This is a genomic window from Methylobacterium sp. Leaf112, from assembly GCF_001423295.1.
Lineage (GTDB): Bacteria > Pseudomonadota > Alphaproteobacteria > Rhizobiales > Beijerinckiaceae > Methylobacterium.
In genome coordinates this window covers 1-54,433 of the sequence record NZ_LMNG01000029.1, presented here as the reverse complement: position 1 = coordinate 54,433, position 54,433 = coordinate 1, and the positions used below count along the sequence as shown (strand labels likewise).

The 54,433-nt window shown below is 69.6% G+C and carries 57 protein-coding genes (1 of these 57 cut by a window edge); 28 read left to right on the top strand and 29 right to left on the bottom strand.

Going from position 1 to position 54,433, the window contains the following annotated elements; genetic code table 11:
- The 4 genes from lptC to rpoN all read left to right on the top strand — a co-directional run.
- Positions 1-256: the end of an LPS export ABC transporter periplasmic protein LptC gene (lptC, locus tag ASF52_RS12690; RefSeq protein WP_056172411.1), read on the top strand. 485 nt of this gene lie to the left of the window's left edge; the window shows 256 of its 741 coding nt (coding positions 486-741); its start codon lies off the left edge, out of view; its stop codon occupies positions 254-256.
- Positions 256-990 carry an LptA/OstA family protein gene (locus ASF52_RS12685; RefSeq protein WP_443136682.1) on the top strand — a complete coding sequence of 245 codons (735 nt, stop codon included), beginning with the start codon at positions 256-258 and terminating at the stop codon, positions 988-990. The genes lptC and ASF52_RS12685 overlap by 1 nt, the downstream gene beginning before the upstream one ends.
- 53 nt (positions 991-1,043) lie before the next feature.
- Positions 1,044-1,835, top strand: a complete 792-nt coding sequence (gene lptB / locus ASF52_RS12680) for an LPS export ABC transporter ATP-binding protein (RefSeq protein WP_244473814.1) — start codon at positions 1,044-1,046, stop codon at positions 1,833-1,835.
- Positions 1,836-2,150: 315 nt separating this feature from the next.
- Complete coding sequence (gene rpoN / locus ASF52_RS12675; RefSeq protein WP_082515316.1) at positions 2,151-3,722, top strand: RNA polymerase factor sigma-54; 1,572 nt, start codon at positions 2,151-2,153, stop codon at positions 3,720-3,722.
- An 11-nt stretch (positions 3,723-3,733) separates the two neighbouring features.
- On the opposite strand, the gene ggt is transcribed toward rpoN, so the two are convergent.
- The 3 genes from ggt to rlmN all read right to left on the bottom strand — a co-directional run bounded on the left by ggt (position 3,734) and on the right by rlmN (position 7,325).
- Positions 3,734-5,464 carry a gamma-glutamyltransferase gene (ggt, locus tag ASF52_RS12670; protein ID WP_056172403.1) on the bottom strand — a complete coding sequence of 577 codons (1,731 nt, stop codon included), beginning with the start codon at positions 5,462-5,464 and terminating at the stop codon, positions 3,734-3,736.
- Positions 5,465-5,953 (bottom strand): hypothetical protein, encoded by a 489-nt coding sequence (locus ASF52_RS12665; RefSeq protein WP_056172400.1) that lies wholly within the window; start codon positions 5,951-5,953, stop codon positions 5,465-5,467.
- 70 nt (positions 5,954-6,023) lie between these two features.
- On the bottom strand, positions 6,024-7,325 hold the full coding sequence (gene rlmN, locus ASF52_RS12660) for a 23S rRNA (adenine(2503)-C(2))-methyltransferase RlmN (protein ID WP_056172397.1): 1,302 nt from the start codon (positions 7,323-7,325) through the stop codon (positions 6,024-6,026).
- Between the two features lie 156 nt (positions 7,326-7,481).
- Here rlmN and ASF52_RS12655 point away from each other — a divergent pair, with 156 nt between their 5' ends.
- Positions 7,482-8,165, top strand: coding sequence for a spermidine synthase (locus tag ASF52_RS12655; RefSeq protein WP_056172394.1), 684 nt, complete (start codon positions 7,482-7,484; stop codon positions 8,163-8,165).
- A gap of 1 nt (position 8,166) precedes the next feature.
- Here ASF52_RS12655 and ASF52_RS12650 read toward each other — a convergent pair whose 3' ends face one another.
- The 3 genes from ASF52_RS12650 to ASF52_RS12640 form a co-directional block, all read right to left on the bottom strand.
- Positions 8,167-8,367, bottom strand: coding sequence for a hypothetical protein (locus tag ASF52_RS12650; RefSeq protein WP_056172392.1), 201 nt, complete (start codon positions 8,365-8,367; stop codon positions 8,167-8,169).
- A gap of 115 nt (positions 8,368-8,482) precedes the next feature.
- On the bottom strand, positions 8,483-8,782 hold the full coding sequence (locus ASF52_RS12645) for a hypothetical protein (protein ID WP_056172389.1): 300 nt from the start codon (positions 8,780-8,782) through the stop codon (positions 8,483-8,485).
- 40 nt (positions 8,783-8,822) lie between these two features.
- The gene (locus tag ASF52_RS12640; RefSeq protein ID WP_244473086.1) at positions 8,823-9,431 is read right to left on the bottom strand and encodes a GNAT family N-acetyltransferase; all 609 of its coding nucleotides are present in this window, start codon (positions 9,429-9,431) and stop codon (positions 8,823-8,825) included.
- Positions 9,432-9,668: 237 nt separating this feature from the next.
- Between ASF52_RS12640 and zapE the strand changes: the two genes are divergently transcribed.
- From zapE to ASF52_RS12620, 4 genes are all read left to right on the top strand, one after another.
- Entirely contained in the window at positions 9,669-10,898 is a 1,230-nt protein-coding gene (zapE, locus tag ASF52_RS12635) for a cell division protein ZapE (RefSeq protein ID WP_244473805.1), read from the top strand.
- 390 nt (positions 10,899-11,288) lie between these two features.
- Positions 11,289-11,768 carry a (2Fe-2S)-binding protein gene (locus ASF52_RS12630; protein ID WP_056172381.1) on the top strand — a complete coding sequence of 160 codons (480 nt, stop codon included), beginning with the start codon at positions 11,289-11,291 and terminating at the stop codon, positions 11,766-11,768.
- Positions 11,765-14,104, top strand: coding sequence for a xanthine dehydrogenase family protein molybdopterin-binding subunit (locus ASF52_RS12625; RefSeq protein ID WP_056172378.1), 2,340 nt, complete (start codon positions 11,765-11,767; stop codon positions 14,102-14,104). The genes ASF52_RS12630 and ASF52_RS12625 overlap by 4 nt, the downstream gene beginning before the upstream one ends.
- A 248-nt stretch (positions 14,105-14,352) precedes the next feature.
- The gene (locus ASF52_RS12620; protein ID WP_056172374.1) at positions 14,353-14,754 is read left to right on the top strand and encodes a hypothetical protein; all 402 of its coding nucleotides are present in this window, start codon (positions 14,353-14,355) and stop codon (positions 14,752-14,754) included.
- Positions 14,755-14,841: 87 nt separating this feature from the next.
- On the opposite strand, the gene ASF52_RS12615 is transcribed toward ASF52_RS12620, so the two are convergent.
- Positions 14,842-15,048: a hypothetical protein gene (locus tag ASF52_RS12615; protein ID WP_443136677.1), complete on the bottom strand. Its 207-nt coding sequence runs from the start codon at positions 15,046-15,048 to the stop codon at positions 14,842-14,844.
- 431 nt (positions 15,049-15,479) lie between these two features.
- On the opposite strand from ASF52_RS12615, the gene ASF52_RS22975 reads away from it, so the two are divergent.
- The 3 genes from ASF52_RS22975 (at position 15,480) to ASF52_RS12600 (ending at position 17,256) form a co-directional block, all read left to right on the top strand.
- Positions 15,480-15,620, top strand: coding sequence for a hypothetical protein (locus ASF52_RS22975; protein WP_200937402.1), 141 nt, complete (start codon positions 15,480-15,482; stop codon positions 15,618-15,620).
- Positions 15,621-16,033: 413 nt separating this feature from the next.
- Positions 16,034-16,441, top strand: a complete 408-nt coding sequence (locus ASF52_RS12605; protein ID WP_056172979.1) for a DoxX family protein — start codon at positions 16,034-16,036, stop codon at positions 16,439-16,441.
- A 128-nt stretch (positions 16,442-16,569) separates the two neighbouring features.
- Entirely contained in the window at positions 16,570-17,256 is a 687-nt protein-coding gene (locus ASF52_RS12600) for a hypothetical protein (RefSeq protein WP_056172364.1), read from the top strand.
- Here the strand turns inward: ASF52_RS12600 and ASF52_RS12595 are convergent.
- A complete protein-coding gene (locus ASF52_RS12595) occupies positions 17,246-17,905 on the bottom strand; it encodes a class I SAM-dependent methyltransferase (RefSeq protein WP_056172361.1) in 660 nt (219 codons plus the stop codon). The genes ASF52_RS12600 and ASF52_RS12595 overlap by 11 nt on opposite strands.
- Positions 17,902-19,053, bottom strand: coding sequence for a glycosyltransferase (locus tag ASF52_RS12590; RefSeq protein ID WP_056172359.1), 1,152 nt, complete (start codon positions 19,051-19,053; stop codon positions 17,902-17,904). Before ASF52_RS12590 ends, ASF52_RS12595 begins: the two co-directional genes overlap by 4 nt.
- Before the next feature lie 91 nt (positions 19,054-19,144).
- On the opposite strand from ASF52_RS12590, the gene ASF52_RS12585 reads away from it, so the two are divergent.
- The 4 genes from ASF52_RS12585 to ASF52_RS12570 all read left to right on the top strand — a co-directional run bounded on the left by ASF52_RS12585 (position 19,145) and on the right by ASF52_RS12570 (position 23,597).
- Positions 19,145-19,567, top strand: coding sequence for a GNAT family acetyltransferase (locus ASF52_RS12585; protein WP_056172356.1), 423 nt, complete (start codon positions 19,145-19,147; stop codon positions 19,565-19,567).
- Between the two features lie 76 nt (positions 19,568-19,643).
- A complete protein-coding gene (locus ASF52_RS12580) occupies positions 19,644-20,912 on the top strand; it encodes a DNA topoisomerase IB (protein WP_056172354.1) in 1,269 nt (422 codons plus the stop codon).
- A gap of 133 nt (positions 20,913-21,045) precedes the next feature.
- Positions 21,046-22,056, top strand: a complete 1,011-nt coding sequence (locus tag ASF52_RS12575) for an SDR family oxidoreductase (RefSeq protein ID WP_056172349.1) — start codon at positions 21,046-21,048, stop codon at positions 22,054-22,056.
- Positions 22,057-22,190: 134 nt separating this feature from the next.
- The gene (locus tag ASF52_RS12570) at positions 22,191-23,597 is read left to right on the top strand and encodes a cytochrome ubiquinol oxidase subunit I (RefSeq protein WP_056172346.1); all 1,407 of its coding nucleotides are present in this window, start codon (positions 22,191-22,193) and stop codon (positions 23,595-23,597) included.
- 2 nt (positions 23,598-23,599) lie between these two features.
- Here the strand turns inward: ASF52_RS12570 and ASF52_RS12565 are convergent, their stop codons facing one another.
- The 10 genes from ASF52_RS12565 to ASF52_RS12530 all read right to left on the bottom strand — a co-directional run bounded on the left by ASF52_RS12565 (position 23,600) and on the right by ASF52_RS12530 (position 30,071).
- Complete coding sequence (locus ASF52_RS12565) at positions 23,600-24,271, bottom strand: response regulator transcription factor (RefSeq protein WP_056172343.1); 672 nt, start codon at positions 24,269-24,271, stop codon at positions 23,600-23,602.
- A gap of 213 nt (positions 24,272-24,484) precedes the next feature.
- On the bottom strand, positions 24,485-25,381 hold the full coding sequence (locus ASF52_RS12560; protein ID WP_056172341.1) for a GGDEF domain-containing response regulator: 897 nt from the start codon (positions 25,379-25,381) through the stop codon (positions 24,485-24,487).
- Between the two features lie 86 nt (positions 25,382-25,467).
- Complete coding sequence (locus ASF52_RS12555) at positions 25,468-25,923, bottom strand: hypothetical protein (protein WP_056172339.1); 456 nt, start codon at positions 25,921-25,923, stop codon at positions 25,468-25,470.
- 197 nt (positions 25,924-26,120) lie between these two features.
- Positions 26,121-26,381 (bottom strand): hypothetical protein, encoded by a 261-nt coding sequence (locus tag ASF52_RS12550; protein ID WP_082479073.1) that lies wholly within the window; start codon positions 26,379-26,381, stop codon positions 26,121-26,123.
- Positions 26,382-26,552: 171 nt separating this feature from the next.
- Positions 26,553-26,711, bottom strand: a complete 159-nt coding sequence (locus ASF52_RS22970; RefSeq protein ID WP_200918827.1) for a hypothetical protein — start codon at positions 26,709-26,711, stop codon at positions 26,553-26,555.
- A gap of 146 nt (positions 26,712-26,857) precedes the next feature.
- A complete protein-coding gene (locus tag ASF52_RS12545) occupies positions 26,858-27,193 on the bottom strand; it encodes a hypothetical protein (RefSeq protein ID WP_056172336.1) in 336 nt (111 codons plus the stop codon).
- Positions 27,190-27,354 (bottom strand): hypothetical protein, encoded by a 165-nt coding sequence (locus ASF52_RS22665; protein ID WP_156369063.1) that lies wholly within the window; start codon positions 27,352-27,354, stop codon positions 27,190-27,192. Before ASF52_RS22665 ends, ASF52_RS12545 begins: the two co-directional genes overlap by 4 nt.
- A gap of 262 nt (positions 27,355-27,616) precedes the next feature.
- Positions 27,617-27,985, bottom strand: a complete 369-nt coding sequence (gene crcB, locus ASF52_RS12540; RefSeq protein WP_082515323.1) for a fluoride efflux transporter CrcB — start codon at positions 27,983-27,985, stop codon at positions 27,617-27,619.
- A 25-nt stretch (positions 27,986-28,010) separates the two neighbouring features.
- Positions 28,011-29,153, bottom strand: coding sequence for a complex I NDUFA9 subunit family protein (locus tag ASF52_RS12535; RefSeq protein ID WP_056172333.1), 1,143 nt, complete (start codon positions 29,151-29,153; stop codon positions 28,011-28,013).
- Between the two features lie 201 nt (positions 29,154-29,354).
- Positions 29,355-30,071 (bottom strand): sulfate transporter family protein, encoded by a 717-nt coding sequence (locus ASF52_RS12530; protein ID WP_056172332.1) that lies wholly within the window; start codon positions 30,069-30,071, stop codon positions 29,355-29,357.
- Between the two features lie 199 nt (positions 30,072-30,270).
- Here ASF52_RS12530 and ASF52_RS12525 point away from each other — a divergent pair, with 199 nt between their 5' ends.
- Both ASF52_RS12525 and ASF52_RS12520 read left to right on the top strand, forming a co-directional pair.
- On the top strand, positions 30,271-31,287 hold the full coding sequence (locus ASF52_RS12525) for a Kelch repeat-containing protein (protein ID WP_056172329.1): 1,017 nt from the start codon (positions 30,271-30,273) through the stop codon (positions 31,285-31,287).
- A 67-nt stretch (positions 31,288-31,354) separates the two neighbouring features.
- Complete coding sequence (locus ASF52_RS12520) at positions 31,355-32,689, top strand: flavin monoamine oxidase family protein (protein ID WP_056172327.1); 1,335 nt, start codon at positions 31,355-31,357, stop codon at positions 32,687-32,689.
- A 59-nt stretch (positions 32,690-32,748) separates the two neighbouring features.
- Here the strand turns inward: ASF52_RS12520 and ASF52_RS12515 are convergent, their stop codons facing one another.
- The 3 genes from ASF52_RS12515 to ASF52_RS12505 form a co-directional block, all read right to left on the bottom strand.
- Complete coding sequence (locus ASF52_RS12515) at positions 32,749-32,964, bottom strand: hypothetical protein (protein WP_056172325.1); 216 nt, start codon at positions 32,962-32,964, stop codon at positions 32,749-32,751.
- A 34-nt stretch (positions 32,965-32,998) separates the two neighbouring features.
- A complete protein-coding gene (locus ASF52_RS12510; RefSeq protein ID WP_056172321.1) occupies positions 32,999-33,235 on the bottom strand; it encodes a DUF6894 family protein in 237 nt (78 codons plus the stop codon).
- Positions 33,236-33,352: 117 nt separating this feature from the next.
- A complete protein-coding gene (locus ASF52_RS12505) occupies positions 33,353-35,797 on the bottom strand; it encodes a putative bifunctional diguanylate cyclase/phosphodiesterase (protein WP_056172319.1) in 2,445 nt (814 codons plus the stop codon).
- A 622-nt stretch (positions 35,798-36,419) separates the two neighbouring features.
- Here ASF52_RS12505 and ASF52_RS12500 point away from each other — a divergent pair.
- The 4 genes from ASF52_RS12500 (at position 36,420) to ASF52_RS12485 (ending at position 40,381) form a co-directional block, all read left to right on the top strand.
- The gene (locus ASF52_RS12500; protein ID WP_056172316.1) at positions 36,420-37,493 is read left to right on the top strand and encodes a sulfate ABC transporter substrate-binding protein; all 1,074 of its coding nucleotides are present in this window, start codon (positions 36,420-36,422) and stop codon (positions 37,491-37,493) included.
- Positions 37,494-37,601: 108 nt separating this feature from the next.
- A complete protein-coding gene (gene cysT / locus ASF52_RS12495; protein WP_056172313.1) occupies positions 37,602-38,459 on the top strand; it encodes a sulfate ABC transporter permease subunit CysT in 858 nt (285 codons plus the stop codon).
- Positions 38,452-39,330 (top strand): sulfate ABC transporter permease subunit CysW, encoded by an 879-nt coding sequence (cysW, locus tag ASF52_RS12490; protein ID WP_056172310.1) that lies wholly within the window; start codon positions 38,452-38,454, stop codon positions 39,328-39,330. Before cysT ends, cysW begins: the two co-directional genes overlap by 8 nt.
- A gap of 4 nt (positions 39,331-39,334) precedes the next feature.
- Complete coding sequence (locus tag ASF52_RS12485; protein WP_056172309.1) at positions 39,335-40,381, top strand: sulfate/molybdate ABC transporter ATP-binding protein; 1,047 nt, start codon at positions 39,335-39,337, stop codon at positions 40,379-40,381.
- A gap of 84 nt (positions 40,382-40,465) precedes the next feature.
- On the opposite strand, the gene ASF52_RS12480 is transcribed toward ASF52_RS12485, so the two are convergent.
- Positions 40,466-40,888, bottom strand: a complete 423-nt coding sequence (locus tag ASF52_RS12480) for an organic hydroperoxide resistance protein (protein WP_056172306.1) — start codon at positions 40,886-40,888, stop codon at positions 40,466-40,468.
- Between the two features lie 249 nt (positions 40,889-41,137).
- On the opposite strand from ASF52_RS12480, the gene ASF52_RS23500 reads away from it, so the two are divergent.
- Positions 41,138-41,719 (top strand): MarR family winged helix-turn-helix transcriptional regulator, encoded by a 582-nt coding sequence (locus ASF52_RS23500; protein WP_082479069.1) that lies wholly within the window; start codon positions 41,138-41,140, stop codon positions 41,717-41,719.
- Positions 41,720-41,821: 102 nt separating this feature from the next.
- On the opposite strand, the gene ASF52_RS12470 is transcribed toward ASF52_RS23500, so the two are convergent.
- Positions 41,822-42,184 carry a c-type cytochrome gene (locus tag ASF52_RS12470; RefSeq protein ID WP_056089739.1) on the bottom strand — a complete coding sequence of 121 codons (363 nt, stop codon included), beginning with the start codon at positions 42,182-42,184 and terminating at the stop codon, positions 41,822-41,824.
- Positions 42,185-42,495: 311 nt separating this feature from the next.
- On the opposite strand from ASF52_RS12470, the gene ASF52_RS12465 reads away from it, so the two are divergent.
- Positions 42,496-43,929, top strand: a complete 1,434-nt coding sequence (locus tag ASF52_RS12465) for an FAD-linked oxidase C-terminal domain-containing protein (RefSeq protein ID WP_056172303.1) — start codon at positions 42,496-42,498, stop codon at positions 43,927-43,929.
- A gap of 151 nt (positions 43,930-44,080) precedes the next feature.
- A complete protein-coding gene (locus ASF52_RS12460) occupies positions 44,081-44,350 on the top strand; it encodes a hypothetical protein (RefSeq protein WP_056172301.1) in 270 nt (89 codons plus the stop codon).
- A gap of 796 nt (positions 44,351-45,146) precedes the next feature.
- On the opposite strand, the gene ASF52_RS12455 is transcribed toward ASF52_RS12460, so the two are convergent.
- Entirely contained in the window at positions 45,147-45,380 is a 234-nt protein-coding gene (locus tag ASF52_RS12455) for a hypothetical protein (RefSeq protein ID WP_056172298.1), read from the bottom strand.
- Between the two features lie 1,427 nt (positions 45,381-46,807).
- On the opposite strand from ASF52_RS12455, the gene ASF52_RS12450 reads away from it, so the two are divergent.
- Both ASF52_RS12450 and ASF52_RS12445 read left to right on the top strand, forming a co-directional pair.
- Positions 46,808-47,596 carry a Hint domain-containing protein gene (locus ASF52_RS12450; RefSeq protein WP_244473804.1) on the top strand — a complete coding sequence of 263 codons (789 nt, stop codon included), beginning with the start codon at positions 46,808-46,810 and terminating at the stop codon, positions 47,594-47,596.
- Positions 47,597-47,637: 41 nt separating this feature from the next.
- The gene (locus tag ASF52_RS12445) at positions 47,638-48,534 is read left to right on the top strand and encodes a methyltransferase domain-containing protein (RefSeq protein WP_056172294.1); all 897 of its coding nucleotides are present in this window, start codon (positions 47,638-47,640) and stop codon (positions 48,532-48,534) included.
- A gap of 391 nt (positions 48,535-48,925) precedes the next feature.
- On the opposite strand, the gene katG is transcribed toward ASF52_RS12445, so the two are convergent.
- Complete coding sequence (katG, locus tag ASF52_RS12440) at positions 48,926-51,247, bottom strand: catalase/peroxidase HPI (protein WP_056172292.1); 2,322 nt, start codon at positions 51,245-51,247, stop codon at positions 48,926-48,928.
- Between the two features lie 209 nt (positions 51,248-51,456).
- On the opposite strand from katG, the gene ASF52_RS23495 reads away from it, so the two are divergent.
- Entirely contained in the window at positions 51,457-51,579 is a 123-nt protein-coding gene (locus tag ASF52_RS23495; RefSeq protein WP_274533794.1) for a hypothetical protein, read from the top strand.
- Between the two features lie 56 nt (positions 51,580-51,635).
- On the opposite strand, the gene ASF52_RS12435 is transcribed toward ASF52_RS23495, so the two are convergent.
- The 3 genes from ASF52_RS12435 to ASF52_RS12425 form a co-directional block, all read right to left on the bottom strand.
- Entirely contained in the window at positions 51,636-52,331 is a 696-nt protein-coding gene (locus ASF52_RS12435; protein WP_056172290.1) for a spermidine synthase, read from the bottom strand.
- A 304-nt stretch (positions 52,332-52,635) separates the two neighbouring features.
- Entirely contained in the window at positions 52,636-53,328 is a 693-nt protein-coding gene (locus ASF52_RS12430; RefSeq protein WP_056172288.1) for a DsbA family protein, read from the bottom strand.
- A gap of 89 nt (positions 53,329-53,417) precedes the next feature.
- A complete protein-coding gene (locus ASF52_RS12425; RefSeq protein ID WP_056172285.1) occupies positions 53,418-54,299 on the bottom strand; it encodes an NAD(P)H-binding protein in 882 nt (293 codons plus the stop codon).
- Between the last annotated feature and the right edge of the window lie 134 nt (positions 54,300-54,433).

The window sequence follows — 54,433 nt, the reverse complement described above, 5'->3', positions numbered from 1 at the left end:
GGAGATCCGCCTGAAGTCGGCCGCCGTCGATTTCAAGGCCGGCACGGTCAAGTCGAACGAGACCGTCACGGTGACGATCCCGAGCGGCACCGTGGTGGCCGATACCCTCGACGTCACCGACAGCGGCCACGTCATCTCCTTCGTGGGCAACGTCCACACGGTGCTGCACGAACTCGACAGGCCGGACAAACCCGCCAAGCCCCCCCGCGTCCTCACCTCCGCGGCCGAGCCGACGGATGGGGAGTCCCGCCCGTGATCGCCCTGCGGTCCGTCGGCTGGGCGGCCCTCGCCGCCGGTCTCGCCCTCGCGGTGTCGGCCGGTGCGCAGACGGCCGCCCCCGCTCCGAAGAAGGAGAAGCCCGCCGGCGGCCTCGGCAATCTCGGCGGCGGCGGCAAGGAGCCGATCAAGATCGACGCCGACCGCCTCGACGTGTTCGACCGCGAGAACAAGGCCGTCTTCGCCGGCAACGTGGTGGCCGTGCAGGGCGACAGCACCATCCGCTGTTCCAGCATGACCGTGCGGTACAAGCGGGGCAAGAAAGACGACAAGAAGGGGGACGCGGCCCGGGAGCCGGCCGCCGACACGGCCGAGGCCTCGGAAAAACCCGCCGGCGGGATGGGCGAGAACGGCATCCAGCGCGTCGAGTGCGCCGGCCCCATCACCGTGGTGCAGAAGGACCAGGTCGCGACGGGCGACAACGCCGTGTTCGACCAGGAGGCCAAGCGCATCGTGGTCACCGGCAACGTCGTGCTCAGCCAGTGCCAGAATGTGACCCGCGGCTCGCGCCTCGTCTACGACATGAACACCGGCCGGGCGAACATGGACCCCGTGGCCGGCGGCCGGGTCTCGGCCCTGTTCGTGCCGCAGAAGGAGGACGGCCCGAAGACCGGCAAGGGCTGCGCGACGCCCCCCGCCGCGGCCAAGGCTGTCCAGAAACCGGCGGACGGCAAGCCCGCCGAGGCGGCCAGGCCCCGGGCGCAGGCGAATTGAGCGCCGCGTCGCCGGTGTCCGCCGCCCCGGTCCAGCCGTCCCTATTCAGCCGGATGTTCGGTCGGGGCCGCCGCGACGCGGCCGCCGCGCGCGAGGCCGCGATCCTCGCCGAGGGCGGCGGGCCGGGCATCCTGCACGTGCGCGGCCTGCGCAAGAGCTACGGCGCCCGCACCGTGGTGCACGAGGCCGGCCTCACCGTGCGCAACGGCGAGGCGGTGGGTCTGCTCGGCCCCAACGGCGCCGGCAAGACCACGATCTTCTACATGATCACCGGCCTCGTCTCGGCCGATCGCGGATCGATCAGCCTCGACGGCCTGCCGATCACTCACCTGCCGATGTACCAGCGCGCGCGCCTCGGCATCGGCTACCTGCCGCAGGAAGCCTCGATCTTCCGGGGCCTCACGGTGGAGGACAACATCCGGGCCGTGCTCGAAGTGGCCGAGCCCGACCGCAAGGAGCGGGCGAAGAAGCTCGACTCCCTGCTGGAGGAGTTCGACATCGCGCGCCTGCGCAAGTCCCCCTCCATCGCCCTGTCGGGCGGCGAGCGCCGGCGCTGCGAGATCGCCCGGGCGCTGGCCTCGTCCCCGAGCTTCATGTTGCTCGACGAGCCCTTCGCGGGCATCGACCCCATCGCGGTGGGGGACATCCAGGATCTGGTGAAGCACCTGAAGCAGCGCGGCATCGGCGTGCTCATCACCGACCACAACGTGCGCGAGACCCTGGGGCTCATCGACCGGGCCTACATCGCCCATTCGGGCCGGATCCTCACGGAGGGCACGCCCGAGGAGATCGTCGCCAACCCCGACGCGCGGCGGCTCTATCTCGGCGAGGATTTCCGCCTCTAAGCCGGGTTCGCTGAAACGGCCCCCGAACCGAGTGCGGCCCCGCGACGGCCCATTTCGCCCCATCCGAGACGCGTCGTCCGCCGCGTCCGGGAAGGCTTTCGTTACCGCCCCGATGTGATGCTGACACCACGCCGCGACGGCGCGTGCGGGCGGCTGGGCAATTTTTAGGCACCGAGCACCCAACACACTTTGACGTGGGCGCAGGTTGGGGCTAAACCTCGAAACGGTAAAAAGAAGCAAGATTGATGCCGAAGTTCGGCCCGCGCTGCCGCGCGCCGCCGAGCGGAGGTGCGACTCGGGGATCGGGACCTTACCATGAGTCTGGTGCAACGGCTGGAAATGCGCCAGGGCCAAGCCCTGGTGATGACGCCTCAGCTCCTGCAGGCGATCAAGCTCCTTCAACTCTCCCATCTCGACCTCACCGCCTATGTGGACGCGGAACTCGAGCGCAATCCGCTCCTCGAACGCGCCGAGGGCGAGACCGGGGACGAGCGTACCCCCGGCGAGACCCCGTCCGAATCCTCCGTCGACCGCCAGGGCGAGGAGGGGGGCGATTTCGACGGCGGCGATTTCGAGGGTGGCGAAGAGCCCTGGATCGCCACCACCCTGACGGCGAGCGGCGCCGACATGGAGGGCGCCCTCGACACCCGCCTCGACAACGTGTTCGCGGACGAGAACCCCACCCATGCCCGCGAGGCCGCGTCGGGCGACATGCTGTCCCTGACACCGGCACCCTACGGCAACACCGGAGGCTCCTTCGACGGCGAGGCCCCGGATTTCGAAGCGACCCTCACCTCCGAGACGTCCCTGCGCGAGCATCTGGTCGCCCAGCTCGACCTCGCCACCCGCGATCCGGCCGACCGTCTCATCGCCGGCTTCCTCATCGATGCCGTGGACGACGCCGGCTACTGCCGCGAATCCATCGACGACCTCGCCGAGCGGCTCGGCACGTCCCTCGACACCGTCGCGCGCGTGCTGAAACTGGTGCAGAGCTTCGAGCCGGCCGGCATCGCCGCCCGCGACCTCGCCGAATGCCTCGCCCTGCAGCTGCGCGACCGCGACCGGTTCGATCCGGCGATGCAGGCCCTGGTCTCGCGCCTCGACCTCGTGGCCAAGCGCGATTTCGCCTCGCTCCGGCGCCTCTGCGGCGTCGACGACGAGGACCTCGTCGACATGCTGGCCGAGCTGCGCCGCCTCGACCCGAAGCCCGGCCGCGCCTTCGGGGCCCGGGCCGTCGAGGTGCTGATCCCCGACGTGTTCGTGCGCGCCGCCCCCGACGGGTCATGGCTGGTGGAATTGAACGCCGAGGCCCTGCCGCGCGTTCTGGTGAACCAGAGCTACTACGCCCGCGTCTCGCGCGGGGCGCAGGCCGAGGGCGACAAGGCGTTCCTGTCTGAATGCCTGCAGACGGCGAACTGGCTCACCCGCAGCCTAGAGCAGCGCGCCCGCACCATCCTCAAGGTCGCCTCCGAAATCGTGCGCCAGCAGGACGCGTTCTTCCTGCACGGGGTCGCGCACCTGCGCCCCCTCAACCTCAAGACCGTCGCCGAGGCCATCGGCATGCACGAATCCACCGTCTCGCGGGTGACCTCGAACAAGTCCATCGGCACGAGCCGGGGCACCCTGGAGATGAAGTACTTCTTCACGGCCGCCATTCCGGGCGCCGCCGGCACCGCCGCGCATTCCTCGGAGGCCGTGCGCCACCGGATCAAGCAGCTCGTCGACGGCGAGGCCCGCAGCGACGTGCTCTCCGACGACGCCCTGGTGCAGAAACTGCGCGACGAGGGCATCGACATCGCCCGCCGCACGGTGGCGAAGTACCGGGAATCCCTACGGATTCCCTCCTCCATCGAGCGCAGGCGTGAGCATTTCGCCTACGCGCGGTAGGGGAGTCCCCCTCAGTACCCCTCCGCCAGGGTGCCGCGCTGGCGGGGGTCGGCCGCTCCGGCCACGAGCCCGTCCGCGGTCATCACCGAATTGGCCGAGCCCGAGGCCGGCGCCACCACCACCCGGTGGCCGCGCGCCCGCAGGATCGCGAGGGTGTCGGGCGAGACGCCTTCCTCCACCGTGAGCACGTCCGGGCGCCACTGGTGGTGGATGCGCGGAGCCGCCACCGCCTGCAGCAGGTTCATGCGGAAATCGACCACGTTGACGATGGTCTGCAGTACCGTCGAGATGATGCGGCTGCCGCCCGGACTCCCCGTCACGAGGAGCAGCTTGCCGTCCCGGAACACGAAGGCCGGCGTCATGGAGGACAGGGGCCGGGCGCCCGGCGCCACGGCGTTGGCCTTGCCGCCGACGAGGCCATAGGCGTTGAGCGCCCCGGTCTTGGCGGAAAAGTCGTCCATCTCGTTGTTGAGCAGCACCCCGGTGCCGGGGGCGACGAGGCCCATCCCGTAGGAAAAGTTCAGGGTGGTGGTGTTCGAGACCGCGTTGCCCTCGGCATCCATCACCGAGAAATGCGTGGTCTGGTCGGACTCGTGGGGGAGGGGATCGCCGGCCTTTACCTCCGCCGCCGGACGGGCGCGGGCCGGGTCGATGGCCGCGCGCAACCCCTCGGCGTAGGATTTGGCCGTCAGCCCCTCGACGGGGATCTGCGACCGCGCCGGGTCGCCGAGCCAGGTGGCCCGGTCGGCATAGGCCGGCTTCATCGACTCGGCGAGGGTGTGGATCGCGTCGGCGCTGCCCGCCCCCATCCGGGCGAGATCGAAGCCCTCAAGCATGTTGAGGATCTCGATGAGGTGGATCCCCCCCGAACTCGGGGGCGGCATCGATGCGATGGACAGGCCCCGATAGGTGCCGCGCACGGGTTGGCGGATCACCGGTCGGTAGGCGGCTAAGTCCTCCGCCGTCACGACGCCGCCGGCCTCCTGAACGGCCCGCGCGATGGCCACCGCGATGGGGCCGGTGTGGAACGCGTCGGGGCCGTCCTTGGCGATGGCCCGCAGCGTTGCGGCGAGGTCGGTCTGCACCAGCCGCTCGCCGCAACGGAGTGGTCTGTCGCCGGCAAAGAAGATCGCTCGGCTCGACGGCCAGCGCCCGAGCAGGTCGACGGCGCGGGGCAGGGAATCGGCGAGGCCGGCCTCGACGTCGATGCCCTCGCGGGCCAGCCGCTCGGCCGGGGCGACGAGGTCGGCGAGGGTGAAGCGGCCCGACCCGTAGAGCCGGTGCGCCTCGGCCAAGCCCCGCACGGTGCCGGGCACGCCGACCGCCTTGCCCGTGCGGGTGGAGGCGGCGTGGTCGGGCTCGCCCCGCGCGTCGAGGAACATGTCGGCGCGGGCCGCCGCCGGGGCGGTCTCGCGGTAGTCGATGGCCACGGTCTCGGCGGGGCTCGCCCGATGCACCATCATGAAGCCGCCGCCGCCGAGGTTGCCCGCGCGCGGCAGGGTGACGGCCAGCGCGAAGCCCACGGCCACGGCGGCGTCGACGGCGTTGCCGCCGGCCTTGAGGATCGCGACGCCGACCCGCGTCGCCCGCGCCTCCTGCGAGGAGACCATGCCGTGCGCGGCCAGTACCGGCAGCATCCGGGCGGTGTCCGACTGGATCGGCGAGGAATCCGCCTGAGCCCACGCCGCGTGGGGGAGGCCGAGCAGGATGCAGAGGGCGAGGACTGGGGTCTGGCGGCGCATTCACACGGCTCCGTCGCGCGGGCCGAAGCGGCCCGCCACCAGCCAATAGACGAGGCCCGAGGCCGCGCCCGTGAGAAACAGGATGGCGGTGATGCGACCCTCCTGGGCGAAGGCCTGCGTGTCGCCGGCGCGGGCCGCGGACCGGGCGAGCCACGGCACGAGCGCCGTGAGGAGGCCCGTGCCGGCGCCGTACCAGGCGGCGGACCGCCAGTTCAGGGTCTCGCCGATCACCGCCAGGGCGACGGGCGGCAGCACGAGGAGGAGGAACAGGGCGCGGGCGAAGGCGGCGAGGGCGAACAGAATCGTCTCGGGGCCGATTCCGGAGGCGAGGTCGTTCAGCCCCTCGAACAGGCCGGCGAGCCCGAGGCTCCCGAGCACGTCGCGTGAGACCGGATCGAGCATGGCTCCCAGCCCGAGGACGAACGCGCCGCACGGGATCGCCAGGAGCAGGGCGAGGCATCCGACGAAGACGCGGCCGAGGAACCGCATGGTGACGCCCTCTTGGATGTGTTGGAAACGCGGCCCTCCTCCCCACAAGGGGGAGGGGGGTGTCAGGCCATCAATCGTCGTCGCCGTCGTCGGCGCCCGCGTAGACGCCCTCGGCGCCGATCCCGTCCTCCAGCATCATCCGGGCGCGGGCGCGCAGCTTCTCGGTCTCGCTCTTGAGCTGACCGCAGGCGGCGAGGATGTCGCGGCCGCGCGGGGTGCGCACGGGGGACGCGTAGCCGGCGTCGTAGACGATCTCGGAGAAGCGCTCGATGCGCTCCCAGTCGGAGCATTCGTAGACGCTGCCGGGCCAGGGGTTGAACGGGATGAGGTTGATCTTGGCCGGAATGCCCTGGAGCAGACGCACCAGCTCGCGGGCATCGGCGTCGGTGTCGTTGATGCCTTTCAGCATCACGTACTCGAAGGTGATGCGCCGGGCGTTGTTGAGGCCCGGATAGTTGCGGCAGGCGGCGATGAGTTCGGCCAGCGGATACTTGCGGTTGAGCGGCACCAGGGTATCGCGAAGATCGTCGCGCACGGCGTGAAGCGAGATGGCCAGCATGGCGTGGGCGTCGGTGCCGAGGCGCTGCATCTGCGGCACCACGCCGGAGGTCGAGACGGTGATGCGCCGGCGCGACAGGCCCAGGCCCTCCTGGTCGGCCATGACGCCGACGGAATCGATGACGTTGTCGATGTTGTAGAGGGGCTCGCCCATGCCCATGAACACGATGTTGGTCACCGCGCGGCGGACCTCGTCGGCCCCGGCCGGCGTCGGGTTCTGCCCGGCCCAGTCGTTGAGGTGGTCGCGCGCCACCACCACCTGCGCGACGATCTCGGCCGCCGTCAGGTTGCGCACGAGGCGCTGGGTGCCCGTGTGGCAGAACGAGCAGGTGAGGGTGCAGCCGACCTGGCTCGAGACACAGAGGGTGCCCCGGCCCCGGCCGGGAATGTAGACGCACTCGATCTCGGCGCCGCGATTGTGGTCGTGCTTGCCCGTCGGCGCCATGCGCATGAGCCACTTGCGGGTGCCGTCCCGCGAGACCTGCTCGGTGATCACCTCCGGCCGGTCGAGGGTGTAGGCGCGCGCCAGATCCGCCTTCAGGCCCTTACCGACATTGGTCATGTCGTCGAAGTGCTTGGCGCCGCGCACGTTGACCCAGTGCCAGATCTGGCCCGACCGCATGCGCTGCTCGCGCTCGGACACGCCGATGGCGCCAAGCCGCGCCTTGAGGTCGTCCCGGGTCAGGCCGACGAGGGAGGACCGCCCGAGGGGGCCGCCGAGGGGCGTCGTCTCCGGCGCGAACTCGGGCAGCTTCTCGATTGCGGGGGCGGCGCTCGCGTCGCCCCGGGCGGTGTCGAACGACGCCGTCGCCATGGTCTTGGAACCTTCGATCTGGAATCGGTCCGATATAGGCGATCGGCGCGGCGAAGGCGAATACGGGTGCGGCATGGCCGGCGTGCACCGGGTTGGGCGGGGTGCGCCGGGTGTGGTACCGGGCGCAACGCCTGTTCGATGCCTGCGAGGTTCGCCGTGATTCCCTGGGTCGCCCTCGACACCGCCCCGATCCCGGGCACCACCGACGAGCTGCGTCTGCTCCAGCGCGGCCATGAATTCCTCATCCGGATCGGCCGCAACGACCTGATGAACAGCCGCCTCAGCGGCTCGGAGGAGGCGCTGGCGACCTTGACGGCGGCGCGGATCGGCGGACGGGCCGGGGCGAAGGTCCTCATCGGCGGCTTCGGCATGGGCTTCACCCTGCGGGCGGCCCTGGACGCCCTGGGGCCGGATGCGCGGCTGGTGGTGGCCGAACTGGTGCCGGCGGTGCTCGCCTGGGGGCGCGGCCCCCTGGCCCACATCTCCGCCGATGCCCTGTCCGATCCCCGGGTCGAGGCGCGGGAGGCCGATGTCGCCGCCCTGATCCGGTCCTCTGCGCTGGCCTTCGACGCGATCCTTCTCGATGTCGACAACGGCCCCGAGGGGCTGACCCGGGCGGAGAACGACCGGCTCTACGACGTGGGCGGGCTGGCTGCGGCGCGCAACGCCCTGCGCCCCGGCGGCGTGCTCGCCGTGTGGTCGGCCCATCCCGATCCGGCCTTCACCCAGCGCCTCGTCCGCGCCGGGTTCACCGTGGAAGCGGTGTCCGTGCGGGCTGGGCGGGGGCGGGGCGCCCGCCACACGATCTGGCTCGCCGTGCGGCCGGAGCGGGCGAAATAGATCAGCCCGTGGCGCGCAGGCCGTCGCGGCGGCGGCTCAGGCGCGTGGCGCCGTAGATTGCGGCGAGCTCGCGCCGGGCCGCCTTGACCGGAGGGGCGTCGCGCTCGGCGCAGGCCGCCGCGATGGTCCGCAGGGTGTCGGCGACGGAGCGCTGCAGGCGCAGGTCGCCGGGCTGGCGCGCGACGTGATCGCTGGTGCTCATGCGTGTGGCCCCTCGGTGCCGGCCCCCCCCGCGGGGCGTCGCCGCCAGCATCGGCACGGGGCTTGGCCGCAACATGGCAGCTTGGCCGTGACGCGTCCTGTCGGGACTGCGATGCCTATTCGCGGCCGCCGCCCTCGGTGAAGCGGTCGTGGCAGGTGTAGCCGACGAAGCAGCGCGGCGTGTCGCGCGTCAGCTCGAAGGCCGGCCGCGTCGTTTCCGGCAGGGGGCAGAAGCCGCCGTCGCGCACGAACCGGGCGTAGGTGAACGGCCCCGTCGTGAGCACGATGGCGCCCGTGCGGGCGACGAGGCCGGCCGCCTCGGCACAGATCATCTCCGGCATGGCCGGCCGCGGCTGGCCGAACCCTTGGCCGGAGGAAACGAGCAGGACGGCGGTGGCGAACAGGGTGGGGCGCATGGCGGGAGCCACTCTCGAAAGCGTGATCACCAGTGTGGCCTCACGCGGCGGCGAGCGCCAGGGTGAAGTCGAACGCCTCGGTGACGCTCTCCTGCCACAGGGAGACGGGCGTCGGCCGGGCGAGGTGAAGCGCCCCCTCGGCCTCCCCGTCCGCCATCCGTAGGTCGGCGCCGACCCGGAGGGCGAGGTTCTGCATCGGCCGGTTCCGGCTGAGGCAGCGCACCCGCAGGTCGCGTACGCCGCGATTGCGCGCCGCCCCGGCGATTCGGCGAAACAGGGCGTGTCCGAGGCCGTTGCGCCGGTAGCCGCGCTCCACCGCGAAGGCGGCCTCCGCCTCGGCGCCGAGCCGGTAGCGCGACGGCGGCGCCCGGGTCGGTCGCAGCTCACCGAGGGCCCGCAGGGTGCCGTCGACGAACCCGCCGAACACCACGCCGTCGATCCTCAGGGCCCGGCGCGCATAGGCCAGGGCGGCCGCGTCGCTCAAGGTGCCCATGAAGCGGTTGGCGCGGGTCTCCGGATCGAGGCGCAGGAAGTAGGCCTCCACCGCCGCGGCATCGCTCGGCCACAGGCGGCGGATGACGGGGTGCAGGGCGCGCGGTTCCGATCGGGGTTCGCGTGTTCGGGATTCGGGCATTCGGGGCTCGGGCATGGTGATGCCTCTCCGGCGTGAGGGCGCGCCGCGGCGCGCCGGAATCCGGGCGTTGCCTCCCTCAAGGCCGGGCAGATGTGGCATCGCCACCCGATTTGTGCAATGCAGCAAAACGTCATGCCGGCCCTGTCGCTGGCATACCAATCACCCTGCTTGATCCGGCCCCGAACGCGCGGCAGACCCGGATCGTGCGGGCCGCCCGTCCCGGTCCCGGCCCCTGCGTCGAGGCTTACCGTCGTGAGTTCATCAGCCCCCGTGGCGCCGTCCGATCACGCCCGTTCGGGCGCGGTCTCCCCCGGTCCGGTCTTCGAGCGCTACGAGGCCCTGGTGGCGTCGGGCGCCATCGAGCGCGACCCGGCGCAGGTCCACCTCGTGCGGGCGCTGGACGGTCTGGCGCAGGAACTCGGCCGGCGCCGGCGCGCCCGCAAGGGCAGCGCGCTGGGCTGGCTGTTCGGGCGCAAGGCGGATCCGGCCGCCGTGCCGAAGGGCCTCTACATCTGGGGCTCCGTCGGCCGGGGCAAGACCATGCTGATGGACCTGTTCCACGAGGCGGCACCCGGCCCGAAGCGCCGGGTGCACTTCCACGGCTTCCTCGCCGACGCGCACGAGCGCATCCACGCCCACCGCCAAGCCCTCAAGGCCGGCACGGCGAAGGGCGACGATCCGATCCCCGTGGTGGCCGACGCGCTGGCCGACGAGGCGACCCTGCTGTGCTTCGACGAGTTCACCGTCACCGACATCGCCGACGCGATGATCCTGGGGCGCCTGTTCGACGCCCTGTTCAAGCGGGGTGTCACCGTGGTGGCGACCTCCAACGTCGAGCCCGACCGGCTCTACGAGGGCGGCCTCAACCGGGCCCTGTTCCTGCCCTTCGTCGCCGAGCTGAAGAACCGCGTCGACGTCCTGCGCCTCGATTCGCGCACGGATTTCCGGCTGGAGAAGCTCGGGGGCGCCTCGGTCTATCACGTGCCCGCGGACGCGGAGGCCGAGGCGGCCCTCGCTCGCGCCTTCAAGGGTCTCACGGGCAAGGCCCGGGGCAGGCCCGCCACCGTGCGGGTGAAGGGGCGGGACGTGCCGGTGCCGGAAGAGGCGGCGGGCGTGGCGCGCTTCACCTTCGCGGATCTCTGCGCGCAGCCGCTCGGGGCCTCCGACTACATGGCCGTGGCACGGGCCTTCCACACGGTGATCCTCGCCGACATCCCGGTGATGAGCGCGGAGACCCGCAACGAGGCCAAGCGCTTCATCACCCTGGTCGACACCCTCTACGATGCCCACGTGAAGCTCGTCGCCTCGGCGGCGGCCGAGCCGCCGGGACTCTACACGGCCACCGACGGCCGCGAGGCCTTCGAGTTCGACCGCACGGTGTCGCGCCTCATCGAGATGCGTTCTTCGGAGTATCTCGCCCTGCCGCACGGGGCTGGGGATTCGGAGGCGTCGGGATCGAGCGCGGGTCTGGTCGAGACCTGAGACCGCGATCGCCGCCCCACGCACCGCCCCTCACGTGCGATCGCGGCCCGCGGTCGCAGCGGCGCGGGTGCAGTTTGTGCGCCAACGCACATCCATAGTGCCGGATCGTCCCGGTCAGGGAGCCGGATCGGACCTCCGGCGTTGCACTGCAGCACGCGCTGCATTTAATTGGTCTCATTCCGAAGAACGACGTCGCGCCCGCCGCGCCGCCCATGCCGCTGCCGTCCGGTGGCGGTTGCCGTTCCTGCAGGAAGCCGGGGCTCTCCGCGCGAGCGATCGATGCGGGACCGCGACACGGATCGCGTGCCCGGACGCCGACCACGCGACCCAGACGGGCGGCCCGACGGTCCACGACCGCCGGAATCGCCCGATTCAGGATAGGACAGACCAATGATCAAACTCACCGTGAACGGGGCTGAACGCAGCTTCGACGGCGATCCCGACATGCCGCTGCTGTGGTACCTGCGCGACGAGGTCGGTCTCACCGGCACCAAGTTCGGCTGCGGCCAGGCGCTGTGCGGCGCCTGTACCATCCATGTCGGCGGCACCGCCGTGCGCGGCTGCGTCACGCCGGTCTCGGCCGCCGAGGGTCAGGCCGTCGTCACCATCGAGGGCCTGTCCCCCGACGGCAACCACCCGGTCCAGACGGCCTGGCGCGACCTCAACGTCGCCCAGTGCGGCTATTGCCAGTGCGGGCAGATGATGCAGGCCGCCTCGCTCCTCACCGATACCCCGAAGCCCACGGACGCACAGATCGACGAGGCCATGAGCGGCAACCTGTGCCGCTGCGGCACCTACCCGCGCATCCGCGCCGCCATCCATCAGGCCGCCGGCCAGGCTGCCCCCGCCGCCAAGGGAGAGCGCCTGTGATCCACGATTCGAAGATGATGGCGGAAGCCACCGCGACCCAAGACACCGCCCCGACGGCCCTCGCCAATGTCAGCCGCCGCGCCATGCTGGGCGGCATGGGTGCCCTGGTGCTCGCCCTGTCGTGGCGTGATTCGGCGAAAGCCGAGGACAAGGCGAACGAGCCGAAAAAATTCGGCGCCGATGCCATGCCGCACGGGTGGCAGGACGACCCCAAGGTGTTCGTCGCCATCGCCCCCGACGGCACCGTGACGGTGACCTGCCACCGCGCCGAGATGGGCCAGGGGGTTCGCACCTCCATCGCCTTCGTGGTCGCCGACGAACTCGAAGCCACCTGGGACAAGGTGAAGGTCGCCCAGGCCTGGGGCGACGAGACCCGCTTCGGCAACCAGGACACGGACGGGTCGCGCTCGCTCCGCCACTTCTTCCAGCACCTGCGCCACGCCGGGGCCGCCGCCCGCCTGATGCTGGTCCAGGCCGCCGCCAAGCAATGGAACGTGCCGGTCTCGGAAGTGAAGGCCGAGAACCACGTCGTCACCCACGCCAAATCCAAGCGCAGCCTCGGCTACGGCGAGATCGCGGCGGCAGCGGCCGAACTGCCGGTGCCGGCCCGCGAATCCGTGACGCTCAAGGATTCGAAGGACTTCAAGTACATCGGCAAGGGCAAGATCGGCCTCGTCGACAACCGCGACATCACCACGGGCAAGGCCGTCTACGGCCTCGACACCAAGATCGACGGGATGCTCTACGCCCTCGTCGCCCGCCCGCCGGTCTTCGGCGGCAAGGTGGTGAGCTACGACGACACCGAGGCCAAGAAAGTCCCGGGCGTCGTCAAGATCTTCAAGATCGACGCCCCGGAGGCACCGGTCGAGTTCCAGCCGCTTGGCGGCGTCGCGGTCATCGCGAAAAACACCTGGGCGGCCATGAAGGCCCGCGAGGCCCTCAAAGTGACCTGGGACGACGGCCCCAATGCCTCCTACGACTCCGTCGCCTTCCGGGGCGAGCTGGAGAAGGCGGTGCGTGCCCCCGGCAAGGTCGTGCGCAACCAGGGCGACGTCGACGGCGCGATGGCGAAGGCCAAGAAGCGGGTCGAGGCCGAATACTTCGTGCCCCACCTCGTCCAGGCCCCGATGGAGCCGCCGGCCGCCGTGGTGCGGATCAAGGACGGTTTCTGCGAGGCCTGGGCCTGCACCCAGGCGCCGCAGGCGACCCACGACCGGCTGGCGAAGAAGTTGAATCTCGCGGCCGACAAGGTGCGGGTCAACCAGACCCTGCTCGGCGGCGGTTTCGGCCGCAAGTCGAAGCCGGATTACGTGCTCGAAGCGGCCCTGTGCTCCCAGGCCGTGGACGGCGCCCCGGTGAAGCTGACCTGGACCCGTGAGGACGACCTGCACCACGGCTACTACCACACCATCTCGGTGGAGCGCCTGGAAGCCGGCCTCGACGACAAGGGCATGCCGGTGGCTTGGCTCCACCGTTCGGCGGCCCCCACCATCGGGTCGATCTTCGCGGCGGGCGCCAAGAACGAACTCCCGTTCGAGCTCGGCATGGGCCTCACCAACACGCCGTTCGCCGTACCCAACATCCGTCTCGAGAACCCGGCGGCCGACGCGCACGTGCGCATCGGCTGGTTCCGCTCGGTCTCGAACATCCCGCACGCCTTCGCGATCCAGTCGTTCGTGAACGAGTTGGCGCATGCGGCGGGGCGTGACCCGAAGGAGTACCTGCTCGCCCTCATCGGCCCCGATCGCAAGATCGATCCGACGACGCTCGGCGATGTCTGGAACTACGGCGAGGACCCGGCCCGCTACCCCATCGACACGGCACGCCTGCGCGGGGTCATCGAGGCGGCGGCCAAGGGCATCGGCTGGGGCCGCAAGATGGCGAAGAACACCGGGCTCGGCATCGCCGGTCACTACAGCTTCGTCACCCACACGGCGGTCGCCGCCGAGGTGGAGGTCGGGGCCAAGGGCGAGGTCGTGGTCAAGCGCGTCGACATCGCCGTCGATTGCGGACCGCAGGTGAACCCGGAGCGCATCCGGTCGCAGATGGAAGGCGCCGTGGTCATGGGGATGGGCCTCGCGCTCTCGGCCGAGATCACGTTCAAGGACGGCCGCGCCCAGCAGAACAACTTCGACGGCTACGAGATCACCCGCATCGACGCCGCCCCGAAGGAGATCCACGTCCACCTGCTGCCGAACCCGAACTTCTCGGGGCCGCTGGGCGGCGTCGGCGAGCCGGGCGTGCCGCCGGTCGCCCCCGCCATCGCCAACGCGATCTTCGCGGCCACGGGCCGTCGCATCCGACAACTGCCGATCCGCGACCAGCTCAGCGCCTGAGCGGACGCCCCTCGGGGCGCCGCGACGAACCCGGCCCTGGGCCGGTGCCTCTCCGGGGGCTTCACGACGATGGACAGCACGAGAAACGGGGGTGTCGCATCGCGCGGCACCCCTTTTTCATGGTCGGGCGCGACGAAAAACGGTGGTTCCGCCATCCGGGCCGGAGCCGTCCCGCCTCCCGGCGGGTTGACCCGGGGAAGAGGCCGCCGCTTCGGCGCCTCCCTGCTGTATCGGGATTCGATTCGACGATGCCATCGAACACGACACGACCCGCCTGGCTCGCCGCCGGCCTCCTCGCCGCGACCCTCGCGGGTGCGGTGAGCCAAGCCCACGCCTCGCCCTGCGCGGACGAAATCGCGGCCCTCGAGGGCAAGGTGAAGAATCAGGCCAAGGAGTCGATCTCGGCCTCCACGAGCGGCCAGGCCGATGCCGGCGCGCGCGGCGGCGAGGGAGGGGCGTCCGGCGGCAATCCGAGCACGCACCCCACGACGCCGCCGGAGAAGTCGGCCGAGGCCGGCAAGGGCGGCGACAAGGCGATGCAGGCCAAGGTCGCCCTCGACGAGGCCCGCACCGCCGATGGCAAGGGCGACGCCAAGGGTTGCAGGGAGGCCCTCGGGCGCGCCAGGCAGCAGCTCGACGCGGCCCCTTGAGCGGGCGGCGGAGCGGCCCGGACGGGCGGGCTCCGCACGCGAGGCCCGGCGTCTCGTCCGACGAGACGCCGGGCCGGGCGGCACCCCTCAGGCGGCTGCGCTGAGGGCGTGCTTGTTGCCGTTGAGGCCGGCACAGAGGTCGTCGATGGCGGCCAAGTCCAGGGCCTCGCCGGAATGCCCGGCGATGGCGTCGATCAAATGATCCTGCTGCGGATTAAATGGATTTCCCTGCAAACGATAGAATTGATAATACCGCAGCGCAGCGATCACTGTATCCCGCTCGCGTTCGGTCATTGCAATACTTTGCATGCCACTCAATTTGACCTCATCCAGACTGCGAGGTGGCTGAGCGTAGGGAGTGCTCATGCCTGAGTAAAAGATGTAAACCAGCCGCGATGCCGACGTCTACCACTTGACAGCGGCGCGAAAACGGGCGGCGGGCCGCGTCGGAATGGGGGGGCGGACGCAAGTCTCTGGCACCGCGCCATTTCTCTTCGATCCAACGGTCACGCTTTTATTTCGCGCCTGTCGCCCGAGTCGCGGCGGACCGGTGGCCGATCGCCGGAAACGCATCCTTAACCCTGCTGTGCGATCTTCGCCGGGTCCGACCACGCCGATCCGGTGCCGTCGTGACGACGCGGCGAGAGGGGGCTTTTCGAATGCCCGAGACGCACGGCGAACGATCTCATGGCTCCCATGCCGCGGCTGCGACGGAGGCGGGTTCGGTGCGCCGTCCGCCAGCCCTGGCACCGCACGTCCGGCGCCACCTCGGCCACACCCTGCGGGCCTTCTATCCGGCGGATCCGGCCGAACCCGTGGGCGAGCGGATCGAAGCGTTGCTGATTCGGCTCGGCAAGATCGGTTAGCATCGCTCGCCCCGACGGTGTCCCCGGGACACGGCGCTGGAGCAGGCACAGGAGCAATTGATTCACGCCGTTCCGCATTGCCGGGTCGGCCGGGCCGTGGCGTTCATGAACCGGCCAGAAGCGTGGCCGTAAGGCTGGCGTCCCGGTCCTCGAAGCCTAAGATTCCATCGCCATGCTCGTCCTCGCTCTCGTCGTCGCCGGCAATGTCCTGTTGGCGGCCCTGTTCTCCCTCGTCGCCGTCGCGGCCGACTGAACCGGCGCCCCCGCGCGCCCTCTTCCGTGCCGCCCGGCACGGTCCGGTTCGCGGACGCCCGCCGGTGCCGCCGGGGTGGATCGACGCACCGTACGATTCGTGCTCGATGCGGGGCTCCCTCGCCTCGGGTCCCGAGGCGTTCCTCGGAGCACGTCACCGCATGAACACCAACGCCCTCTCGGTCACCTGGGCCCCGCGCCTGCTCAGCGTCCTGCGCATCATGGCGGGGCTGCTGTTCCTCGCCCACGGGACGCAGAAGCTCCTCGGCTTTCCCGCACGCATGGGTGGCGGCGGCGCGCCGGAACTGGTCTCCCTGATCGGGATGGCGGGCCTGCTCGAACTCGTCGGCGGCGCGCTGATCGTGCTCGGCCTGTTCACCCGGCCGGTGGCGTTCGTCCTGTCGGGCCAGATGGCGGTGGCCTACTTCATGGCCCATGCGCCGAAGAGCCCGTTTCCCGCCCTCAACGGCGGCGACGCGGCGATCCTGTTCTGCTTCGTGTTCCTCTACCTCGCCGCCGCCGGCGCCGGCCCGTGGAGCCTCGACGCCCAGCGCCGCGGCCGGTTCTAACAAGCGCCGCGGCTGGTTCTGATCGCGCCCTTCCCAACGTAAGCTGTGCCGTTCGTCACCGCCCCGGCGGCGCCGGCACGGCATCGTCCTGACACCGGGCCGATCGGGGCCGGACGGACCTTCAGACCATGAGCGCTTCCCTCTCGCCGGCCCCCTGGGACAGTGCGCTGGCGTCCTCCGAAGGGGCACGCCAGCGCCTGCCGATGGCCCTCAAGCTCGCCTACACGGCTTTCATGGCCGTGCTGGTGCCGACCTACGGGTGGTATTACGGGCCGACGAACTTCCTCTACTTCTGCGACATCGCCCTGATCCTGACCCTCTGGGGGATCTGGACCGAGCGCGCGCTGCCCATCTCCATGGGCGCCGTCGGCATCCTGGCGCCGCAGGTGATCTGGGTGGCGGATTTCACCGCCGGCCTGTTCGGCCTGCCGATCACCGGCATGACCGACTACATGTTCAAGTCCGAGAATTCGCTCTTCCTGCGCGGCCTGTCGCTGTTCCACGGCTGGCTGCCGTTCCTGCTGATCTATCTCGTCTGCCGCCTCGGCTACGACCGCCGCGCCTGGGCGGCGTGGTCGGGCCTCGCCGTGGTGGTGCTGGCGGTCTGCTTCTTCGCCATGCCAGCGCCGCGCCCCGATCCCGGCCTCACCCCTGTCAACATCAACTACGTCTGGGGCATGAGCGACACCGCCGCACAGACCTGGATGTCGCCTTACGCCTGGTTCGGCCTCCTCGTCGTCGGCATTCCGCTCGCCCTGTGCGGGCCGACGCACCTGGCCTTGCGCGCCGTGATGCCGAAGGCCGTCAGGCGATGAAGCGCCAGACGCTGCTCTGCTTGATCTCGGCATCCTCCAGGGACCGGCTCACCGGCACCGCGTAGGTGGCGAGCCGTTCGAGCCGGTCGCGCGGCAGGTAGGACCGACCGGGATCGCCCACCAGCACGGTGGCGCCGCGCGCATGCAGCCCGGCCAGCCACGCGGTGACGCGCCCAGCGAGGTCGCATTCGTAGAAGATGTCGGCGGCGAGCACGACGGCGCTGCCGGGATCGGAGCCGATGAGGTCGTCCCGCACCGCCTCGATCCGGTCGGCGACGCCGTTGGCCGCCGCGTTGAGCCCGATGGCGGGGATCGCGAACCCGTCGAGGTCGCTCGCCGTCACGTGGATCGCCCCGGCTTTCGCCGCCGCGATGGCGACGAGTCCGGAGCCCGAGGCGAAATCGAGGACGCGGCGCCCGGAGACGAGCTCGGGGTTGTCGAGGATGTAGCGGGCGAGCGCCTGGCCGCCCGCCCAGGCGAAGGCCCAGAACGGCGGCGGCAGGCCGATGGCCTCGAGCTCGTCCTCGGTCTTCTGCCACAGGGCGGTGGCCTCGTCGGCGACATGCAGCACGATCTCGGGCGCGTGGGGCACCGGCAGCAGCCGGGTGTTTTCACGGATGAAGGCGAGGGGATCGGGCGAGGCGATCATGCCGAGAGCTCCGCGTAGATCGCACAGACGGCGCCGGCCACGGCCGCTTCCGTGAAGTCCCCCGCCCGGATGCGGTCGCGTGCCGCTTCGCCCATCCGCACCACGAGTCCCGGATCGGCGGCGAGGCGCGCGAGGGCGGCGGCCAGCGCCGCGGAATCGTCGGGCGGGACGACGAAACCTTCGAGTCCGTCGCCCACCAGGGAGCGGCAGCCCGGCACGTCGGTGGTGAGGAGCGCGCGCCCGCAGGCGGCCGCCTCCAGCAGGGTGCGGGGCAGGCCCTCGCCGCCCCGCGAGGGCAGGCAGGCGGCGTGGTGGGCGGCGTAGGCCCCGGCGACGTCGGCGGTGGGCCCGTGCCACGCGATCCCGTCGCGCGACCAGTCCCGGAGCGTCGCCTCGGGGATCGCCCGGCGGTTCGAGGGGTCTGGCGCGCCGTAGAGGGAGAGCTCCACCGCCACCCCGTCGGCGCGGGCGCGGCGCACAGCCTCCACGGCCGTATCGACGCCCTTCGACCACAGCATCCGGGCCACCAGGGCGACCCGCAGGGGCGGGGTCGGCGGCAGGGGTCGGGGCGTGAAGGCCTCGGGATCGACGCCGGCCCCGCCGACGAGGGTGACGGCGGTGTCGGCCGGGTCGAGGCCGAGCGCCCGGGCGTCGTCGGGATTCTCGAACAGGAACCGGGTTCGCTTCGAGGCGAGCGGTCCCCGGATGAGGCCGCGCAGCGCCAGGCGCGACAGCCGGCCGGTGGCATCGGCGCGGGCGCCGAGGAGCCCGAGGCCGGTCACCGCGTAGACCCGGGCGGGGATGCCCGCCATGGCGGCCGCGGTGCCGCCGACCAGGATGGCGCGGAGCGCGATGCAGTGGACGATGTCGGCCCGCAACGCCTTGAGGATACCGGCGAGCTGGCCCGCCGCGTACCCCGCCGCCATGGGGTTGAGGCTTGAGCGCTCGGCCTCCAGGTGGACCACCCGCGCACCCGTGGCCTCGATGGGCGCGCGGTGATCGCGCACCCGCGTCACCACCGCCACGGTGAGACCCATGGCGACGGCCGCCCGCGCCAGGGGCAGGAAGTGCGAGGCGAAGAACCAGTCCTCGGTGACCACGAAGACCAGGGTTTTTCGCGCGTGGGGCAGGTGGGGCGGCGTATCCATTCCTCAGCCTGTAGCATGCCTCACCGCGCAGAAAGGCAAGACCGCACTAGGACAAGACCGCACTAGGACAAGACCGCACGAGGACAAGACCATGGACACGACCGAGAGCCTGACGATCCGGCCGTTCCGGGCCGACGACCACGCGGCGGTGATCGCCCTGTGGCGCGCCTGCGGCCTCGTGGTGCCGCACAACGATCCGGACGCGGATCTCGACCGCGCCGCCGGGCGTCCGAACTCCGACGTCCTCGTCGGCGTCACGCCGGACGGGCGCGTCGCCGCGAGCGTGATGGTCGGCCACGACGGCCATCGCGGCTGGCTCTACTACGTCGCGGCCGAGGCGCGGGGCCGGGGCCACGGCCGGGCCATGGTGGCGGCCGGGGAAGAGTGGCTGCGGGTGCGGAAGATTCCCAAGGCACAGCTCATGATCCGCGAGACCAACACGCCCGTGCGCGACTTCTACGCCGGCCTCGGCTGGAACGCGGTCCCGCGCATCGTCATGGAGCGCTGGCTGTAGCGCGATGTCGCGCCCGGAACGGAGCGGCCCGGCCACCGGTTGTCGCCTCACGAAATCATCCGGGGGAGCGTTGCGCATGACGTCGGATCGGGACGAGGACGGCACCGTCGCCGATCCGCGCGACGCGGCCGAGGAGGCGGGCCTCGCCTATGTCGACGAGTCCACGCCGGGGCTGACCCGCCGCCGGAGCGGCACGGGCTTCGCCTACCGCGACCCCAAGGGCGCCCCGGTGCGCGACGCGAAGACCCTGGCCCGCATCCGGGCGCTCGCCATCCCGCCCGCCTACACCGACGTGTGGATCTGCGCGCGCGCCAACGGCCACATCCAGGCGACGGGGCGCGACGCCAAGGGGCGCAAGCAGTACCGCTACCACGCCGACTTCCGCGCCGCCCGGGACCAGACCAAGTTCGAGCACATCATGACCTTCGCCGACGTGCTGCCGGGCCTGCGCGCCCGCGTCGACGCCGACATGGGCAAGGCCGGCCTGCCCCGCGAAAAGGTGCTGGCGACGGTGGTGCATCTTCTGGAGACCACGCTCATTCGGGTGGGCAACGACGATTACGCCCGCACCAACAAGAGCTTCGGTCTCACCACCCTGCGCGACCGGCACGCCACGATCGCCGGCGCCAAGCTCACCTTCCGGTTCAAGGGCAAGAGCGGCAAGACCTGGGACCTCGGCGTGAAGGACCGGCGCGTGGCCCGGATCGTCAAGGCCTGCCAGGATCTGCCCGGCCAGGAGCTGTTCCAGTACCGCGACGCGGACGGCGCCATCCGCGACGTGACCTCGGCCGACGTGAACGCGTACCTGCGCGAGATCACCGGCCAGCCGGTCACCGCCAAGGATTTCCGCACCTGGGCCGGCACGGTGCTGGCCGCCCTGGCGCTGCAGGAATTCGAGGCGTTCGACAGCCAGGCCGCCGCCAAGAAGAACCTTCGGACGGCCATCGAGAGCGTGGCGAGCCGGCTCGGCAACACGCCGACCATCTGCCGCAAGTGCTACATCCACCCCCAGGTGCTCGACGGCTACCTCGAGGGCGACCTGCTGCTGCAGGTGAAGCACGCCGTCGCGGACGAGCTGCGCGACGACCTTACGCGCCTGAAGCCCGAGGAGGCGGCCGTGCTGGGGCTGCTCCAGGCCCGGCTCGCCAGGGTGAGCAAGGCAACGCCGGTCAGGACGGCCACGCGTAAGACCAAGGCCAGCTCCCAGGCCAAATCTAAGGCCGCGACCAAGTCCGTCGGCAGGGCGAAATCGAACGGACGGGACACGGCGTCCGGCTCCGAAAGGCGCACGAAATCCCGGTCGAAGGCCCCCGATGCCGGGACGGCCGACCGGCCCACCGCCTGAGACCCATCCCGACCGCTGCCGCGAAGACGTGTCGTTTGGGCACGGACCTCCCTCCGCAACCGGATTCGAACACGTCCGTTGCCGAGGACGCGTCCCGGCAGGCTCGCCGGACGGATCTGGATTTTTGGATAGCATGGCACGCATCGCGGTCGTCACGGGCGGGACCGCCGGCATCGGGCTGGCGACGGCGGAGCTGTTCGCCAAGCGCGGCTGGGCGGTGGCCGTCATCGCCCGCGATCCGGATCGCCTGTCGGAAACGGAGGCCCTTCTCAAGGCCCATGGCCGGCCGGTGCTCGCCATCGCGGCCGATGTCGCGGATGCCGAGGCCGTCGCGGGGGCGGCCGAGCGGGTGGAGCGCGAACTCGGCCCCATCGACGCCTGGGTCAACAACGCCATGGCGACCATCGTGAATCCGGCCGACCGGATCACCCCCGCGGAGTACCGGCGCGTCACCGAGGTGACTTATCTCAGCCAGGTCTACGGGACGCTCGCGGCCCTGCGGTTCATGAAGCCGCGCAACCGCGGCGCCATCCTTCAGGTGTCCTCGGGCCTCGCCATCCGGGCCGCACCGCTCCAGGCTCCGTACTGCGCCGCGAAGTTCGCCGTCACCGGCTTCACCGATGCCCTGCGGTGCGAGCTCATCCACGACCGGGTCGCGGTCTCCCTGAGCATCGTCTACCTGCCGGCGGTCAACACGCCGCAATTCAACTGGGCCCGCAACCGCACGGGCCATGGCCAATACGCCCCCGACCCGGTCTACGACCCGCGCCTGTGCGCCGAGGCCATCGTGTCCACGGCGGCGAAGCCGCAACGGGACGTCTGGGTCGGTCGCAGCGTGCTGATGATGCATGCCGCGCAGGTGATCGCGCCCGGCTTCGCCGATTCCAAGGCCGCCAGCATGTGGGACGCCCAACTCACGGACGCACCGGCTGCGGACAAACCCGGCAATCTGTTCGAGCCCGTTCCGGGACCGGCCCGCATCGACGGGCGCTTCGGCGACCGTACGGAAACCACGCGCAGCGAGTATTGGACCAGCCGCGAGCGCGACTGGATGCTGGCCGGCCTCGGCGGTCTCGCCGCCGTGGGTCTCGTCGGTGCGCTCGCCCTGGCGCGCGGTCCGCGCCGTCGGCTCCCGCGCGCCTGAAGCCGAGGGCTGCGACCAAGCCGCGCCGCGCGCGCGAATTTACAGTAGAGTAGACCGATTCGAGCAAGTTCTCCCGGGCCTGTCCTTCCGGACAAGTCCCGCCGGGGGACGCGGGCCGGACGGGAGGATGATCCATGGATGTCGATGCGCTTCTGCTTTCGCGGATTCAGTTCGGCTTCACCATGGCCTTCCACATCATCTTTCCGGCCTTCACCATCGGGCTGGCGAGTTTCCTCGCCCGCCTCGAAGGCCAGTGGTTGTGGACCGGCAACCCCCTGTACCGGAACCTCTACCGCTTCTGGGTGAAGGTCTTCGCGGTGTCGTTCGGCCTCGGCGTCGTGTCCGGCATCGTCATGAGCTACCAGCTCGGCACCAACTGGTCGCGCTACGCCGACTTCACCGGCAACGTGCTCGGGCCGCTGATCCAGTACGAGGTGATTACCGCGTTCTTCCTCGAGGCGGGCTTCCTCGGAATCATGCTGTTCGGCTGGGAGCGGGTGGGGGACCGCCTGCACTTCGTCTCCACCTGCATGGTCGCCATCGGCACCCTGATCTCGGCCTTCTGGATCCTGTCGGCCAATTCCTGGATGCAGACGCCTGCCGGCTTCATCGTCGAGAACGGCCGGGCGGTGGCCACCGACTGGTGGCAGGTGATCTTCAACCCGTCCTTCCCGATCCGCTACGCCCACATGGTGATGGGCTGCTTCCTCACCACGGCCTTCGCGGTGGCGGGCATGTCGGCCTGGATGATTCTTCGCGGGCGGAAGGAGCCGCCGGCCAAGGTAGCCGGGGCGCGTGTCTCCCTGTCCATGGCCCTGTGGTTCGCGGTGATCTGCACGCCGCTGCAGATCATGATCGGTGACTCACACGGGCTCGCCGTGCTCAAGCACCAGCCGACGAAGCTCGCGGCCATCGAGGCGAACTGGGACCGGCAGGCCAACATGCCGCTGCTGCTGTTCGCGATCCCGAACATGAAGGAGGAGCGCAACGATTTCGAGATCGGTATCCCGAAGCTCGGCTCCTTCATCCTCACCCACGACTTCTCCGGCGTGGTGCCGGGCCTGAAGGACGTGCCGCCCGATCAGCGGCCGCCGGTCTGGCCGGTGTTCTACTCGTTCCGCATCATGGTCGCCATCGGGCTGGCGATGCTCGGCCTGAGCCTCTGGAGCCTGTACCTTCGCTGGCGCGGCACCCTCTACACCAACCGCTGGTTCCTGAATGCCGCGATGCTGATGACGCCGTCCGGATTCGGCGCCGTGCTGTTCGGCTGGTTCACCGCCGAGATCGGGCGCCAGCCCTACATCGTCTACGGGCAGATGCGCACGGCGGACGCGCACTCGCCGCTCACGGTCAACGCGGTCACCACCTCCCTCGTCGCATTCCTCGTCGCCTACGCGATCATCTTCGGGTTCGGCTCGTACTACCTCGCCAAGCTCCTGCGCAAAGGCCCGGAGCCCCTGGAGGAGGCGGTCCGCGGCGAGGATGTCGCGCGGAAACCCAAGCGGCCACTCTCGGCGCTCGACGAAACGGTTCGGGCGTAGCGTCAGAAGCCGGCCGGGAGGGCGAACTGGCCCGTGGACGGGCCGGCCGTGCGGCGCACGGGGGTGGATCCCTCGGTGTCCGTAACGGGGGCGAGACCGAGCTGGCGGGCCAGGGCGACGAGGTCCTTGAGGCGACCGGTCTGGGTCTTGCGGCGCAGGTTGAGCCGGTGGGTCTCCACGGTGCGGACGCTGAGGCCGAGGCGGCGGGCCACTTCCTTGTTGCTGAACCCGGCACTGAGGAACCGCAGGATCTCCGCCTCGCGCGGGGTCAGGCCGTCGGTGGGGGCCATACCCTGCGCCGGCGCGTCCAGGCCGGCCAGGGCCAGGATGGCGGCGCAGACGACCCGGGCGGAGGCGGTGCGGGCGACGAACATGTCGGTGCCGGCCGCGACCAGCCGCGCCATCGCGGCGGCGTCCAGGGTCTCGAAGGCGGCGACGATCTTGAGGCCGGGACACCGGGCCCGCAGACCGCCGATCCGCGCCACCCCGCCTTCGGGATCCCCGTCGCCGACGACCACGAGGGCGACATTGGCCCCCGGCACGTCCGATCCGCCGCGGGACAGGTCCGCTTCGCTCACCGTGTGCAGGGTCGGTTCGTGCTCGAGGGCCGCCCGAAAGCTCGGCTGCAGCCCGTGCGGCTCATCGACGATCAATACTCCAACGGCCTGATGCATGCCGCAATCCCCCTCATGTGCCACCACGAGACACCGCGGCAGTACTGCGAAGGTTCACTTCAAGATCTGTTCCAGGCTTCTGTTTACCATGTCTTGTGTGATTTCAAGATCAGCGCGGAGGGGCCGGGCGATGCCGGTGACGATGACTCCGCAGGATGCCGTACGCCGCTGTCTCGCGGCGGTACAGGCCGGAGTCCCGATGGGAGAGGAGGATCAGCCGGCGCGGGCGAGGATCAGGTCGGAGGTCGCGGTGACCACGCGGTTGCGGCCCGTGGACTTGGCTTCGTAGAGTGCGATGTCGGCGCGCTTGACCAGGCCCTCCACCGTGTCGGCCTCGATCCAGTCGCTGACGCCGAAGCTGCAGGTGAGCCGGATCGGTGCGCGCGCCCCGCGGATGCGCAGGGCCTCGATTCCCCGGCGCAGGCGCCCGGCGAGGGGCTCCGCTTCCGCCGCCGGACGATGCGGCAGGACGATGCCGAACTCCTCCCCGCCGAGGCGCCCGACGATGCCCTCGGTGCCGATCTCGCGGGCGACGGCCTGGATCGCCGCATCGCCGACATCGTGGCCGTACTCGTCGTTGATGCGCTTGAAGTGATCGATGTCGAGGAGGATCGCCGACATCTTGCCGTGGTTGCCGGCCCGGTCGGCCGCCTCGCGGGCGCGCTGGTAGAAGGCGCGGCGGTTGAGCAGGCCGGTGAGCGAATCCGTCTGGGCCAGGCGGATCAGCTCGCTCTGCATGGTGGTGAGCCGGTCGGCGGCGCGGAGCCGGGCGTGGAGCTCCTCGGGGCCGGGCGGCTTCTCGATGAAGTCGTCGGCGCCGCTGTCGAGGGCTTCGGCAAGGTTTCGGGCGTTGCGCGCCGAGGACATGGTGATCACGTACAGAGGCCGATTGGCCTCCGCCAGCAGACGGGCGGACCAACACAGTTCGAGGCCGCTGAGGGGCCTGACTTCGAGGCTGGTGATCAGGACGCGTACGGATTGTGTGGTCTCGACGAAATCCAGGGCCTCGCTGGAGTTCGTGAAGGCCGTGACCGTATGCCCGTTGGGCTCGAGCAGGGCGGCGATCATCTTGAGAACGACGCGGCTGGTGTCGACGAGAACAATATGCATGGCGTGCCCCTCACGTTTTCGGAAGGTATCGCCGAGAGATTAAATTGTTGCCAAGTTTTCTCGCCGCCCGCGATGCTTCGCCAAGCTCAGCGCAACGTTGCCTGCCGGGCCGGTACGCTCACGGGCACGACGCGTGCGCCCCCGGCCGACGCGTATGGCGTGGCGGACGGCGCCGGGGCGAACCGGCTCGCGCGGTCGCGTGCGAGCACCCGTGGTCCTGCCGTCGTACGCGCTTTTGCGGTCGCGCGGGCGGTGGGTGCAGGCGATTCGATCACGTAGACGGTGGGCGTTCCGACGGGCGCAGGGTGGATGCCCGAGACGGTGGGGACGCCGTAGGTGCCGTAGCCCCAGGCGCTCGGGACGATCTGGTCGGGCCGCGGAAACCGGGTGAGGGGTGCGCCGACATAGTCGCCCCGGATCGCGGAGCCGGCGTAGCCGTAGCCCGGCCCGACGTCGCCGTAGATCGCCTGTGCCTGCGCGCCGGCGAAGGTCGCGCACGAGAGGGCGGCTCCCAGCAGGGTCGCCTTGAGACGCGTGATCATCGGTGGCGCACTCCGCAACGGGGCCTCGTTCCTGGCCGGCATCATGAGGCACAAACCGCCGGACCGCCCCGGCGTTCCGGCGGGTGGGGGAGGGGAAGAGTGCGTAGGCCTCGGCCCGACGAGGAAACCCGCCTCGCGGCGGGTCCGATCCACGGGGGATCGCGTCGTCCTCCGGTCCGCGACCCTCGCGGGGTCGCTCAGCGGCAGGTGGTGACCCGCCGGACGATCCAGCCCTCGCCATCGACCCAGAGGCGGCGGCGCGAACGGCTGCAATTCGTCAGGTCGTCGTCCCCCTCGGTCATGGCCGCGACGGCCGTGATCGGACGGTTGGGAAGAGCAGACGCCTCGGACGAACCCTGGTTCGCGGCGGGCGCCGCCTGGGCGCCGGAAAGGCCGACGCACGTGACGAACAGGGCGCCCGCGGCCATGGCGGACAGCCGTGTGTGAAAGACCGACATATCTGAATCCTGACCGCGCACCGCTCGGTACCCTCGACCACCGTTCGGAACGGCCGCGAAGGCCGCTCTCGCTACGACAGATCAAGTCGCGGCGGGCCGGAAGGGTTGCAGGAATTCAGGCGCCCCGGTGGCAGAAAAGTGTCGTTCGCCCCAAGACCAGGCTTCGCCGGCTCAGGGATTCGCCGTCACGGTGATCATCGGAAGGGTGACGGCGACCTGTGCGTCGCCCGGCAGGCCACCGGGCGAGGACGGAAGCAGGATGGCGCCGAGCCCGAGAAGTAGGCTGAACCCGAGCAGGGATACCTCGATGCCGCGATAGAATCCGTCCATGCCGCGCCCCTTCCCAGTGCCTGCGGCCATGATCCGCCACGGTGTGTGAGGAAAGGGTAACCTTGAGTGAGGAAGGGACCTTGGGTGTGGAAGCGGTACCCGCGCGCAGTTCGGATCCGCGGGCGGCCCGCCCCGCCCGCGTCGCGTCAGGCGGATCCGGCGGCCGGCATGCGCAGGAGATCCGGCTGCGGCGGATGAAGCAGGGCGGCGGCGAGGTTGGCCTCGAGGACGATGAGGTCGCAATCGGGGTCGGGCTCCCAGCCGCACCCGCATCCGCCGGGCTGCTCGTGGGCCCGGGCCACCTGCCGGTAGAGGGCGCCGAGGGTCCGGGCCGCCGTTTCGAGGGCCTGCATGGCCGGCAGCGGCGCCCGGTTGAGGCTCTGCCAGAACGCCCGGCGCAGGGACTCGTCCAGGGTGTCCTCGGCCGAAGCCGCCTCGGCGCAGGCGTGAGGGGCGGGGTCGGCGTTGAGGCGGGGGTTCACGCAGGCGTCCTCCGGCGGATGTGGGCCGCGACCGGATCCGGGGCGGTGGCGACGAAATCGATGAAGTCGGTCAGGCGGTGCAGGCGCAGGTCGATGCAGGAGCCGTCCCACCAGGCGAGCTGCGCATAGCCCCGGACCCAATCCAGTGCCCGTTCCATCATCGTCGCCTCCCTGCCCGTTGCCGAATCGACGATGACAGCAATGCAGTGCAACAAGATGGATTTCAATCGTATTGGGAAACATTGGAATGCGTATAAATCGATGCTTCGAGCCTAAAAGACCCAGCTTCGATTTGGATCAATTCCAGGTCTTCGGTAAAATCCGAGCGCGGGCATGGGTTTGCTGCGTCGGCCCGCGAAGGGACGGCGGACGGGAGACGACAAACGGGGACGACGAAAAAAGATCGAGCGCGGTGACCGCCCGCTACAGCAGCGTTCGCATGGCCAGGAGTCCCAGCAGGAGGCCGCCGAGGCCGATCCCGACGGAGCCGAAGATGTAGGCGAGGGCGGCGGCATTCTCCCCGCGCTGCAGGAGGAAGACCCCGTCGAGGGCGAAGGTCGAAAAGGTGGTGAAGCCGCCGAGCACCCCGGTGGCGAGGAACAGCCGCAGGGGCTGGCTGCCGCCGCGCAGGGCGTACCAGCCCACCAGCACCCCCATCAGGGCCGAGCCCAGGATGTTGATGGCGAGGGTTCCGAAGGGAAAGCCCTGGCCGAGGCGCACGGCCGCAAGGCCGACGCCGTGGCGGGCCATGCCGCCGAGGCCCGAGCCGAGGAAGACGAGGAGGAACCCCACCGCGACGCTCACGGGGCGCGCCGTCTCAGCCGCGGGTGCCCCAGCGGGTGCCCATCCGGCTCGGCTGGCTGGCGTCGGGGCCCAGCGCCGGCCCGCTCGGCTTCGAGGGCGCGTAGGGCACCGGGGCCAGGGTCTCGGGGACCTCGGATTCCACCGCGACGCGGGGCTTGGCGAACTGGCCGGCGGTGCGGAAGCGCCAGAGATAGCCCGGCACCACCGCCTCCATGGTGGTGGGCTGGAGGCCGATGCCCTCCAGGGTGCGTCCCTCCGCCTTGGCCGCCTCCGAGACGACGTTGTCGGACTGGAGCAGGGTGACCTGATCGCGGGTGAGCTTGAGGGAATCCGGCAGGAGGCCGAGGGTGAGGGTGTCGACGATCTCGAGGGCGCGGGCCTGGAGGCGGGCGACGGGCAGGGGTAGATCGAGCACCTTGCGGCGGCGCATGATCACCGTGAGCATGTAGCGCACGATGGCCTCCAGGGTGGCGACCTCCGGGCCGCCGAGCTCGTACACCCGTCCGGCCGGTACGCGGCCCTCCACCGCCCGGGTCACCGCCTCGGCGACGTCGCCGACATAGACCGGCTGGAATCGGCTCCGGGCCCCGGCGAGCGGCAGCACCGGCAGGACCCGGGCCAGGGACGCGAAGCGGTTGAAGAAGCTGTCGCCCGGGCCGAACACCAGGGACGGGCGCAGGATCACGTGCTCGCCTCCCGCCTCCCCGATGCGGGCCTCGCCCAGCGCCTTGGTGCGGGCATAGGCCGACGGCGAGCCGGCATCGGCCCCGATGGCCGAGACGTGGACGAGGGGCGCCCCGACGGCGGCGGCCGCGCGGGCGATCTCGCCGGCGCCCTCGGCCTGGAGCTTGGCGAAGCTCTGGCGCCCGGTCTCCTGCAGGATGCCCACGAGGTTGACCACCACGTCCGCGCCGTGGACCGCCGCCGCGATGGATTCGGGGTAGCGCAGGTTCGCCTGCACGGCGACGATCTGGCCGACCTTGCCCAGCGGCTGGAGGAACAGGGCGAGGTCGGGCCGGCGCACGGCGACCCGGATGCGGTAGCCGCGCTTGGCCAGCGCCCGGACCACGTGGCGGCCGAGGAAGCCGGAGCCGCCGAACACCGTGACGAGCTGGGCGTCGGGGCGGGTGAGGGGAAGGGTCTCGAAGCCGGTCATCGCTCTCAAACGTCTCGAAAAGCGGCCCCGGTGCGCCTGGCCGTGCCCCGATCGGGTCACGGGTCCGCGCCGGTCCTGGACGGGTGCCGGAACCGGCAGGCTTCAACCGGCAGGCTTCGACGGGGGACTATCTAGAACAGTTCCGGGCCCTGGGGGAGCCGGATGCCGACGAAAACCGCCGGCCTGTCACCCGGGGGCGCTTCAGCGCAGGCGCGCGGGCGCCTCGGGCGGGGCGAGGGGGGTGCGCCGGCTCAGGCCCTTGTGGACGTGGACCATCAGGGCGATGCCGAACAGCGGCGTGAGGAGGTTGAGGACCGGCACCACCATCAGGCCGGCGAGCAACGCGCCGGCCGTGAGGGTGGTCGGCCCGTAATGGCGGCGCATGGCCCCGGCCTCGTCCATGGGCCGGAAGCGCCCGGCGGCGAGCTCGAAATACTCGCGCGAGAGCAGGTAGGCGTTGGCGCCGAAGAACGCCACGAGGTTCACGCCCGGCACGAAGAACAGGATCAGGGCGACGAGGTTCACCAGGAGGGCGAGGCCGGCGAAGCGCACGGCGTAGAGCATCGCCCGGCCGAGCGGCAGGGCGGTGCCCGGCGGATCGTGGGGAAAGTCCGTGCGCTCGACGATCTCGGCCGCGTCGTCGAGGAAGAAGCCGGCCACCAGGATCGAGATGGCCGGCATCACGTAGGCGAGCCCCACGAACAGGCCGGCCCCGGCGAAGAACACCGCCAGGGTGTCGAGGAACGGATAGTCCACCGAGAGGTGGTGCTGGGACAGGAACCAGTTGATCGCCCGGGTGAGCCCGGCCCAGACCACGATGAGCAGGCCGACGGTCAGCCCGAGGGACTTCCACAGGATCGCCCGCAGGGGCGGCGAGAAGACCTGCCGGAGGGCGGCGAAGGCGGCCTTGAACAGCATGACCGTGTCTCGAATCCCGTCTTCGTGTCGGCTCGTCCGGCGCGGGCGCCGTTCCCGCACGCACGTCCCGAAGGTTCTGCCGGCACGGTTCTGGCGGCGCGGGCGGGTGGATGCAAGGGTGCCGCCGCACACGGTCCGCGTCCGGCAGCCTTAGGCCGCCCTGCGCGTTCGTCCCCGGAGCCCAGCCGGAACCGACGCCATGCGTGCCTTCCTCGCCGTCCTGATCCTCGCGGCCACGATGTCCGCGAGCGCGCATGAGGCCGTGGGCACCCATGAGGCCGTGGGCACCCATGAGGCCGTGGGCACCCATGAGCGCCTGGGGGCAGGGGGGCCGGAGGGGTCAGGCACCTGGCGGGCCGCCGCGCCGGCCCCCGCCCCGCGCTCGGAGGTGGCCGTCGCCGCGCTGGCGGGCCTCGCCTACGTGATCGGCGACTACAACGGGGCCACCGGCCTCCTCATCCACGATCCGGCCACCGGCGCATGGCGGACGGGGGCGGCGTTCCCGACGCCGATCCACCACGCCATGGCGGCGGGGTTCGGGGACCGGGTCTACGTCTTCGGCGGCTACGGCGCAGGCTGGCGGGCGAGCGACCGGGTCTGGGCCTACGATCCGAAGGCCGATGCCTGGAGCCCGCGCGCGCCGATGCCGAGCGCCCGGGCGGCAGGGGGCGCGGTGGCGATCGGCGACCGCATCCACGTGGTCGGCGGCAGCGTCTCGGGCGGCGGCAACGCGGCCGGCCATGCGGTCTACGACCCGGCGCGCGACCGCTGGACCGAGGCCGCCGCCCTGCCGACCCGGCGCGACCACCTCGCCGTCCAGGCCGTGGACGGCCGCCTCGTCGCCATCGGCGGGCGGATCGACGGCGACCCCGCCCGCAACCGCACCGTGACCGAGATCTACGACCCGGCCGCCGACGCCTGGCGCACGGGGGCGCCGATGCCGACGGCCCGGAGCGGGGCCGCGGCGGCGGTGCTCGGCGGACGGATCTTCGTCATGGGCGGCGAATCGGACGCCCGCACCTTCGGCGCCGTCGAGGCCTACGATCCGGCGCGGGATGTCTGGACCCGGCACGCCCCCCTGCCCACCCCGCGCCACGGCTTCGGCGCCATCGTGGCGAATGGGCGCATCCACACCCTGGTGGGCAGCCCGAAACCGGGGGGCGACCGCTCGAGCCTCGTCGAGGTCCTCGACCTCGGCGACGGGGCGCGGCGCTGACGCTGCGCGTTGCCGCGCATCGCCGGCCTCTGATAGGCCGACAGCCGAGCGAGCCCCGGACCCGACCATGCGCAGACCCGAGCACGACAGCCTGCCGCCCAGCATCGCGCCGCGCCTCGCGCCCCTGCCGGCCGCCGCGGAGGTGATCGTCATCGGCGCAGGGGCGGCCGGGATCGCGGCGGCGCGGGCGCTGACGCAGGCCGGGGTCGCGGTGGCGGTGCTGGAAGCGCGCGGCCGGGTCGGCGGGCGGGTGGCAACGGCCGCCCTGCGCGGCCACGCCGTAGATCTCGGCGCCCACTGGCTCCATGCGGGGCCGATCAATCCCCTCGTGCGCCTCGGCGAGGCCCGCGGCGAGCCCCTGCGGATCGCCGCGCAGGCGAGCCATGTCCGGGTCGGACGCCGCGCCGGCCGTCCGTCCGAAGCGGCCGCCCTCGGGCGCGCCTTCGCGGCGGCCGATCGGGCCATGAGCGACGGTGCGGCGCGCGGCGGACCGGACCGCCCCGCCGCCGGCGCCCTGCCGCCGGGGCTCGGCCCCTGGGGCCGCCGGGTGGAACTGGTGCACGGCCTCGTCTCGGGCCGGCCCCTCGACGCGGTCTCGCTGCAGGACTTCCCCAGCATGGAGTACGGCGACAACCGCTTCATCGCCGGCGGCTACGGCGGCTACCTCGCCCGCCTCGCCCAGGGGTTGCCCATCGCCCTCGACAGCCCGGTGACGGGGATCGACTGGGCCGGGTCGGGGGTGCGCGTCGCCCTGGCGGATGGCGGCGTCCGCACGGCCCGCGCCGTGATCGTGACGATTCCCACCATGATCCTGCGGGACGCGACCCTGTTCACCCCGGCCCTGCCGCCGGCCGTGGCCGCGGCCATCGCGGGGTTCTCCGTCGGCATCTACGAGCACGCGGTGCTGCACTGGCCGTCCTGCCCGTTCCGGGGCGCCGACCGCCTCGCCAGCCTCGTCGGCGGGCCTTTTCCGGTTCCGGGGCTTCTCACCCGCATCGACGGCACGCCGTTCCACTACTTCGAGCTCGACGCGCCCATGGCGGCGTCCCTCGACGCGCGCCGCGCCGGCCCGGACGGGGTGCGGCGGTTGGTCCGGAGGGCGCTGGAACAGCATTTCGGCGCCCGCGCCCTGCACGACCTGTCGATCCCGGTGGTCAGCGAATGGCGCCACGACCCCTGGTCGCGCGGCTCCTGGGCGGTGGTGCCGCCGGGCCATGCCGGCGCCCGCTTGAGCCTGCACGCCCCCGTGGGCGAGCGGATCTGGTTCGCCGGCGAGGCCCTGTCGCGCCTGCAATGGGGGACCGCCGGGGGCGCCTACGCCGAGGGCCTGCGCGCGGGCGCGGAGGTCGCCGCGATGGTGCGCGGCGGGGCGGCGCCGGATCGCGCCGCAGACATCGCGTGACTTGCTCCGCGTGACTCGCGGGCCGTGCCTTGCGCCCCGTCGCGGCTCGGACGGATTGGTCAGCTGCGTTCGGGCCGCGTCGGCGGCGGGTCGCCCGCCCCCTCGCGCAGGGCATCCTCCAGGCGGACCAGCGCCGTCGCGATCCGGTGCGGCAGGTCCGTGCCGTCGGCCAGGGGAAACGCGTCGGCCAGGGCACGGTCGACGCCCGTCCGGAACGGGCTCCGATGGCCCGGCCCGGAGCGGGGCGTCCAGATACGGGATGCGGACGCTGTCATCGTGCTCGGGCTCACTTGCAGGCTACAGGCCAGGCTATTTGCGCTTCAGGACGTCTCGCAGCGGAAACGAGGCCCGCACGACGCGGTCCTCGTCCGTAATCTCGAAGACCTGACCGTTCACTTCCTCGCCAGCCCGAAGCTTCGAGGAGAGAATGTCGCGCGCGGCCAGCAGAGCTTCATGACAGGCAGCCTCGACATCGGGCAGGAGGCTTCCTTCCTCGTCTTCGATGAGACAGTCACCATCACGGATGTTGATGAAGAAGCGCGGCATGTCCGACCAACGCAGGAGATGCTGCGGTGTTGCCGTACGATAGCGTCCCGGCTTCGTTTAAGATCGATCGCAGGGTCTTCCCGTGCGGTGAGCCCGCCTCCTGTGCGCTGGAAAAGCCTATGCGGCGACGCGCGCGTCCGTGATTTCGTCGGAGAAGATCGCCTGGAAGCGGTGGGGCAGGGTTGCGATGAGGCCGCCGATCTCGGCGCTCGGGCGGCCCGGACTGAACAGGAAGCCCTGGATGTCGTCGCAGTGGCGCGCCCGCAGCATGGCCGCCTGCTCGACGGTCTCGACGCCCTCGGCCGTGACGGTGATGGACAGCTTGGCCGCGAGCGTCAGGATCGCCTCGATGATCGCCAGGCATTCGTGCCGGGTGCCCATCTCGTTGATGAACGAGCGGTCGATCTTGATCTTGTCGACGGGGAACCGGATCAGGTAGCTCAGGGACGAGTAGCCGGTGCCGAAATCGTCGAGCGCGATGCGCACGCCGAGCCCGCGCAGTTCCTTCAGGTTCGACACGGTGGTGCCGTTCATCTCGAAGAACACCGACTCGGTGATCTCGAGTTCGAGGCGGTCGGGCGCGAGGCCGCTGGCCTCCAGGGCCTGGAACACGTCGAGGACGAAATCGGCGTGCCGGAACTGCGTCGGCGAGATGTTGACGGCGATGCGGATCGGCTCGGGCCACCGCGCCGCCTCCCGGCAGGCCTCGTGCAGCACCCAATGCCCGATCACCGCGATGAGGCCCGAGGCCTCGGCGACGGGAATGAAGTCGGCCGGCGAGACCGGGCCGCCGGGATTGCGGGTCCAGCGCAGGAGGGCCTCGAAGCCGCGGACCTCCCCCCGGGCGAGGCCGACGAGGGGCTGGTAGTGCAGGCTCAGCTCACCCTGGGCGATGGCGCGCTTGAGGTCGACTTCGAGGTCCCGGCGCTTCAGCACCGACGCTTCGAGATCGGGGGTGAATTCCGACACCTCGCCTCGGCCGGCGGCCTTGGCCCGGTAGAGGGCGAGGTCCGCCCGGCCCAGCAGGGCCTCGGGCGTCGTGGCATCGTTCGGGGCCAGCGCGATCCCGATGCTCACCCCGATCTCCACCTGCACGCCGTCGATGAGGTAGGGGAGGCTCACCTGCCCGATCACCGTGCGGGCGAGGGCGAAGGCATCGTCCGCGTCGGCGCAGGGATGCAGGATGGCGAACTCGTCGCCCCCGAGGCGCGCGACGAGGTCGCCGGGCCGGGCGAGGGCGCTCAGCCGCGTGGCGACGCCGGTCAGCAGCGCATCGCCGAGGGCATGGCCGAAGGTGTCGTTGACGATCTTGAATCCGTCGAGGTCGAGGTAGAGCAGGGCACAGGGCTGGCCCGTCCGCTCCGCGCGCTCGCATTCCATCGAGGCGAGATCCTGGAACAGGGCCCGGTTGGCGAGGCCCGTCAGGGAATCGTAGCTCGCCAGGTAGGCGATCCGGGCCTCGGACTGGCGCGCGACGGTGATGTCGACGCCGATCCCGCGAAAACCGAGAAAACCGCCCGACCGGTCGTAGAGCGGCTTGCCGCTCAGCCGCCACCATTGCGGCGTCCCGCCGAGGGTCACCTCGACGACGCGCTCGCGGAACGCCTGGCGCCCGGCCACGAGGGCGACGAGTTCCGCGGCGGCGGCGCCCGGGGCGGCCGTGGACATCTCCGCGTCGCGGAACAGCGTCTCGAACGGGGCGTCCCGGAGCCGCGTCGGGGATCTTCCCGAAATCTCGCCGAGGCGCTGCGAAACGTTCTGCAACCGGCCGTCGGGATCGGTTTCCCACAGCCACTCGCTGGCATTCTCGGTGAAATCGTTGAGGAGGAGGCCGATGGTCTCGTTCTGCTCGGCGACCCGGACGCGATCGACGATGCGCCCCATGGACACGTGCGCCATCCGTCTGGCGGTGAACAGGATGAAGCCGGCGTAGATCACGAACAGGACCGCGAGGACGCGGGCGACGTCGTCGCCGCGCGCCGCCAGCGCGAGGAATCCGCCGATGACCACGGGCACGGCGAACAGGGTCGCCACATGGCGGATCGGTCCGAGGGCATAGGCGGTCGCCATCAGCCCGGCGCACACGGCGACCACGTAGGTGCCGTGGTCGGGATCGGCCCGTACGAACAGGGCCATCGGCATCGTCGCCCAGGCGAGGCCGAGGCACAGGGCGAGGAGCCGGACGGTCGTCTGCCCCTTCTCGACGCGCGCCGCGGACGACGCTTCGCGGCGATAGAGGGAGGCGCCGGCGATGAAGGCGGCGGAGGGTAGGACGACGCCGGCGCACAGGGCGAGCAGGTAGGCGTCGGAGGCCTTGTTCCAGAACAGCAGCAGGACCGTGGCGACGACGACCACGTGCGTCAGGCCGATATGCACGCTGAGGTGAAGCGTTTCCTCGAGCTGCCCCGTCGCGGTCGCGATCCTGTACCGGGCGGACGCCGCGTCCCGTGCCGCAGGGGCGTCGAAGCCGGCGGCCTCGAAGGTCGCGTCCCGGCTCCGCGCCGAGACGCCGGTGGCGAGACCGGTGACGGCCGCCCGGAGGGTGGCCCCGCGGTGCGACAACGCGCGTGAGCCCGGAGTGGGACTTGAACTCGAAGTGCGACTTGAGCCCGAGATGGGACTTACGCCCGAAGTGGGACTTGAGCCCGAAGTGGGACTTGGCATTCGGAAGGTCCCGTTTCCGTTCAGCGTCCACCCTCCGCCGGAAAGGGACGGTGCACCCTGCGCGCGAGTCCTTTGAAGGATCGTTAAGCGCCCGCTTCGGTGAACGGAACGCCATCGGACGCGATCGCCGCACGAGCCCGAGCCCGGATGGATCGCGGCCGCCTGCCCCGCGGGTCGACCTCGCGGCGATCCACGGCGGGGCGGCGCTGGTACGAGTCGGTTCCGGGCGGGAACGCCGACGAAAAACGGCGCCTGACGACTAAAAATGTTCTTCTTGAAGAACACTTGCGCGGAGAACGAACTTGCTCCCGATGCCGGTGTGCGGAAAACGACCTTTTCCGTCTCCCCCGAAGCTTGACCCAAACATGGGAATTCCCATCTCCCGGAGCCTTGTCCCCGGGAAACGGTACGGGCAGGCTGGTTGACATCGTTCGTTATATAGAACGAAAACCTTGCCGTGGACCGGACGACCCGTGATCGGCTCCGGGATCCAGAACGGCCCGTTATCAAGAGGCGACAGATGTCGAGCGAGACCCACCAGACCCGAAGCCGTCGAAGCCTGGCTCTGTCCGCCTGCCTCGCCACCGCCCTGCTGCTGGCCGGGCCCGTCTTCCTGACGGGACCTGTCTCCCCGGCGGGACCCGCTCGCGCCGACAGCGAATTGCTCAACGTCTCCTACGATCCGACCCGCGAGCTCTACAAGGACATCAACGCCGCGTTCAGTGCCGACTGGAAGGCCAAGACCGGCGAGACCGTGACCGTGCGCGCCTCGCATGGCGGCTCCGGCTCCCAGGCCCGCACGGTGATCGACGGCATCCCGGCCGACGTGGTGACCCTCGGCATCCCCTCCGACATCGATGCCATTTCCCGGCTGTCGAAGAAGATTCCCGCCGACTGGCGCACGAAGCTGCCCAACGCCGGCCTGCCCTACACCTCGACGGTGGTGTTCCTCGTGCGCAAGGGCAATCCGAAGGGCGTCAAGGACTGGGGCGACCTCGTCAAGCCCGACGTCAAGGTCATCACCCCCAACCCGAAGACCTCGGCCGGCGGCCGCTGGAACTTCCTCGCCGCCTGGGGCTACGCCTACGAGAAGGACGGCAAGGACGTCGACAAGGCCAACGCCTTCGTGGGCGAGCTCTACAAGAACGTCCCCGTCCTCGACACGGGCGCCCGCGGCTCCACGGTGACCTTCGCCCAGCGCGGCCTCGGCGACGTGCTGCCGACCTGGGAGAACGAGGCCTACCTCGTGTTCGAGGAATTCGGCCGCGACAAGTTCGACGTGGTGGTGCCGCCGACCTCGATCTACGCCGAGCCGCCCGTCGCCCTCGTGGACGCCAACGTCGACAAGAAGGGAACCCGCAAGCAGGCGGAAGCTTACCTGCAGTTCCTCTACTCGGATGCCGCCCAGGCGATCTTCGCCAAGCACCATTACCGGCCCCTCAACCGCGCCGCCGCCAAGCCCGAGCATCTCGCAGAGCTGCCCGAGCTGAAGCTGTTCAAGATCGAGGATCTGCAGGGCAACTGGGACGATATCCAGAAGAAGAACTTCGACAACGGCGGCCTGTTCGACCAGCTGAGCAAGGCCGGGCGGTAACCGCTCCTTCTTCCCTGAACCGGCTTCGCCCAACGGGCCTGGCCTGAACAGGGGCCCCTCCTCCCCGCCCGCCGGGGAGGAGACCTCTCGAGACGCCCGGACGAGCCCATGGCCTCCCCACCCCTCCGCCCGCGACGGCGCTTCCGCCAACCGAGCGTCATTCCCGGCTTCGGCCTGACGCTGGGCTACACCCTCACCTGCCTCAGCCTCATCGTGCTGCTGCCGCTAGCCGCCCTGGTGGTGCGCGCCTCCGGGCTCGGGCTCTCGGGGATCTGGGAGGTCGCCACCGATCCGCGCGTGGCCTCGGCGCTCCGCGTCAGCTTCGGCATCTCGGCCCTGGCGGCGCTCACCGCCTCGCTCTTCGGCTTCCTCGTCGCCTGGGTGCTGACGCGCTACGACTTTCCCGGCCGCAGGCTCGTCGACGCGGTGGTGGACCTGCCCTTCGCCCTGCCCACCGCCGTCGCGGGCATCGCGCTGGCTTCCCTCTATGCGCCGAACGGCCTCGTCGGCGAGCAACTGGCGAAGCTCGGCATCCAGGCCGCCTACACTCCGGTGGGCATCTACATCGCCATGGTATTCATCGGCCTTCCGTTCGCCGTGCGGACGGTGCAGCCCCTCATCGTCGAGATCGACAAGGAGATCGAGGAGGCCTCGGCCACCCTCGGGGCGGGCCGCTTCCACACCCTGACCCGGGTGGTGCTGCCGCCCCTGATCCCGGCCGTGCTGACGGGCTTCGCCCTCGCCTTCGCGCGGGGCGTCGGCGAGTACGGCTCGATCATCTTCATCGCCGGCAACCTGCCCTACGTCTCCGAGATCGCGCCGCTCCTCATCGTCATCAAGCTCTCGGAATTCGATTACGGCGGCGCCTGCGCCATCGCGACGATCATGCTCGGCATCTCGTTCGTGACCCTGCTCGCCATCAACCTCATCCAGGCCTGGAGCCGCAGGAGATTCGGCTATGTCTGAGATCGCAACCGACCTGCCGAGGCAGCAGCCGGCCAGCGTCGTCACCGAGGGCGGCCTCGTGCGCGGCCTCCTCATCGCCGTGGCGATCGTCTTCCTCGCCCTGTTCCTGGTGCTGCCCCTGGCGACGGTGTTCGTCCAGGCCTTCGCAAAGGGCTGGGACGCCTATCTAGCCGCCTTCCACGAGGCCGACGCCCACGCGGCCATCCGCCTGACCCTGATCACGGCCGCCATCGCCGTACCGTTCAACCTCGTCTTCGGCGTCGTGGCCTCGTGGGCCATCGCCAAGTTCGAGTTCCGGGGCAAGAACCTGCTCATCACCCTCATCGACCTGCCGTTCTCGGTCTCGCCGGTGGTCTCGGGGCTGATCTACGTCCTCGTCTTCGGCTCCCAGGGGCTGATCGGGCCGTGGCTGATCGAGCACGACATCCAGATCATCTTCGCGGTGCCCGGCATCGTGCTGGCGACGATCTTCGTCACCTTTCCGTTCGTCGCCCGCCAGCTCATCCCGCTCATGCAGGAGCAGGGCACCGCCGAGGAGGAGGCCGCGTTGACCCTGGGCGCGTCCGGCTGGCACGCCTTCCGGACGGTGACGCTGCCCAACATCCGCTGGGGGCTCCTCTACAGCGTGCTCCTCTGCAACGCCCGCGCGATGGGTGAATTCGGCGCAGTCTCGGTGGTCTCGGGCCACATCCGGGGCCTCACCAACACGCTGCCGCTCCACGTGGAGATCCTCTACAATGAGTACAACTTCGTTGCCTCTTTCGCCGTCGCCTCCCTCCTTGCCGGTCTCGCTCTTGTCACCCTCGGCCTCAAATCCCTCCTCGAATGGCGCTACGCCGGCGACATCGCGGCGTCCGGCCGCCGGCACTGAACCGGTGAAGGGCTCCACCGCCATCCGGGTCGAGAACCTGTCGAAGACCTTCGACACGGCCGCGGTCCTGCACGACCTCTCCCTCGACGTGCGGGCGGGCGAATTGTTGGCGCTCCTCGGGCCCTCGGGCTCGGGCAAGACCACGCTGCTGCGCATCATCGCGGGCCTCGACTTCCCCGACCGCGGCCGCATCGTGTTCGGCGCCGAGGACGCGACGCGGCTCCCCGTGCAGCAGCGGGCCGTCGGCTTCGTGTTCCAGCACTACGCCCTGTTCAAGCACATGAGCGTCGCCGACAACATCGCCTACGGGCTGAATGCTCGGAAACGCGCCGACCGACCCAGCAAAGTCGAGATCAAGCGCCGGGTCGGCGATCTCCTCGATCTCATCAAGCTGTCGGGCTTCGCCGACCGCTATCCCTCCCAGCTCTCGGGCGGCCAGCGCCAGCGCATCGCGCTCGCCCGGGCGCTCGCCGTCGAGCCCCGGGTGCTGCTCCTCGACGAGCCGTTCGGCGCCCTCGACGCGCAAGTCCGAAAAGATCTGCGGCGCTGGCTGCGCGAGATCCACGACCGCACCGGCCAGACCACGATCTTCGTCACCCACGATCAGGACGAGGCCCTCGAACTCTCCGACCGGGTCGCTGTCCTGTCGCGAGGGCGCCTGGAGCAGATCGGGACGCCCGACGAGGTGCAGGAGGCGCCGGTCTCGGCCACCGTCCTGAAGTTCCTCGGCGACACCATCGAGGTCGAGGCCATCGCCCAGGGCGGCCAGGTCCGGGTCGACGGCCGGCTCACCCCCGTGGCGGCGCCCCCCGGCCTCGTCGGCCCGGTCAAGCTCTACGCCCGTCCCTGGCAGCTCCAGTTCGCGGAAAGCCACGAGGCGCACCTGCACGGCACCGTGCGCTCGTCCTACCGCAGCCAGGGCCGCCAGCGCATCGAGGTCGACCGCCCCGAGGGCAAGACCGTGGTGGTGGAGGCCTCCGACACCGCCCGCCTGCCCGCCGGCCGCCCCGTCGGCCTGCGCATCCTCGCCGGGCACGTCTTCGCCGGCTGACCGGGGTTCCGGACACGACGGCGACCCCCTCGGAAGGTCCGAGGGGGTCGCATGGCATCACCGGGTCCGTCCGCGGGGACGGGATCAGGCGGCCGAGATGTCGACCTGGATGTTGCCGCGGGTGGCGTGCGAGTACGGGCACACCACGTCGGCGCGCTTCACGAGATCCTGCGCCACGGCTGGGTCGACGCCCGGCAGGGTCGCCTTGAGGGTGACCACGAGGCCGAAGCCCGTGCCGTCGTCGCGCTTGCCGATGCCGACGGTGGACTCGACCTTCGAATCCTCGGCGATCTTCACCTTGTCCTGGGCGGCCACGAACTTGATCGCGCCGAGGAAGCAGGCGGCGTAGCCGGCTGCGAAGAGCTGCTCCGGATTGGCGCCGGGGGCGCCGTTGCCGCCGAGCTCCTTCGGGGTGGTGAGCGTCACGTCGACGGCCCCATTGTCGCTGGCGGCGGAGCCCTCGCGGCCGCCGGTGGCGTGGGCGCGTGCGGTGTAGAGTGCCTGCATGATCGGTCTCCTCGTTGGGCTGATGGCCGTGACGGCACGCCAATTCGATTGCGCGCAATCTATTTTTCATGTCGCACAAATATCGATTGCGCGCAACCCGGTTGCGGTGCCGCGACGGTCGATTGTGCGCAATATGAGTTCCGCCTAAGATGGGCGCTCGTCGCGCCCTGGGGAAAGGGCGGCACCGGGAACCGGTTCCGTCCCCACCAACGGTGCGATGGGTCACGCATGGAAATGGAAAGTCGCCGCATGTCCGGCCGAGAGGATGTCCCGCTCTCTCTAGAAGTCCCGGCGGCCCCGTCCGCGGCGCAGAGCCTCGACGGGCAATTGTGCTTTGCCGTCTACGCGGCGGCGCACGCCTTCGGCCGGGCTTACCGCGCGCTCCTCGCCGCCCACGACCTGACCTACCCGCAATACCTCGTGCTCCTCGTGCTGTGGGAGCAGGAGGGCGTGACGGTCAAGGAGATCGGCACCCGTCTGTTCCTCGATTCGGGCACCCTGACGCCGCTACTCAAGCGCCTGGAGGCGTCGGGCCATGTCCGCCGCGCCCGCGACCGGGCCGACGAGCGCCAGGTGAGCATCTTCCTCACGGAGAAGGGCCGGGACCTGAAGGGCCGGATGGACTGCGTGCCGCACGAGGCCGGCGGCCTCACCGGCCTCGATCTCGATGGGCGCCGGGCGCTCCTCGACGTCCTGGTGACCCTGCGCGGCGCCCTGCACGAGCGCCTGGGCGAAGGCGAGGGAACGTCCGCCGCCCCCGGCCGGGCGCGACCCGAGACGCGGGCCGGCAAAGGAAAAGCCGCCCCCGCGGGGGCGGGGACGGCTTCCTGACGATCTGCCTCGGCGAACCGACCCGCCGGTGGCGGGCCGGGCTCGGGATTTGGATTTGGTCTCGGATCAGGACTTGGTCTCGGATCAGGACTTGGTCTCGGATCAGGACTTGGTCTTGAGGTAGGCGATGATGTCGTCGACCTTCTTCGGGTCCTTGACGCCGGGGAAGACCATCTTGGTGCCGGGGATCTTCTTCTTCGGGTCGGTCAGCCACTCGTGCAGGTTGGCCTCGTCCCAGGTGATGCCGGAGCCCTTCATGGCCGCCGAGAAGGCGTAGCCGTCGGCACCTTCGCCGGCCTTCGCGCCGACGACACCCTTCAGGGTCGGGCCGACGCCGTTCTTCTCGAAGTTGTGGCAGGCCTTGCAGGGGGCGAACGCCTTCTCGCCGGCGGCCGCATCGCCTTCGGCGTGGGCGGAGAGAGGGAGCACGAGCGCGAGGGCGACGCCGAGGATGAGATGACGCATTCTTGTTTCCTCCTGAGGGGCGGTTTTGGGCCACCCCGGCTTATGGCAGAGCTTGGTCCTTTAGAACAGATCAAGGGTGAAAACGTTCCAGTCCGTCCGATGGCGTCTGCGGCGAAACGAAGCTTCGCCGGGCCGGCGCCGTCGACCCGTCCCCGACCCCGGCGCGAAGCCCCTGGGAAGGGCGTGGCTTTGGCTGTAGCGTCGTCCCTCGAAGACTGCTCCGACCGCATCGCCGGTCTACGCCGTCCAAGCTGAGCGTGGGCTGAAGACCCGGCGCCGACCGTCCCCGAGGAACGCCCGAAGGACCCGAGATGACCATCGCCTTTCCCGTGCCGGATGCCGGCATCGTCGCCCGCCGCGACGCGATCATCGAAGGGCTGCGCCCCCTGGTGGCGGCCGAGGCCCTGGTGACCACCGAGGACGAGCGCCGCGCCTTCGAGACCGACGGGCTGACGGCCTATCGCAAAATGCCGCTCGCCGTGGTCCTGCCCTCCACCACCGCAGAGGTCTCGGCCGTGATGGCGTATTGCCACGCCAACGGCGTGCGGGTGGTGCCGCGCGGCGCCGGCACCTCGCTCGCCGGCGGTGCCATCGCCCAGGAAGACGCCATCATCCTCGGGGTGGCCAAGATGAACCGCATCCTCGACATCAGCTACGAGAACCGCACGGCGCGGGTGGAATCCGGCATCACCAACCTGGCCATCTCGGGGGCGGTCTCCCACGAGGGCTTCTTCTACGCCCCCGACCCGTCGAGCCAGCTCGCCTGCACCATCGCGGGCAACATCGCGATGAATTCCGGCGGGGCGCATTGCCTCAAATACGGAGTCACCACCAACAACCTTCTCGGCGTCACCCTGGTGATGAACGACGGCACCGTGGTGGAGATCGGCGGCGAGCACCTCGATTCCGGCGGCTACGACCTGCTCGGCCTCGTCTGCGGCTCGGAAGGGCAGCTCGGCATCGTCACGGAGGCCACCGTCCGCATCCTGCGCGGTGCCGAGGGCGCGCGCCCGGCGCTTCTGGGCTTCGCCTCCGTGGAGGATGCGGGCGCCTGCACCGCCGCCATCATCGCCGCCGGCATCATCCCGGTGGCGATGGAGTACATGGACCGCGAGGCGATCCTCATCACGGAGGATTTCGCCCAGGCTGGTTACCCGCGCGACGCCGAGGCCATGCTGATCATCGAGGTCGAGGGCTCGGACGCCGAGTGCGAGGCCATGCTCGCCCGCATCGTCGCCATCGCGGAGGATTTCCGCCCGACGAGCCTGCGGGTGTCGAAGTCGGAGGGCGAGTCCGCCGCCATCTGGAAGGGCCGCAAGTCCGCCTTTGGTGCCACGGGCCGCATCTCCGACTACATCTGCATGGACGGCACCATTCCCACCGGCCAGCTGCCCCTGGTGCTCGAGCGCATCGGCGCCATCTGCGCCGGCCACGGCCTGCGGGTCGCCAACGTGTTCCATGCCGGCGACGGCAACCTCCACCCCTTGATCCTGTTCGACATCAACAAGCCGGGCGAACTCCAGAAGGCCGAGGCCGCGGGCGACGCCATCCTCAAGCTCTGCGTCGAGGTCGGCGGCTGCCTCACGGGGGAACACGGCGTCGGCATCGAGAAGCGCGAGCTCATGCGCTTCCAGTACGGACAAGCCGATCTCGACCAGCAGATGCGGGTGAAGAACGTGTTCGACCCCGGCTGGCTCATGAACCCCGCCAAGGTGTTCCCCCTGGAAGGCCGCGTCGCGGCCTGACCCCGATTTGACTTCTCGCAGGCCGCGTCGCGGCCTGACCCCTTTCTGAGTTTGTCGACGGGCCGCATTGCGGCGTGAACGAAGTGAGCGGCGTCCCGGAACGGGGTGGAGCGTGACGGTGTTTCATCCTCCGCAATCGTGGAGGATCACCATGCGGATCGTTTCGACCCTGTCGGCCGTCGCCCTCGCCACCCTGGTGAGCGCCGGCGCGGCCGAGGCCAAGGGCTGCATCAAGGGCGCGATCATCGGCGGCCTCGCCGGCCATTACCTCGCCGAGCGCGGCGTCGTCGGTGCCGTGGCGGGCTGTCTCGGCGGGCGCTATCTCGCCAACCGCAAGGCCCGGCGCGAGCGCGAGATCGACTACGGCTCCCGCGTCCAGCAGCGCGGCGGCGGCTACAACCAGCGCAGCTACAGCTACTGAGCGTCACGGCCGGCCATCGCGCCGCCTTGCCGTGCTCGTGCCAGGAATCGCTCGCGGCCGGAGAGACGTGGAATGCTTCGGCCGGGCGGCTTCGCCGGGCCGGGCGCCGCCGTCTCCCGACGGGCCTGGATGGCTGCGCGCGGCGGAAACCTGACGCATCCCGCGCCTCCGGGCGGGGGCATCGCGGCTGGCCGTGAGCGCACGGGCCGTATCGCCAACTGGCCTGAGAGCCGACCGACGAGGCGCCGGGCTTGGCCCTCTCGGGTCGAAACGGCGTCCCTCTCCCAAGGCCCTTCGACTGCACGTGGAACCGCCGGAACGGCTCGCCCGCTGCCTCGTCGACGCGGTCATGCCGCCCGGCCGCCTCGTCCCGGCGCAGACGCGCCGCTTCGTCATAGGGGGCGGCTCGGATCGAAGCCGGATGCGCGCGGAACGTGTCTCCCGGCTATCGGATCGGCCGGTTTCCACGGCGCGGTCGGGCGCCCCCGGCCGGCTCGCCGTAGGACCTCGTCGGGTGATCTGGCTGTCGAAGGTCGAGACGTTGCCCCAGTACAGGGCCGGGTGAGCGTTGAAGACCCGGAGGCCGCTCGTGCGCAGGGCCAGAAGGCACACCGCATCGACCCACTGCGTGATGCGGACGACCACGGGATGCCTGTACATCCTTCGGCGACGCTCGACGTCGCCGATCCCGGACGTAGAGCGGGTCGGTTGCGAGCCAAACGGTCTTCTTCGAAGTCGTGGCCGTCGGGGTGGAGGCCCCTGCGTCGGGACCTCCGAAAGCGTCGCGTATTCGAGATCACATGCCGCGGTTCATCATCCGGTTCTTCATCATGCGGCGCTTCATCATGTTCTTCCGCATCATGCGCTTCTTCATCATCATCCGCTCACTGCGGTCCATGCGGACCTGGGTGACGCCGCTCTCGGACTGAAGGCCGTTGACGGACATCGGGGCGGCCGTGGCCGAACCGGCGGCGAGGGCGATGCCGCCGAGGGCGGTCAAGGCGGTCAGCGCAAGGGTGAACGTCTTCATGTGTGATCTCCTGTGGAGGTGAACATCTTATCCAACCCACGAGACAACAGCATGATTGTATCGTTGTTCCCGAAAGAACGAAGAATTACTTTCCGATACTCTGATGATCTTGCAAGAGTCATCCCGCGCTCACATCAAGGCTTTTGCCTGGGCGCGATCCTATCCTCTCGCGTCGGTACGGAACGGGTCGGCGCGAAGTTTCAGGTCATCCACCAGGACGCCGCGGAGTCGGATCTCGACCCCGGACGAGCCGACGGTGTCGACCCGACGAGATCGGGGCCGCCCGCATCGGGGCTCACCCTTTCAGCAAAGGCGGCCCCTCTCCCGCTCACGGGCGAAGGCCCGCCGATGTGGCGCCGCTGCCCCCCTCACGATCGACGCACGACCGCTTCCGGCGGATGGCGGAGAGCGGCTTATCCGGCAAAGTCGGGTCGGGGGCTGGCTGGCCGCTCTGCGACTGGGTCGGGTGGTTTCCTGCCTGTCTGCTTTCCATTCCATTTCGTAGGAAGCTGCCATTCGACGAGCTTCCAACAAATCTGGACTTGAATCGGCTCAATCAACTTTCAGCAAGCGCATTTCGATGCAGCCGATGCATGTAAACTCATTGAGGAATGCAGGGCCTCTACAACGCCGACCAACCTCATACGCCATGTGCAGCTTCACGCCTCGGGCCTTCACCGGCCAAGCTGTCACAACCCAAGATTTTGCATAGGCCATGGACCTCAAAGTGGGTCAACTCCACAGCCCCAACAGCCCATACCAAAGGGTGGACCACTTCAGCAGGTGCGGCTCACTGCGACCTCGATAGCCTCGATGGCTATCTGCAGGAAAAGAGTCGATCTTCTTAAGCAGAGGCGATCTTCAAAAACGGAAATCGATTTTGCCAAAATATCCCGGCACGACGTTCTTATTCTGCCTAAATCGCCAACTGGATTGGAAGAATTGTTGCTTGTGCGCAACGCATTCAACGCTTCTCAAGCTGCGACCAGTTTGATTTCTTAGAATGGCCTTTCCGAACTTTATGAAGTCGTACGTTTCTGTCATGACAGGACAACGTGCTCGGCCGCTTTGAAAATATCTATCTAACGGGTTTTGTGATGAATATTGAATGAGATCTCGTCTCTGAAGCGCGTTTATTTGAAGCGATGAGTACAAATCAGTTTATTTAATAATCAAAAATCTGGGAGGACATCACTATGGCTTTGCCGCTCGTATTCCGTAACACCGTATTCCAGACTGGCTTTGCTGGAACGGATGATGGCGCACCGTCTGCAACATTTCAGGTCGATGACGCTACGACCAGTCCTTTGACTGTAAATGGAACGGTCAATGCAGTCGGAGACCCCATTACAGTTACTGGAACTCTGCCAGGATCTACGACTCCTTCCACTTCGACGTTCTACGCGACCCAGTACGACAATGGATCTATGGTCCAGTTCACCAGTTCGCAAACGGGTACCGGTGCAGGGTCGACCCGCTTGATCCTCTCAAATTCCCAGGTGTTTGGATCTGGATCGGCAACCAGAACGCGCTTCACGGCCGACTCGAACGGCGCCTTGGGTGATTATGTAGCGCCCGTCTGCTTCACGACCGGCACGCTGATCCGTACGACGCGCGGCGAAGTAGCTGTCGAGAATATGCGCGTTGGCGACCTCGCCGTGACCGTCTCCGGCGTTGCGCGCGCGGTCATCTGGATTGGACACCGCGAACTCAAGGGCACCGGCCAGCCGCTGCTCCATGATCAGCAGCCGATCCGGGTGCGCGCCGGTGCATTCGGCCTTGGTTTGCCCGCCCGGGATCTCCGTCTGTCAGCGGGTCATCCCGTCCTCGTCGGGGCGGATAGCGAAAACGAGAGCGGCGTGCTCGTACCGATCATGTGCTTGATCAACGGCACCACCATCGTCCGCGAGCCGGCCACGAGCGTCACCTACTGGCACGTCGAGCTCGAGACCCACGACATCCTGCTCGCCGAAGGTCTGCCGGCCGAGAGCTACATCGACGGGGGCGACCGCCCGTTCTTTGTCGACGGCTCCGACCACGCCCTGCACAACCCCGACTTCGTAGCACCAGGCCTGGCTGGCCGCTGCCGTCCGGTGGCGGTCGACGGTCCCCTCGTCGAGGCGGAGCGGGCGCGGCTCGATACGGTCTTCGCGGCGGAACTGAGCGCGCACAGTGCTTGGGACGCACGCGACGGGCTCGCAGCACTCGTCGCCTGAGCCGAAGGACGCCGGAGTTGCAAGGGAGCTGAGACGCGGACGTGCGACCCGGCTCCCTCTCACTCGACGCCTTCCTGTCACGCCGGGCCTCTGACAGGCGCTTAGCCCGGCTGACGCACGACATCGGTCTTCCCGAAGGGCGCGGCCTTGAGTTCGGCCCGTCCAACAACCCGACGCCGCTGCCCGACGGGCTTCGCATCACTTACGTCGACCGCGATCTCGATGCGGGAGCCGGCCAACCTGGGACGGCGCCGATCGACCGCGCTTGGAGCAACTCGGGTGCCCTCGTCGATGTGCTCGGCCGGGACGGCTACGACTTCGCCATTGCTAGTCAGGTTGGCCATTACGTACCCGACCTGCTCGGGTGGCTGCGCGGCATCCACACGGCGTTGCGCCCGGGCGGGGTGCTTAACCTGTCCCTGCCGGACAAGCGCTTTACCTGCGACGCTACACGGCCGGTGAGCACCTTGGCCGAACTGGTCGAGGCGGACCTAATGGGCCTGACGCGACCGAGTCCACGGCAGGTGTTCGCCCACGCCTCCGAGGTCCGATCGATCACACCCGAACAAATTTGGAATGGCGAGGATGCTGCGCATGCGCCGCGCATGGCCGGCGATGCAGGCCTGGTGCACGCCCGCGCGGAGGCGGCTCGGGCGCAGTCCGGAGCTTACGTGCCCGCCCATTGTTGGGTGGTAACGTCGCGTTCGTTTCTTGACTTGGTCGCGGGAGCGACACGACTCGGGCTGTTACCGTTTGTCATGAACCGGGTGTCGGGGGTCGAGCCAGGCGGCTTCGAGTTCTTCGTCTCCATGCGCCGGGATCGGGAGACCGATCCAGACACACTGCGCAGGTTGCAGGAGGGCGGAATCAATTACCTACGCAACGAACTTGAGCGACATCGCACGACCGCCGCGCTGCTTGGAAGCGACGCGACTTAGAGCGTCGAACAGAGATGGCGCACACCACAGAAGAGTGCGTCAAGCGGATTTACCGGACGGCCGAAGAACGACGGCTTCCAGGAAGAGACGTGGATGGTCCGGGCGTCTGGCATGGGTCGACATCCGCCGGTCCGCTCTTCGCCTGGGTGGCGTGGGGTATGGCCGAGCTGCGTTCGGACGGCCGTGCGGAGAAGCGGGCGTTTCCCCGGGCATCCAGCCGTCGGACCCGCCGGTGGGGACGCCCTCCTCCTCGCCTGAGCGCGGGACCCCGACGGATCGCACCGACGGAGGGGACGGCGCTCCTGCGCCGAGCCGCCCTCGCGGTGCCCCCGTCCCACCGGACGGTGGGACGGGCTGTCTACCGGCCGTTCGTCGGTCAGGCGGCCCTCCCTCAGGCAGCCATGGGCCCGTAACGCCGGTGGCCCTTCACGTCGTACCGGTCGAGCATCATCACCTTGTCCCAGACCGCCACGAAATCCGCCACGAACCGGCTCTGGCCGTCGCTGCCCGCATAGGCATCGGCGATGTTGCGCAGCTGCGCGTTCGATCCGAACACGAGATCGTTGCGCGTCGCCTCGAACTTCGCCTGGCGGGTTTCGCGGTCCTTGAGCGTGAAGGCCGTCCCGGCCGCGTCCGTCTTCTCCCAAACCAGGTTCGTGTCGGTCAGGGTCCGGAAGAAGTCCGTCGTCAGCACGCCGACCCGGTCCGTGAAGATGCCCCGGTTCGACCCGTCGTGATTGGCGTTGAGAGCACGCAGGCCGCCCGTCAGCACCACCCATTCGGGGGCGGTCAGCGTCAGCAGGTTGGCCTTGTCGAGGAACATCTCCTCCGGCGCCAAACGCTGCGCCATCGCGTCGAACCCGTCGTCGACGTAGTTGCGGAAGCCGTCCACGACGGGCTTCAGCCACGTGAACATCTCGATGTCGGTCAGCGCCTGCGTGGTGTCGACCCGGCCGGGCGTGAACGGCACCCGCGTCGCGACCCCGGCATCCCCAGCCGCCTTCTCCACGGCGACGCAGCCGGCGAGCACGATGAGGTCGGCGAGCGAAACCTGCTTGCCGTCGCTGCGGCCGCCGTTGAACGTGGTCATGACGCCGCGGAGCGCCTCGACCACCGGCGCGGCCCGGCGGTTCACCGCCCAATCCTTCTGGGGGCTCAGGGCGAGGCGGCCACCGTTGGCGCCCCCGCGCTTGTCGCTGTCGCGGTAGGTCGAGGCCGCCGAGAAGGCCGTGAAGGCGAGGTCCGAGACCGAGAGGTTCGTGGCCAGGATCGCCTGCTTCAGGGCGGCGATCTCGGGCTCGCCGATGGGGCTGTAGGCGGCCTCCGGAATCGGGTCCTGCCACAGCAGGCCGTCCTCGAGGGTCGCCTCCGGGCCGAGGTAGCGGTGCCTGGGCCCCATGTCGCGGTGGGTGAGCTTGTACCATGCCTTGGAGAAGGCCTGCGTGAAGGCGTCGAAGTCGCCCAGGAACTTCTCGCAGACCTTGCGGTACGCCGGGTCGACCTTCAGGGCGATGTCGGAGGTCATCATCATCAGGGGATGCATCTGTCCGGCGACATGGGCGTCGGGGGTCTTCGGCGCGTTCGGATCCTTCGGGGTCCATTGCAGGGCGCCGGCCGGGCTCTTGGTCTGCTCCCAGTCGAACTTGAAGAGGTTCTCCAGGTAGGCGTTGTCCCACCGGGTCGGATCGGGGGTCCAGCTGCCCTCGATGCCGTTGGTCATGGTGTCCTTGCCCGAGCCGGTGCCCTTCGGGTTGTTCCAGCCCAGCCCCATCGCCTCCATGGGCGCCATCTCCGGCGGCGGCCCGATCTCCTTGGCGGGGGTCATGCCGTGGCTCTTGCCGAAGGCATGGCCGCCGGCGATGAGCGCCACGGTCTCCTCGTCGTTCATGGCCATGCGGGTGAACGTCGTCCGGATGTCGTTGGCCGAGCCCTGCGGGTCGCCGTTCGCGTAGGGCCCTTCCGGGTTCACGTAGATCAGCGCCTGGTGGGAGGCGGCGAGGGGGTTCTCCAGGTCGTAATCGGCGTCGCCGTTCCGGCCCCGCCAGCGCTGGTCGCGGTTGACCATCTCGTCGAAGCTCGAGACCGTACCCATCTCGACGACCTCCGGCCCCCAGTAGGTGGCGTTGTCCGCCTCCCAGGCGTCGAGGCGCCCGCCGGCGAACCCGTAGGTCGGCAGACCCATGATCTCCAGGGCGCAATTGCCGGTGAGCACCATCAGGTCGGCCCAGGACAGCGCGTTGCCGTACTTGTGCTTGATCGGCTGCAGCAGGCGACGCGACTTGTCGGTGTTGCCGTTGTCCCACCAGCTCGAGATCGGCGCGAACCGCTGCATCCCGGTGCCGGCACCGCCGCGCCCGTCCGCGATGCGGTAGGTGCCGGCCGAGTGCCAGGCCATGCGGACCATCTGCGGGCCGTAATTGCCGTAATCGGACGGCCACCACGCCACCGACGAGGTCAGGAACTGCTTGATGTCGCCCTTGAGGGCGTCGAGGTCGATGCTCCCGAAGGCGGCGGCATAATCGAAATCCGGCCCGAGCGGATCGGCCGCGAGCCCGTTCTGATGCAGGAGTTCGACCCTCAGGCGGTGCGGATACCAGTTCTCCAGGGCCGGACGGGTGCCGAGCGCCCCGCCGATGCGGTCACCTCCGAACGGGCACTTGCCCTCCATCGGGTACGAGTCGGTGTTGGTCTTGTCCGTCGTCATCTCGTTCATCAACGTTTCCCTCGGCGCAGGGCCGGTGCCACCGGACGGATCGGGCCGTCGCCGGCGCCGTGAGGCGTGCGATCCCCCATGCGAAAGCAACTCTTGCGCGACCCGACACTGCCAGCGAAATCAGGCGTCTTTAACAAAAATCAAGGCGTCTCCGGTTCCCATCCGTGTCGGACGTCCGCCGAACGCCTCCGACCAAGCCGCACGTTCGCGTGAGCCAGAGGCGCTCATGCGCGACGCTGATCGGGGGCGATCGGGACGGCGATGTCCGGGCGGACTTCGCCATCGACCTGGTCGGCGTCCGGAACCGCACCGCCATCGACTTCGTGTTCTGAGGGACCGCCCGGGGTTCCTCGACGGCCGTACCCGGAGCCGACCTCGTTGGCCGGCTTCAGGGAACGGACGCAGCGGCCTCCGCCTCCACCCGCGCGGCGATCCACAGCACGTGGCGGCGGCCGCCCGGATGGGCGGGGAAGCGGATCTCTTCCACGGAAAAGCCGCAGCGCTTCAGCCGCGCCTTGAAGCGGCGGTCCGGGCTGCCCGACCACACCGCCAGGAGGCCGCCGGGCCGCAGGGCATAATGCGCCCGCCTCAACCCCCAGACATCGTAGAGCCGGTCGTTGGAGCGCCGGGTCATGCCCTTCGGGCCGTTGTCGACGTCGAGGAGGATCGCGTCGTACCGCGCCGGGCCCGACTGGATCAGGCGGTTCACGTCCGCTTCGACGAGTCTGACCCGGGGGTCGTCGAGGCTGGCCCCGTGCAGGTGCGCGAGGATGCCCCGCGCCCAGGCGACGACGCCGGGCACGAGTTCGGCGACCACCACTTCGGCCCGGGGGCCCAGCACGTCGAGGGCGGCCCGCAGGGTGAAACCCATGCCGAGGCCGCCGATGAGGATGCGTGGGGCCGGCCTCTCCGCCAGCCGCCCGCACGGGAGGGTGGCGAGCGCCTGCTCCGATCCGCGATCCTGATCGGTCATCAGTTCGGCCGTGCCGACCTGGATCGAGTAGGCCTCGCCCCAGCGGCGCAGGTGCAGGGTCTCCCGCCCACCGGGAATCGGGGTGCTGTCGAGATCGACCCAGGCCGTCACGGTCGTGTCTCCGCCAAAGCCCCTAAGCCGGTTTTGCACGCATGGTCTCCGGTTCTGCGTCGATACTGTGCGTCATCGACGAGGCCTGGATCAGTTCGCGTCGGCGTGCAAGCGCGAACGAATTCAGGATCAGAACCCAACCTGGCCGATTGTCCCAAGGGCTGCTCGCGATCCAACTTCGTCAAAGAGAAGCTTTCACGTCGATTTAGAGAGCGGACACTCAGCAGCGGGGAGAGACCGGTGGAGCACAATTTTTTTGCCGTTCGGATTTGTCTCTGGCGGCAAGTTGCCACTATGTAAATCATCAACTGACCGAACGCGTCAGCCCGAGTTCCGTCATGAACAAGGTAACTAGCTTCTTGAATTCGTCGGGCTTGCCATAGAGTGGCTCATGCTGAAGCCGGACAAATTGACCCGAAATTTCTAGGAGGAATGTCGGAAAACCATGCAAGCCGAACCGGCGCATCATCCCACGTGAATCTTCGATGTGTTCGGCAACGAATGCTGACGCATATCGCTTGCGGAACGCGCTTTCATCCAGCCCGATGCTTTGAGCAAGTTCAGCAAGGGTATCCGGATCGACGACACGTCGCCCATGAACGTAGTGGGCCCTTTGGATCGCGGCGATCATTGGGAAAGCCTTGTCCTTTGCTATCGCTTCCGCAGCCATCACCGCCGCGATTGTCGGCGGCGAGTGCCAAATCGCGTCGGGATGGTCGAGAAGATCGTCGAGATAGGCCGGGCCGAACACCTGACCCGTCAGGTCGTGAATGCGCGCATCAGCGACCCGAACCTGCTTGCGCTTCGCTTCCGGCAACCGGACTGGTTCCGGGATCAAACCTCCGCCGTGAAGTTCGATCCGCAGGTCGGCGATCTGCCGGGCAATCTCGATGAGCGGCTCCGAGGCGTAACACCAGCCACACAGCGGATCGTAGAAATAGTGGAGGATGGGGTCTGACCTTCGTCCATCCTCATGGATCGTCGTCGTGGGGTCCATGGCGTATGCTGCCTCTGTCTGTTTCTGAAAGAAGTCGCCCCCCGGCCCCTACATGCGAGCATGCGCCGGGAGGATGACCTGCGGGGCTGCTATGCGGCTCGGATCAGGGTGGGTGCCACCCGCCGCAGGATCGTCAGACCGTCTTCAGGGGCTTGCCCCGCAAGAAGACGAATGTCCTGAGACACTTCGGCATAAAGACCCCGCCGAACAGCCTCGGCCATGCCAACCATGCCCTCAACCAAGAACGGCGGCAGACCGGCGGCCGTAAGCCCCGCCGCATACGCTTCAGGGGAACAATCATCGTGCGGGATCGTGCGGCCAACCGACTCCGACAAGGCTGTGGCAACCTCGGCGTAGGAGTGGGCGGCCGGCCCAGTCAGCGTGTAGATCCCTGCCGTGTGTTCCTCCGATGCGAGAAGGGCGGACAGCGCTCCGGCGAGATCGGCACGGGTTGCGAACGCCACCCGTCCATCCCCTGTTGGCATCGAGAGCTTCCCCGTCGCGAGGGCTCCCTTCGCGAACAGCAGGTTCAATTCAGCGTAAGCCGTGTGGCGCGCAATCGTGTACGGGACCCCGCTCTCGGCGAGGCAAGCCTCCGTGTCGCGATGGACAGCCGTGAACGAGAAAGGCGAGTCCGGCACCGCGGCATCCAGAACACTCGTATAGACGATCCGCTGCACGCCAGCGCGCTTGGCGCCATCGATTGCATTACGCTGCTGCTGCCGCCGTACTTCGACCGGAGCGTTGCCGGAAATGATCAAGGCCGTGCGAGCGCCGTCGAACACGCGCGCCATGGCATCGCTGTCGGAGTAGTCGGCGTTGCCCCGGATGGTTACGCCATCTGCGACAAGGTCAGCGGCCTTGTCCCCATCGCGAACGCTCGCCACGAAGCTCGTCGGATCGACACGCTTGCGCAGCGCAGCGACGACCGCTCTTCCCAACTGGCCATTTCCACCGGTGACGACGATCATGCTAATGTTTCCTCAGCACTAGGCTCCGGACCCATAAATTTGGCTTGTCAGGAGTGTCCGTGATTCCTTTGTGACGAAGGAGGATCGGATGGACGAGTTTTGGCTGACGGACGCACTTTGGCTGACGGACGCAC

Bases quoted from the DNA above. Each gene is read 5' to 3' on its own strand.
- ASF52_RS12560 (WP_056172341.1), bottom strand. From the start codon at position 25,381: ATGCATATTGTTCTCGTCGACACCAGCCGCGTCGTTCTCAAGATGATC.
- ASF52_RS12595 (WP_056172361.1), bottom strand. From the start codon at position 17,905: ATGATCGCCTCGCCCGATCCCCTCGCCTTCATCCGTGAAAACACCCGG.
- ASF52_RS12615 (WP_443136677.1), bottom strand. From the start codon at position 15,048: ATGACCGAACGCGAGCGGGATACAGTGATCGCTGCGCTGCGGTATTAT.
- ASF52_RS12430 (WP_056172288.1), bottom strand. From the start codon at position 53,328: ATGGACCCCACGACGACGATCCATGAGGATGGACGAAGGTCAGACCCC.
- ASF52_RS12530 (WP_056172332.1), bottom strand. From the start codon at position 30,071: ATGCTGTTCAAGGCCGCCTTCGCCGCCCTCCGGCAGGTCTTCTCGCCG.
- rlmN (WP_056172397.1), bottom strand. From the start codon at position 7,325: ATGGCGACGGCGTCGTTCGACACCGCCCGGGGCGACGCGAGCGCCGCC.
- ASF52_RS12465 (WP_056172303.1), top strand. From the start codon at position 42,496: ATGACCATCGCCTTTCCCGTGCCGGATGCCGGCATCGTCGCCCGCCGC.
- ASF52_RS12565 (WP_056172343.1), bottom strand. From the start codon at position 24,271: ATGCATCAGGCCGTTGGAGTATTGATCGTCGATGAGCCGCACGGGCTG.
- cysW (WP_056172310.1), top strand. From the start codon at position 38,452: ATGTCTGAGATCGCAACCGACCTGCCGAGGCAGCAGCCGGCCAGCGTC.
- ASF52_RS12550 (WP_082479073.1), bottom strand. From the start codon at position 26,381: ATGTCGGTCTTTCACACACGGCTGTCCGCCATGGCCGCGGGCGCCCTG.
- cysT (WP_056172313.1), top strand. From the start codon at position 37,602: ATGGCCTCCCCACCCCTCCGCCCGCGACGGCGCTTCCGCCAACCGAGC.
- ASF52_RS12590 (WP_056172359.1), bottom strand. From the start codon at position 19,053: ATGGATACGCCGCCCCACCTGCCCCACGCGCGAAAAACCCTGGTCTTC.
- ASF52_RS12425 (WP_056172285.1), bottom strand. From the start codon at position 54,299: ATGATCGTCGTCACCGGTGGAAATGGCCAGTTGGGAAGAGCGGTCGTC.
- ASF52_RS12600 (WP_056172364.1), top strand. From the start codon at position 16,570: ATGAGCGCTTCCCTCTCGCCGGCCCCCTGGGACAGTGCGCTGGCGTCC.
- ASF52_RS12515 (WP_056172325.1), bottom strand. From the start codon at position 32,964: ATGACAGCGTCCGCATCCCGTATCTGGACGCCCCGCTCCGGGCCGGGC.
- ASF52_RS12525 (WP_056172329.1), top strand. From the start codon at position 30,271: ATGCGTGCCTTCCTCGCCGTCCTGATCCTCGCGGCCACGATGTCCGCG.
- ggt (WP_056172403.1), bottom strand. From the start codon at position 5,464: ATGCGCCGCCAGACCCCAGTCCTCGCCCTCTGCATCCTGCTCGGCCTC.
- ASF52_RS12665 (WP_056172400.1), bottom strand. From the start codon at position 5,953: ATGCGGTTCCTCGGCCGCGTCTTCGTCGGATGCCTCGCCCTGCTCCTG.
- ASF52_RS12460 (WP_056172301.1), top strand. From the start codon at position 44,081: ATGCGGATCGTTTCGACCCTGTCGGCCGTCGCCCTCGCCACCCTGGTG.
- ASF52_RS12645 (WP_056172389.1), bottom strand. From the start codon at position 8,782: ATGCGCCCCACCCTGTTCGCCACCGCCGTCCTGCTCGTTTCCTCCGGC.
- ASF52_RS12555 (WP_056172339.1), bottom strand. From the start codon at position 25,923: ATGATCACGCGTCTCAAGGCGACCCTGCTGGGAGCCGCCCTCTCGTGC.
- ASF52_RS12580 (WP_056172354.1), top strand. From the start codon at position 19,644: ATGACGTCGGATCGGGACGAGGACGGCACCGTCGCCGATCCGCGCGAC.
- ASF52_RS12640 (WP_244473086.1), bottom strand. From the start codon at position 9,431: ATGCCCGAGCCCCGAATGCCCGAATCCCGAACACGCGAACCCCGATCG.
- ASF52_RS12575 (WP_056172349.1), top strand. From the start codon at position 21,046: ATGGCACGCATCGCGGTCGTCACGGGCGGGACCGCCGGCATCGGGCTG.
- ASF52_RS12470 (WP_056089739.1), bottom strand. From the start codon at position 42,184: ATGCGTCATCTCATCCTCGGCGTCGCCCTCGCGCTCGTGCTCCCTCTC.
- ASF52_RS12480 (WP_056172306.1), bottom strand. From the start codon at position 40,888: ATGCAGGCACTCTACACCGCACGCGCCCACGCCACCGGCGGCCGCGAG.
- ASF52_RS12650 (WP_056172392.1), bottom strand. From the start codon at position 8,367: ATGAGCACCAGCGATCACGTCGCGCGCCAGCCCGGCGACCTGCGCCTG.
- ASF52_RS12520 (WP_056172327.1), top strand. From the start codon at position 31,355: ATGCGCAGACCCGAGCACGACAGCCTGCCGCCCAGCATCGCGCCGCGC.
- ASF52_RS12535 (WP_056172333.1), bottom strand. From the start codon at position 29,153: ATGACCGGCTTCGAGACCCTTCCCCTCACCCGCCCCGACGCCCAGCTC.
- ASF52_RS12570 (WP_056172346.1), top strand. From the start codon at position 22,191: ATGGATGTCGATGCGCTTCTGCTTTCGCGGATTCAGTTCGGCTTCACC.
- ASF52_RS12630 (WP_056172381.1), top strand. From the start codon at position 11,289: ATGATCAAACTCACCGTGAACGGGGCTGAACGCAGCTTCGACGGCGAT.
- ASF52_RS22970 (WP_200918827.1), bottom strand. From the start codon at position 26,711: ATGGACGGATTCTATCGCGGCATCGAGGTATCCCTGCTCGGGTTCAGC.
- ASF52_RS22665 (WP_156369063.1), bottom strand. From the start codon at position 27,354: ATGATGGAACGGGCACTGGATTGGGTCCGGGGCTATGCGCAGCTCGCC.
- ASF52_RS23500 (WP_082479069.1), top strand. From the start codon at position 41,138: ATGTCCGGCCGAGAGGATGTCCCGCTCTCTCTAGAAGTCCCGGCGGCC.
- ASF52_RS12585 (WP_056172356.1), top strand. From the start codon at position 19,145: ATGGACACGACCGAGAGCCTGACGATCCGGCCGTTCCGGGCCGACGAC.
- ASF52_RS12500 (WP_056172316.1), top strand. From the start codon at position 36,420: ATGTCGAGCGAGACCCACCAGACCCGAAGCCGTCGAAGCCTGGCTCTG.
- ASF52_RS12510 (WP_056172321.1), bottom strand. From the start codon at position 33,235: ATGCCGCGCTTCTTCATCAACATCCGTGATGGTGACTGTCTCATCGAA.
- lptB (WP_244473814.1), top strand. From the start codon at position 1,044: ATGTTCGGTCGGGGCCGCCGCGACGCGGCCGCCGCGCGCGAGGCCGCG.
- ASF52_RS12620 (WP_056172374.1), top strand. From the start codon at position 14,353: ATGCCATCGAACACGACACGACCCGCCTGGCTCGCCGCCGGCCTCCTC.
- ASF52_RS12605 (WP_056172979.1), top strand. From the start codon at position 16,034: ATGAACACCAACGCCCTCTCGGTCACCTGGGCCCCGCGCCTGCTCAGC.
- ASF52_RS12450 (WP_244473804.1), top strand. From the start codon at position 46,808: ATGGTCCAGTTCACCAGTTCGCAAACGGGTACCGGTGCAGGGTCGACC.
- rpoN (WP_082515316.1), top strand. From the start codon at position 2,151: ATGAGTCTGGTGCAACGGCTGGAAATGCGCCAGGGCCAAGCCCTGGTG.
- katG (WP_056172292.1), bottom strand. From the start codon at position 51,247: ATGAACGAGATGACGACGGACAAGACCAACACCGACTCGTACCCGATG.
- ASF52_RS12455 (WP_056172298.1), bottom strand. From the start codon at position 45,380: ATGAAGACGTTCACCCTTGCGCTGACCGCCTTGACCGCCCTCGGCGGC.